Genomic DNA, 50,278 nt, shown 5'->3' on the forward strand with positions numbered 1-50,278 from the left:
CGGCGAGCACGCCGTTGGCCGCTTGGGCTGCGGTGCCGACGTCACCGATGGCGACCTTGTACTTGCCCTTCTCGAGGTCGTGCCAGGTTTTCGGCCGCTCGCCTTCCTTGACCAGGTGCTTGTTGATGATGAAAGCAATGGTGCCGGTGTAGGCCAGCGCCCAGTGGCCGTCCTGGTCCTTGGCCCAGGTCGGTACCTGATCCCAGGTGCTTGGCTTGTACGGCTGGCTCACGCCCTTGGCCACGGCGATCGGGCCAAAGGCGGCACCGACGTCACCGATGTCGGCGCTGGCGTTGTCCTTTTCCGACTCGAACTTGGCGATTTCCTGCGCCGAGCTCATGTCGGTGTCCATGTGCTTGAGGCCGTACTTGCTGGCCAGGTCATCCCAGGTAGCTTTCCAGTTGGCCCACGCATCGGGCATGCCCACGCTATTCACCGCGCCTTCCTTGCGGGCTGCATCTTCCAGTGTCTTGAGGTCGTCGGCGGCCATTGCCGAGGTGCACAGGGCGATGGCCGAACCGAGCAATGACGCCATGAAAAACTGTTTCATCCGAAGCTCCTTGGGTGGGAATGCCTTGCAGGCGATATGAGGATGCAAACCGTGCGCGTGACGTAAGTGGTCTAGGTCAGCAAACCTTGCGCCAAGGTAGGCCGCCAGCGTGACAGTTTGATGTAGGTCAGCGCCTTGGCCGGCCTACCGGGATGCCTGAAAATACAGCGTAGACCAGATCCCATGCCTTGATTCGCCTGGCCTGATGCATTTTCAATGTCACCCTTGAGGGGCTTCTGTAACCGGATGTTCATGGCCTGTGCCTAGGCTTGCACTATTCTCCAGTTGCCCTGTTGTGGGGCTGGACTAGTCCAGATAGGTAACCTTTGATGCAAGCGACGCCAGCGCGCGCGGTAACAGTCATCTGTCATGCCCTGCAGGAGCAGATCGAACACGGCCTGCTGGCGCCGGGCGGCAAACTGCCGGCCGAGCGCAAGCTCAGTGAAGTCTTCGCCACCACGCGCATCACCCTGCGCGAGGCACTGCTGCAGCTGGAGGCACAGGGCTTGATCTATCGCGAAGAGCGCCGTGGCTGGTTCGTTGCGCCGCAGCGGTTAAGCTATGACCTGATTGCCCGTAGCCACTTCCACGCGATGGTCCGCGAGCAGGGGCGGGTGCCGGCCACCGAGCTGTTGTCGGCGCGCCTGCAGCCGGCCTCGGCGGCCATCTGCGCGCGCTTGCGCCTGCCGGGGTTGTCCAGCGTGGTGCAGATCTGCCGGGTCCGGCGGATTGACGGGCGCGCGGTGCTGTATACCGAGCACTACCTGGCGCCAGCGTACTTCCCGCAGATTCTCGAGCAGGACCTCAGTCAGTCGCTGACCGAGATCTACGCTCGCGAGTATCAGATTGAATATGGCCGGGTCTGCTTCGAGATCCTGCCCACCGCGTTGCCTCTGCCCGCCGCCAGCGCGCTGAAAATTTCGGCGGGCAGCCCGGGCTTGCAGGTGACCCGGGTCAACTGCGATCAGCAGGGTCATCTGATCGACTGTGACCTGGAGTACTGGCGCCATGATGCAGTGCGGATCAGGGCCGAGGCGGGCTAGCCTGAACAGTCAACGGGTCGGCGGCGCTGTTGGTGCATCCTTGGCAACCGCTTCGCTCAGCCCGCCGCCACCGGCGGTGACCACCTGCACCGACAGCCGTGGCATCGCCAGGTCCAGGCCGGCTGCGTCAAGTTGGCGTTTGAGCGCCAGGTTGAACGCCCGCGACACTTCCCACTGCTTGATCGGCGCAGTCTTGAAGCGCGCCCGCAGGATCGCCTGGCCGGCCTCGAAGCTTTCCACCCCTTGCAACTCCAGTGGCGACCAGATGTTGCGGCGCATCAGCGGGTCGCTGCGCAGGGTCTGGCCGACCTCACGGATCAGGGTGATGGCCTTGTCGATGCTCATGCCGTGAGGCACGGCCACGCGGAAGATGGCGTAGCCGAACTCACGCGAGTAGTTCTTGATGCTCTTGATTTCGCTGAACGGGATGGTATGCACGATGCCATCGATATCGCGCAGGCGCACGGTACGGATGGTCAGGCCCTCGACGGTGCCCAGGTGGCCGCCGACTTCGACATAATCGTCGATGGCCAGTGAGTCTTCGATGATGATGAACAGCCCGGTGATCAGGTCGGCGACCAGCGACTGCGCACCAAAGCCGATGGCCAGGCCGATGACACCGGCACCGGCCAGCAGCGGCGTGACGTTCATGCCCATGTTGGCCAGGGCGACAATCACCGCAATGATGAAGATAGCCACGAACATGACGTTGCGGATCAGCGGCATCATGGTCTGCGCGCGGGCGTTGGCCAGGCCACGGCGCGAGCGCACCAGCGCATGATGCACCGCCGTGTCGGCGAGGATCCACACCAGCCAGGCGGCGATCAGGGTACCGGCCAGGCCGAGCAGACGCAGGCTGACGTCATGCCCTTCGCCCTCGGCAAAGCCGATCATCGACAGGCCCCAGACGCGCAGGCCAAGCTCGATGAACACCAGCCAGATCAGCACATGCAGCAGGGCGTAGCCAAAGTTGCGCAAGCGCTCGGCATACACCGCCTGACGGCGATTGATCCGCTTCGGGTTGGCCGCGTGGCGGCGCACCAGGCCATTGACCACCATGCACACCACCACCAGCACGGTACACATCAGCGACTGGCGCAGGGCTGTGCTGGTATCGCCAGCGGAAACGAAGGTGGCCACCAGCGAGATCGCCACCAGAATCATCGCTGGAATGAACCAGAAGCTGCCGAGAATCTCGATGGTGTCACTCAGGGTGCGCCGGTTCAGCCGACGCGACAGTGGCTGGTTGCGAATCAGGTGGGCAATCGGGCGGCGGAAGCGCAGCACGAACAATCCGGTGCACAGCGCCGCCAGCACGTTGGCCAGGGTCGCCAGAGCGTGGGCCAGATGGGTGCCCAGCGCTGCGGTCAGGCGCGGGTCGTTCATCGCTTCGCCAAACGCGGCGAAACTGCCGATCAGCCACAGCGGGCGAAACGCCTGATGCCGCAGAATATGCAGGGCGCGGTGGCGGTGCGGGCCATCGAGCAGGGAGAAGGCAATCACGCAGATCGCCGAGAAGCAGGTGCCCACTACCAACGCGTAAGCCAGCACCATCGCCATCGATTTGCCCAGCGAGGGGGGCAGGGCGAAGCTCAGGTAGACGGTGATGATCAGTGCCACCAGCCACGGCCCCAGTTTGCGCAAGGCAAACAACACCAGGTCACCGGTGCGCGGGTGTTGCGGCAGCTCAGCCTTGAGACCGAAGCGCAGGCGCACGCGCTGGCCGATCCAGTTGAACAGCATGGCCAGCAAGCTCCACACCGCAATCACAGCCGCGAAGCCGAACAGAATCGCCGGCCACTGCTGCACCGGCACGATCAGCGCGCTGAGCTCATCCTGGGCCTGATTGATTTCCAGCGACCAGCGCCGAAACGGGCTTTCATCGCCGCTGAACTGCTTTTCAATGTCATGCAGGGCGCCGCTGATGAGCCCGAGCACGCCTTGTTCCGGGTTGGCCTGGGTCTGTTTGCTGGCATCACGGAGTTTTTTCAGGTCGGCCAGCAGCTTGCTGCGTTGCTGGTCGTTTTCGAGGTTCTTGATCACCTCGTCCAGCGACTTGGCCAGCGGCTCGCTGGCTTGCGGTTGTGCCGGCGCGCTCGAGCCGAGCAGGCCGGGAATGCCGGCGGCATAGCTCGGCGTGATGAACAGCAACAGCAGCAGGGTCAGGCAACGCAGGAAGACAGGCACCGGAAAAACTACCTCAGGACAATCGATCGACCGAGTGTAGAGGTTTATGTGGGCAGTTTCTCGAGGATCTTCCAGCACATGATGCCGAAAATGCCCAAGGTGCCGATCCACATCATCAGCACCCCGGCGTTGCGCTCGCGCAGGCTGAAGCCGATGGTCAGCAGCATCAGGAACAGAAATACCGGAACGAACAACGAGAGAAAGGGCGACATGCGACAGAATCCTTCTGCGGGGTAACTGGATAGCCACTATGCATCCAGCATAGCGGCTGCGCCGAGGGTGGCCATTGACCCTCAGCAGGTTGCCTTCAAGGCAGTTCGCGGGTGCGGTAGAACGCGCTCAGAACCTTGACCAGGTGAGCCAGGTCATGGCTGCCGCACAGCTCGCGGATCGAGTGCATGGCAAAGGTCGGCAAGCCGATGTCGACCGTGCGCACACCCAGGTGGCTGGCGGTGATCGGGCCAATGGTCGAACCACAACCCATGTCGCTGCGCACCACAAAGCTCTGCACTGGTACTTCTTCAGCCATGCACAGGTGGCGGAAGAACCCGGCGGTTTCGCTGTTGGTGGCGTAGCGCTGATTGTTGTTGACCTTGATCACCGGCCCGGCATTGAGCTTGGGCCCATGATTACCGTCGTGCTTGTCGGCGTAGTTGGGGTGCACGCCGTGGGCGTTGTCGGCCGAGATCATCAGCGAACGCTGGATCACGCGAACGTACTCGTCGCCATCCGGCAGCAGGCGCTGCAGGGTTTGTTCGAGCATTGGGCCGTCGGCGCCGCAGGCCGAGCTGGACCCGACTTCTTCATGGTCGGTGCAGACCAGCACGCAGGTCTCGTCGCTGTCGGTTGCCAGCATCGCCTGCAGGCCGGCATAGCACGACAGCAGGTTGTCGAGGCGGGCGCCGGCGATGAAGTCACCATTGAGGCCGATCAGGGCCGCGTCCTGGGTGTCGTAGAAGCTCAGCTCGTAGTCGAGCACCACGTCGGCATTCAGTTCGTGTTCGCGGGCCAACTGCTCGGTGAGCACAGCGCGGAAATCGACCCGCTCGTCACCGGCCACCTGGGCGATGATTGGCGGCAGTTCGAGCTGGGCATTGATCGGCCAGCCTTCGTTGGCGGTGCGATTGAGATGGATCGCCAGGTTGGGGATCACCGCGATCGGCAGCTTGAAGTCGACCAACTGGCTTTCGACCTTGCCATCACGGCGGAAGGTCACCCGCCCGGCCAGCGACAGGTCGCGGTCGAACCACGGCGCCAGCAGCGCGCCGCCGTAGACTTCGACGCCCAGCTGCAAAAAGCCGTGGCGCTGCAGTTCAGGCTGCGGCTTGACTCGCAGGCACGGGCTGTCGGTGTGCGCGCCAACCATGCGGATACCGCTCAGCAGCGGTGATAGCGAACCGAGCTTGATCGCGATCAGCGACGAGTCGTTGCGGGTCAGGTAGTAACGCCCGCCAGGCACGGTGGCCCAGCTGTCACGCTCGTCGAGGCGCTGAAATCCAGCGGCTTCGAGGCGCTGGACCAGGCTTGCCGTGGCGTGGAAGGGCGTCGGGGAGGCCTTGAGGAATTCGATCAGGCCCTGGTTCAAAACATCGCGCATAGTTCACTCCAGACAGCAATGGCGCGAGTTTAACGCAGTTCTGCGACGTTTTGTGTCGGCGCACAGCGACTTCAGAACGGAGCCGGGCACTCGAACTTCAAGCGCTCACCGCTGACCGGATGGGTAAAGCTGAGCATGCTCGCGTGCAGGCATAGCCGCTCATGGGCGGCCAGCGCCTCCGGGTTGGCGTACAGCCGGTCGCCGAGCAGCGGATGGCCGATCGACAGCATGTGCACGCGCAGTTGATGCGAGCGGCCGGTGATCGGCGTCAGCTCGACCCGGCAATAGTCGCCACAGCGCTCGACGATGCGCCAGAAGGTCAGTGCATGCTTGCCTTGCTCGTGGTCGACCACATGCCGCGGTTTGGTCGGCGGGTCATAGCGCAGTGGCAGGTCGATGCTGCCGCTGTCCAACGCCGGCTGGCCCCAGCACAGTGCGGTGTAGGCCTTTTCGGTTTCGCGATCATGAAACTGGCGCGACAGTTCTCGATGACTGTCGGCATCCCGAGCGAGCAGGATGATCCCCGAGGTTTCCCAATCGAGGCGATGCACGATCAGCGCTTCCGGGTAGCCGTTTTCCTGCAGGCGGGTGATCAGGCAGTCCTTGTTGTCGTCGGCGCGGCCCGGCACCGAAAGCAGCAGGGTCGGCTTGTTGATGACCAGGACAGCGTCGTCCTGATGAAGGATGTGCACGTTCGACAGGGGCATTGTTGCGTCTTCTCTGGAAAAACTGACAAAAGCGGCCCTGAACCGCAAAACAGCCACGGGCGGCACCAGATGTTCTGGTTGCGTCAGTGGCTGCTTCGCGGTTCAGGGCCGCTCCTGCAGGTGTGCCTGCAGCGTTGATTAACGCTCGGGCAGGGTGATGTTCAGCTCGAGGATCGAGCAGCTGCCTTGGTTCTCCAGGGCAACCACCACGTCATCGTTGCCGATATTGACGTACTTGCGGATCACCTCGACCAGCTCTTTCTGCAGCGCCGGCAGGTAGTCCGGCGTGGTGCGCTGACCGCGCTCGTGCGCCACGATGATCTGTAGACGCTCTTTCGCTACCGACGCACTGCTCTGTTTCTGTCTGCCACGAAAGAAGTCAAAAAGGTTCATGGTTTACTTGCCTCCAAACAGGCGCGCGAAGAATCCTTGCTTCGGCATTTCGATGAACCGCAACGGAAGGTTTTTCCCGAGCAGGCGGTCGATGGTGTCGCTGTAGGCCTGGCCTGCATCGCTCTGATCGTCGAGGATGACCGGCACGCCTTGGTTCGAGGCTTTGAGTACGGCTTCGGACTCCGGAATCACGCCGATCAGATCTACCGAAAGGATGTCCTTGACGTCGTCGACCCCGAGCATCTCGCCTTTGCTTACGCGCTCTGGGTGGTAGCGGGTGATCAGCAGGTGTTCCTTGATCGGGTCTTCATTACGCTCGGCGCGGCGCGACTTGCTCGCCAGCAGACCGAGCATACGATCCGAGTCACGTACCGAAGACACTTCCGGGTTGGTCACAATGATCGCTTCGTCAGCGAAGTACATGGCCAGGTGGGCGCCCTTTTCAATACCGGCAGGGGAGTCGCAGACCACATATTCGAAGTCTTTCTTCAAGTCCATCAGGACCTTCTCGACGCCTTCCTGAGTCAGCGCGTCCTTGTCGCGGGTCTGGCTGGCAGCCAGCACGAACAGGTTCTCAAGGCGCTTGTCCTTGATCAGTGCTTGCTGCAGGTTGGCTTCGCCATTGACCACGTTGACGAAGTCATACACCACGCGACGCTCGCAGCCCATGATCAGGTCGAGGTTACGCAGGCCGACGTCGAAGTCGACGATGACAGTCTTGTGCCCGCGCAGGGCCAGGCCGGTACCGATGGCGGCGCTGGTGGTGGTCTTGCCCACACCCCCTTTGCCGGAAGTAACCACGAGAATCTTGGCCAAGGTGTTTCACCCCTAAATAAAATAGTCGGGACAGCAGTCCCTGAAAAAGCACAAAACGGCAACGATGAAAAAGTTGCTCTAAAAATGCCGCAAGTATCCGTTAAAGCCGGGTGATGTTCAACACATCGCCAGACAGGCTGACCTGTACCCCCGAACCCCACAGTGGGTCGCGGCGCAGGTCTTCGCAGACCCGGTACTGACCGGCAATCGAGACCAGCTCTGCGGTCATCTGCTGGCAGAAGATGCGCGCCTTGGTGTTGCCCTTGATCCCCGCCAGGGCCCGACCACGCATTGCGCCGTAGACATGGATGTTGCCATCGGCAAGAAGTTCCGCACCCGGGCTGACCGATGTGGTCACCACCAGGTCACCGCCCTGGGCGTAAATCTGCTGGCCACCGCGCACCGGCGTGGTGATGATCCGGGTCGGCCGCACTTCCGGCTCGGCGGGTACCACGGGCGCCGGTTCTGGCTCGGGCTTCTTGACTTCCGGCTCAGGCTCCATTGGCCGCTCGCGGGCACCGGACGGCGGCAGCACGGGCAGGTCGATGGCAATCGCCGCAGCAATGTCTTCGATACGGTTGGCGCGGATCGCCAGAGTGCGCAGGCCATGGTGGCGGCAGATGCGCATCAGCCCGGGCAAATCGATGGCGCCTTCGCCGGCCGGCAGTTTGTCCAGCGCCAGCACCAGTGGGGTATTGCTGAAGAAATTCGGTGCCAGGGCGACTTTTGCCGCCAGCTGGCGGTCCAGCGATTCAAGGTCGTTGCGCGCCAGTTCCAGAACGGTAATGGCAAGCATGCTGCCCTTGAGCTGGAACGCGGGGGCGTGTTCGGGGGTGTGGTTTGGGCTCATGGTCTGCATAGACGGCTTGTAACGGAAAAAGTGCCCTGACTTATAACGAGAACGCGGGTTGCCCGCAACCGGCGGCGATCCGTTGTAGAATGCGCGGCCTTTGTCTTTCCGGAAGCTTGAATGGAACGCCCGCGTTTTCGTCGTTATTTTCTCCACCCGCGATTCTGGGGCCTGTGGTTGGGCCTGGGGCTGCTGTGGCTGACTGTGCAACTACCGTATCGGGCACTGCTGGCGCTCGGCCGTGCGCTGGGCGCGGTGATGTATCGCTTTGCCGGCGAGCGTCGGCGCATCGCTGCGCGCAACCTCGAGCTGTGCTTCCCTGAGCTTTCCGCCGACCAACGGCTGCGGTTGCTCAAAGAAAACTTCGCCTCCACCGGCATCGCCTTCTTCGAAATGGCTATGAGCTGGTGGTGGCCAAAGGCCCGGCTGGCGCAGCTTGCGCATATCGAAGGCATCGAGCACCTGCAGGCCGCCCAGCGCGATGGCCAGGGCGCGATTCTGATGGCGGTGCACTTCACCACTCTGGAAATCGGCGCCGCACTGCTCGGCCAGGTGCACACCATCGACGGCATGTACCGCGAGCATGGCAATCCGCTGTTCGACTTCATCCAGCGCAGTGGCCGTGAGCGGCATAACCTCGATTCGCTGGCGATCGAGCGCGAGGACGTGCGCGGCATGCTCAAGCTGCTGCGCAGCGGCCGCGCGATCTGGTACGCACCGGATCAGGACTACGGCGCCAAGCAGAGTGTGTTCGTGCCGCTGTTCGGTATCCCGGCGGCAACGGTTACCGCCACCACCAAGTTTGCCCGTCTGGGCAAGGCGCGGGTGATTCCGTTCACTCAGCGCCGGCTTGAGGATGGCAGCGGTTACCGTTTGGTTGTGCATCCACCGCTGCAGGACTTCCCGGGCGAGACCGAGGAGGCCGACTGCCTGCGCATCAACCAGTGGGTCGAGAGCGTGCTGCGTGAATGCCCGGAGCAGTACCTGTGGGCGCATCGCCGCTTCAAGTCCCGCCCTGAAGGCGCGCCACGGCTGTACGACAAGAAGCAGCGCTGACGCCAGCACATCCAGGGAGGATCACATGACTGCAACCACGGGCCTGATTCTCTCTGGCGGCGGTGCCCGCGCGGCTTATCAGGTGGGGGTGCTGGCAGGTATTGCCGAGTTGCTGCCGCCTGGCGCGGCCAACCCGTTCCCGGTGATCGTCGGCACCTCGGCCGGGGCCATCAATGCGGTGACGCTGGCCAGCGGTGCAACTCGTTTTGCCGAATCGGTGCAGCGCCTGACCGCCTTCTGGCAGAACTTCAGCAGCCACTTGGTGCTGCGCAGCGACTGGCCCGGGGTGATTCGCCAGGCCAGTCGCTTCGTCAGCCACAGCTTGCTGGGTGTTGGCGGCGACGTGCCGGTGGCGTTGCTCGATAGCAGCCCGCTGCGTGGCCTGTTGCAAGCGCACCTGCATCTTGACGGCATTGGCGAGGCGCTGGCCAGCGAGCAATTGCGGGCCGTGGCCGTCACCGCCTTTGGCTACGACTCGGGCCAGGCAGTGACCTTCTATCAAGGCGGCGAGACCATTCAGCCATGGCTGCGCCATCGGCGTATTGGTGTGCCAACTGCGCTCAGCATCGAGCACTTGCTGGCCAGCTCGGCGATCCCCTTGCTGTTTGCCCCGGTCAAGCTTGGCGACGAATACTTTGGCGATGGTGCGGTGCGCCAGTCGGCGCCGATCAGCCCAGCGTTGCACCTGGGCGCAAGCCGGGTGCTGGTGGTCGGCGTCAGCGGCAACCCGCAACGACCGGCGTCGCCGTTGCCCAGCCAGCGTCTGTTCAGCGGTCGCCAGCCGAGCCTGGCGCAGATCGGCGGGCACATGCTCAACAGCACCTTCATCGACAGCCTGGAAGACGACATCGAGCTACTGCAACGGCTCAATCACCTCAGCCACCTGCTGCCGGCGCATTTGAATGCGCGGGCGCTGGGCCTGGCACCGATCGAGGTACTGGTGGTTGCGCCGAGCCAGCCGCTGGACGAAATCGCCGCTCGCCATCGACGCCAGCTGCCGGCGGCCTTGCGCATGTTCCTGCGTGGGCCGGGGGCGACTCGTACCAGTGGGGCAGGGGTGTTGAGCTATTTGCTGTTCGAGGCGAGTTATTGCAGCGAGCTGATCGAGCTTGGCCGGCGCGATGCCCTGGCCAAGCGTGGGGCGCTGAGTCGTTTTCTCGGCTTGTGAGTTTTGGGGCCGCAAAGCGGCCCCAAATATGCTGATTACTCGGCGATCTGCAGTTTGCGCGCCTGGGTGTAGACGTAGCGCACCTTCTCGTATTCGAACGGCGAATTCAGCTGGCCATAACGGAAGGCAGTGGTGTAGCGCTTGTCCACAGCCCGTAGGAACAGAATCTCCGGGTGATCGCTGGTGAAATTGGCCATGTCCAGGTAGTTGATCGACTGTTCGCCGGCGTAGTCCACCACCACCCCGGTGGTGTCGCGCAGGTTCGATGGGCCGAGGATCGGCAGCATGATGTACGGCCCGTCGGGTACACCATAGAAGCCCAGGGTCTGGCCGAAGTCTTCACTCTGGCGCGGCAGGCCCATCTTGGTCGCCGGGTCCCACAGGCCGCCGACACCGATGATGGTGTTGAACATCAGCCTTGCAGTGATCTTCGCCGACCGCTCGGCCTTGAGCTGCAACACGCTGTTGAACAGGTTGGGCACATCGCCAAGGTTGCTGAAGAAGTTGCTCACCCCGGTACGCACGAAGCGTGGCGTGATCGCGGTATAACCGTCGACGGCAGGCAGCAGCACCCACTGATCGAAGCGATAGTTGAAGTGGTAGATGCGCCGGTTCACCGACTCCAGCGGATCGTAGATATTCAGCGCGGTCAGGGTCGAGCGTTCGAACTCACGCTGGTCCAGCCCAGGGTTGAATTTGAGCGAGCGCAACGGGTCGAGAAAGCCATCGCTTTGCTCGACCGGCGCATCGGCCACGTTGGCATCGATCACGCTGGTACGCGGCGCGATCTCCTCGGCCTGGGCATACCCGGCGGCGAGCAAAGCGGTGACGAGCAGCAGTCGTTTAACCACGGAAGAACTCCAGCATGGCGTCGCTGTTGACGCGGTAATTAAGGTTGCCGCAATGGCCGCCGTGCGGGTACAAGGTCAGCCGATCGCCAAATACTTTACGCAGAAAACCGATATCGCCAGGGCCGAGGATCAGGTCGTCGGCATTGTGCATGACGGCAATCTTCGGGCTTTTGCTCAGGTAGTCTTCAAGGGCGTACAGGCTGGCTTGATCGACCAGCTGCAGCACGCTGCCACCGTCGGTCCGCACGCGCCACATCGGGATCACCTGCTCGGTCAGGTAGCACTCGAAGTCGCACTGCAGGGCGCGCTTGAACGCCGGGGTCAAGCTGGTGCCTTCGGTGATCGGCTGCTTTGGCGGGGTAATCAGGCCGCGGCGGTTGATCAGGTCGGAGGTAAAGGCAATGTCGGCCGCCGAGAAGCGGAACGAAGTGCCGATCAGCATCGCCATCTGCTCGTTGGACAGGTGCTCGCGCGAGCGCTGGAAGTCATACAGCAGCGCGTCGTTGAGGTCGATGTAGCCCTTGTCCTGGAAGTAACGGGTGAGCTTTTCCAGCATCAGTTCGTAGAACGTGGTGCTGCGGTCGATGCCCTTGACCTGGGTCTGCACCAGCTTGTCGAGGTTGCTCACCGAGGTGTAGAGGTTGACCGGCGGGTTGAGCAGCAGCACGCGCTTGAAGTTGAAGCTGCGCCGGGTTTCGTCCAGATGGCTGACAAACGCCGCATCGAGGGCGCCGAGGCTGTAGCCGGTGAGGTAAAAGTCCTTGATCGGCAGGCGCGGGTGCTGCGCGCGCACCGCCTGCATGACCCGGTACAGGTCCTCGGCATCTTCTTTGGTCACGCCTGGGGTGGCAAAGCGCGAGGCGGCGCTCATGAAGTCCCAGCTGGTCGGCGACGACAGCTGCACGACATGGAAGCCAGCCTGGTAGTAGAGCTTTTTCAGGTATTCGTTGGTCGAGCTGCTGTAGGGCGCGCCGGTGCCGGCAATGATGAAGATCAGCGGCGCTTCGTGGTCCTGGCGGGCCATGCGGTACTTGAGCTTTTTTACCGGCCAGAAGTTGTCCGGCAGGGTGAACTCACGCTCAGGACGCAGGGTGAGGCTGTAGTCGGCCTGGGTGATGTCATCATCACTGGGCAGCGTCGGCCGTAGTTCAGGCGGGGTGGTGGCAATCGTCGCCTCGAACGGGTTGGTCAAGGGAAAGCCATAGCTGGCGGCGTCGATATCCCGCGCCGAGGCGGCCGCAGCCATAAGCAAGCCACCCAGAAGGGCAGCGAGGCGCAGTGATCGAAGCATTGAATCCCCCAGAATATTCGGCAAGGCATGACGGTACGCAGGCTCTGACCACGGCCCAGCAGGCAAAGTTGCCGGGTGTATGGCCATTTGTTATGCCAGTTTTTACCGCGCCAGTGAATAGTGCGGTAACAATCGCTCTGTGCAACATAGCGGCTGCCGGGAAATCTTGCCTTGCACAGATGTCGCCAGTGATTATGCTGGCGTTTGTTTACATTTGCCCGGAGATCTTCATGCCTCGTTCATTGCCCGTCATTGTCCTGCTGCTGTGCCTGCCGTTGTGGCTGGCGGCCAGCTATGGCGTGCGCTACGGGCTGATGGAGGACGGCCAGTGGGTTGGCCTGTGCGGCGTACCTGCGCAGTATTGGCAATGCCAGGTGCGCTCGCTGCTGGGCCTGGCGATTCATTTTCAGCTGATTGCCTGGCTGGCTGTGGCCCTGAGCGTGCTCGCGCAACTGCTCAAAGGCCGCGCCGGCTGGTATCTGGCCGCAGTCGGCTTGCTGTTCGGGCTCAGCGCGCTGGTGCTGTATACCGCCAGTATCGCCGTGTTCGCGGTGGTCCTGGCCGGCTTGCGCCTGGTGCGTCAGGCACAAGGCGCCAGGCTGGCATGAAGGTCAGCGCTTACGCAAACTGCGCCACAACGCGCCGACCATCAGTACGCTGACTACTGCCCAGGCCCAGGCTTGCTGGTTGGCCAGCCCTTCACGGTACAGCTGTGGCAGCACCCCGGCGCCGATGATGAATGCCAGCAAGGCCACCTCGGCCCGACGCGCCACGACTGGTCGCAGCAAGTACACCAGCGCCGGCAACAACAACGAGGCAGTCGGGAAGCTGCGATAGCGCGGCTCGAAGACCATCGCCAGCATGCTCACTGCAGCGGCGAAACCCGCCGCCAGCAGCAGCCAGCCGGCGCGCGCTTCAAACCAGGCAAACAGCCGCTCACGCCAACCCTGGCGCTGCGCGAAGGCCAGCAGGGCGTGGGCCAGCACCAGCAGGTTCAGGCCTGCCAGCAACACTGCCCACAGCCATTCGCCGGCAAAGCGTGCGTTGGTCCGCATCAATTCGCCCCATAGGCCAAGGCTGGCAGCACCAATCGCTGCAAGCAACGGCAGCAGCAGTGCGGCCCGGGCATTGACCGGGCGCCCGGCAAACAGCAGTGCCGCCAGCAGCAACAGCGCACTCGCCGCCAACCACTGTGGCCACAGAGCCAGGTTGCTGACCGGCCCTTCGAGAATGCCTTTATCCTGCCGGTCGGCGTCGTACAACCCCCAGTAACCGCCCACCGCACCTTCGCTGGCACGCTTCCAGGGCTGGTCGAAGGCTTCGATCAGGTTATAGCTCCAGTCGTTCTGCTCTGCCATCGCTACAAAACCGCGAATGAAGCGTGCCTCGTTGACCCGGCTGGGCAGCGCGGTTTCACGCTGGCGGCCTTCGCTGGGCCAGCCGGTCTCGCCGATCATGATCTGCTTGGGCGCAAAACGGGCGCCGAATACCTGGCGCACCTCGGCGACATGGGCCAATGCCTGGTCGATGCTACGTGGGTCATCTTCCCAGTACGGCAGCAGGTGAATGGTCAGGAAGTCTACTGCCGGCGCGATCTGTGGATGCTGCAGCCAGAATTCCCAGACATCGGCGTAGGTCACTGGCACCGTGACCTGGGCCTTGACCCGCTTGATCAGCTCGGCCAGGCGCTCGCCGGTGACTTCCTTGCGCAGCAGGGTCTCGTTGCCGACGATAACCGCACTGACCACATCGGGGTTGGCATTGGCGGCGGCAATAAGCAATGCGACTTCCTTGTCACTGTCGACCGGATTGGCATTCACCCACGCGCCGAGCATGACTTTCAGGCCATGCTTGCGCGCCAGCGCCGGGATCGCCTCAAGACCGGTCATCGAATAGGTGCGGATGCACTGAAAACGTTCGGCCAGCAGGGCCAGATCGGCGTCCATCCGCGCCGGGCGCAGGCGAAACGGCTGGTCGAACGGCGATTGGTCCTTGTCGAACGGGGTGTACGAGGCGCACTGCAGTTTATGCGTCGGGCTGGCGGCGTCGGGCAGCAGCACCGGCTTGCCCAGCCCGTACCAGAGCGCGCCCAGCCCGGCGAGGGCGAGCAGGCAGGCGAATACAAAGAGTGGCAGCAGATTGCGGGCGGAGCGGGGCATCGGGCGGTCCATCGTCAGGCGCAAAGGGCTAGATGATAGCCGCAAATCGCCGGCGCCAACGCATTGGCATGCAAGGATCGCGCAGGCCAATGTCGGCCGATGGCGCTAATGGCCAAGTGCTGTCGCATCTGGTTAAGGTAGAGGTCGCGGCTGGAGCAGGTCGCGCTTTGTTGCAGGTTGATGATGCTATCTCCGAGACCTGACGAGGGGATGCATTGATGAACATGCGACGTATGCTGGGGGTGGGGTCCGCCCTGTTGTTGGCCATGAGCGCTGGGCAGGCCATGGCTAAAGAAGTAAGCATCGGTTATGTCGATGGCTGGGCCGACAGTGTTGCGACCACCAACGTCGCCGCCGAGGTTATCAAGGAAAAGCTCGGCTATGACGTCAAGCTGCAGGCGGTAGCAGCCGGGATCATGTGGCAAGGGGTTGCCACCGGCAAACTCGATGCGATCCTCTCGGCCTGGCTGCCGGTGACCCATGGTGAATACTGGGCCAAGAACAAGGACAAGGTGGTCGACTTCGGGCCTAACTTCAAAGACGCCAAGATTGGCTTGATCGTGCCTGAGTACGTCAAGGCCAACAGCATCGCAGACCTCAAGACCGACACCAGCTTCAAACAGAAGATCGTCGGCATCGACGCAGGCTCGGGCGTGATGATCAAGACCGAGCAGGCGATCAAGGATTACGACCTGACCGGTTACAAGCTGCAGGCCAGTTCCGGCGCCGGCATGACCGCCGAACTGGGCCGCGCCGAGAAAAAGCAGGAGTCGATTGCTGTTACTGGTTGGGTGCCGCACTGGATGTTCGCCAAGTGGAAACTGAAGTTCCTCGAAGACCCGAAAGGCGTGTTTGGCGCGGCTGAAACCGTCAACAGCATCGGCAGCAAGGACCTGGAGAAAAAGGCCCCGGAAGTTGCAGCTTTCCTGAAGAAGTTCCAGTGGCAGTCCAAGGATGAGATCGGCGAAGTCATGCTGGCCATTCAGGATGGCGCCAAGCCAGAACAAGCGGCCAAGGATTGGGTCGCCAAACACCCTGAGCGCGTGGCGGAGTGGACTGCCAAGTAACGCGTTGAACGAGCCATAGCAGCATCGCCGCCCAAGGTTGAGTCGTCACCTTGGGCGCGCTGTTTTCAGCTGAAAAAGCGCTGCGCTGCCTGAGGTTTGTTACCAAAACCGCAAAACACTCTTGCATCTAAGACTAAGGTCGTCTGGTTGGCGTCCAACAGCAGCATAAAGTTACAGGTGGGTTATCCATAATCTGTGCTGCTAGGACAAAAACAATGAACGACAGCATTTACCTCTCGATACAGAACAGTCCGCGCTTCAAGGAACTGGTCAGCAAACGCGAGCGATTCGCCTGGATTCTTTCGGCAATCATGCTCGGCCTCTATTGCGGATTCATCTTGCTCATCGCCTATGGCCCGCACCTGCTCGGCGCCAAGATCAGCCCAGACTCGTCCATCACCTGGGGCATCCCCCTGGGCGTCGGCCTGATCCTTTCAGCCTTTGTGCTGACCGCCATCTATGTGCGTCGCGCCAACGGCGAGTTCGACGAACTGAACAAGGCAATTCTGGCGGAGGCCAAGCAATGATGCGACCTACCAAAACTTTGGCCGTATTGGCCTGCGGTGTCTTCGCACCCGCTGTGTGGGCGGCTGACGCGCTCACTGGCGAGGTGCAGAAACAGCCCCTGAACATGGCTGCCATTCTGATGTTCCTGGCCTTTGTGTTGTTCACCCTGGGGATTACCTACTGGGCTTCGAAGCGCAACAAGTCAGCCTCGGACTACTACGCAGCCGGCGGCAAGATCACCGGTTTCCAGAACGGCCTGGCGATTGCCGGTGACTACATGTCTGCGGCGTCCTTTCTGGGTATTTCCGCGCTGGTGTTCACCTCCGGTTACGACGGCCTGATCTACTCGATCGGCTTCCTGGTCGGCTGGCCGATCATTCTGTTCCTGATCGCCGAGCGCCTGCGTAACCTGGGCAAGTACACCTTTGCCGACGTGGCGTCCTATCGCCTCGGGCAAAAACAGATCCGCACCCTGTCGGCCTCCGGTTCGCTGGTGGTGGTAGCGTTCTACCTGATCGCGCAGATGGTCGGTGCCGGCAAGCTGATCGAGCTGCTGTTCGGCCTGGACTATCACGTTGCGGTGATTCTGGTCGGCATCCTGATGTGCATGTACGTGCTGTTCGGCGGCATGTTGGCGACCACCTGGGTGCAGATCATCAAGGCAGTGCTGCTGCTGTCCGGTGCCAGCTTCATGGCGCTGATGGTGATGAAACACGTCAACTTCGACTTCAACACGCTGTTCTCCGAAGCGATCAAGGTACACGCCAAGGGTGAAGCGATCATGAGCCCGGGTGGCCTGGTCAAAGACCCGATTTCGGCGTTCTCGCTGGGCCTGGCACTGATGTTCGGTACCGCCGGCCTGCCGCACATCCTGATGCGCTTCTTCACCGTCAGCGATGCCAAGGAAGCGCGCAAGAGCGTGCTGTACGCCACCGGCTTCATTGGATACTTCTACATCCTGACCTTCATCATCGGCTTCGGCGCGATCCTGTTGGTCAGCACCAACCCGGACTTCAAGGACGCCGCCGGCGCACTGCTGGGTGGCAACAACATGGCTGCGGTGCACCTGGCTGACGCTGTGGGTGGCAGTATCTTCCTCGGCTTCATCTCGGCAGTCGCTTTCGCCACCATCCTTGCAGTGGTTGCCGGCCTGACCCTGGCCGGTGCCTCGGCGGTGTCGCATGACCTGTATGCCAGCGTCTGGCGCAAAGGCAAGGCCAACGACAAGGATGAGATCCGGGTGTCGAAGATCACCACGATCTTCCTCGGCGTGCTGGCGATCGGGCTGGGCATTCTGTTCGAGAAGCAGAACATTGCCTTCATGGTTGGTCTGGCGTTCTCCATTGCCGCCAGCTGTAACTTCCCGGTACTGCTGCTCTCGATGTACTGGAAGAAGCTGACCACCCGCGGTGCAATGATTGGCGGCTGGCTGGGCCTGATCAGTGCCGTTGGCCTGATGATCCTTGGCCCGACCATCTGGGTGCAGATCCTCGGTCATGAAAAGGCCATCTACCCGTACGAATACCCAGCACTGTTCTCGATGCTGATTGCCTTCGTCGGTATCTGGTTCTTCTCGGTCACCGACAAGTCCAAGGAAGCGGTCAACGAGCGTGCGCTGTTCTTCCCACAGTTCGTCCGTTCGCAAACCGGCCTGGGCGCCAGTGGTGCGGTTTCTCACTAACCGCTTGACCCAATAAAAAACGCCCCGCATTGCGGGGCGTTTTTTTATTGTGCGGCTGGCAGGTCAAGCTGCCAGCGCCGGGTCATATCATGCCAAGCAGCAACAGCACCAACAGAACCACCAGGACCGCACCAATGATGCCGGACGGGCCATAGCCCCAGCTGCGCGAGTGAGGGAAGACTGGCAAGCCGCCAACCAGCAGCAGAATCAGGATGATGATGAGGATCGTGGTCATGGGCAGAATCCTTGCGTGTTTTCGTGGGGGAAGGGGCCGGGCAATCCTGGCCGCTTACATTTCCGACCTCGGCTGTTACAAGAAAATTCAATTGATTATCTGCCTTGGCGGCATGTTCGCTCATTCAGCATTTCGATAGCGCACCAGGCCCTGGCCGGCCTTGGCTAGACTCGCGCTATTGCCCACCAAACAAGGCCTGCAGCATGCACAAGCGAATGATGATTACCGGCGCCGGGTCTGGCCTCGGCCGTGAAATTGCCCTGCGTTGGGCGCGCGAGGATTGGCGCCTGGCGCTGGCCGATGTCAACGAGGCCGGTCTGCGCGAGACTCTTGAGCTGGTGCAGGCGGCTGGTGGCGAAGGTTTTGTGCAACGTTGTGACGTGCGCGACTACAGCCAGCTGACGGCGCTGGCCCAGGCCTGCGAGGAACGCTTTGCCGGCATCGACATGATCGTCAACAATGCCGGGGTTGCTTCGGGCGGGTTTTTTGCCGAGTTGTCGCTGGAGGACTGGGACTGGCAACTGGCGGTCAACCTGATGGGCGTGGTCAAAGGCTGCAAGGCGTTTTTGCCATTGCTCGAGCGCAGCCAGGGACGAATCGTCAACATCGCCTCGATGGCAGCATTGATGCAGGGGCCGGGCATGAGCAACTACAACGTGGCCAAGGCTGGGGTGTTGGCGTTGTCGGAGAGCCTGCTGGTCGAGCTGCGTCAGGTGCAGGTAGCGGTGCATGTGGTGTGCCCGTCGTTCTTCCAGACCAACCTGCTGGATTCTTTCCGCGGGCCGGACCCGGCAATGAAAGCCCAAGTGGGCAAGTTGCTCGAAGGTTCGCCGATCAGCGCTGCCGAAATTGCCGATTACATGCATGAGCGGATTGCTGCGGATGAGTTTTTGATCTTGCCGCATGAGGCGGGGCGTGCTGCCTGGAAGCTTAAGTGCCAGACGCCGGAATTGTTGTATGCGGAGATGGCGGGGATGGCGGTGAAGATGCGCGCCAAGGCACGGCAGTAGTCGGCGAGTGAGGTATGCTCGGCAGCTTTGAATCTGCACGGGCGTGGGCTGTGGTCAATTACTTCTGGTTCTTTCTTGCGGCGTTGTTCGAGATTGGCGGGTGCTATGCGTTTTATCTGTGGCTGCGGTTGGGCAAGAGTGCCTGGTGGGTGGTGCCGGCGCTGGTCAGCCTGAGTGTTTTTGGGTTGATATTGACGCGGGTCGAGGCCGCCTATGCGGGACGGGCTTATGCGGCTTATGGCGGGATCTATATTGTTTCTTCGCTGCTTTGGCTGGCATTGGTTGAGCGGGTTCGGCCCTTGGGCAGCGATTGGCTTGGGGCGCTGTTGTGTGTGGTTGGGGCCACGATTATTGTGTTTGGGCCGCGGTTGCAGCAGGGGTGAATGGGGCTTATCCGGTTGTGGGCTTATCCATTTGATTTGTATGCAGTTCTGGCCCCTTTCGCCCTTACGGCGAGTCACTTTTTTGGCAGACGCCCCAAAAAAGTAACCAAAAAAGGGCTTGGCTCCACATCCGGCCCCTGCGCTGCGCTGCGGGGTTCCCTCGCTTCGGTCTTGCTCCCGGGAGGACCGCGCTGTACGGCCCCTCCTGGGCCGCAGCGCTTGCCGGCCATCCATGGCCGTCACCTCCCTCCGCAAGACCTGCGCTCGGCCTCCTGAGTCGCCGGTAGATCAAGAGCAAGATCAAGAGCACGCCTCGCTGCGCTGGCGCAGATCAAGAGCGGGGGCCGCTTTGCGGCCCTTCGCGGGTGAACCCGCTCCCACAGGGTTCGCGTTGGCCGGGGGTGTGTGGTCATTGTGGAGACGAGGCTGCTGCAGCGCTGGACCAAAGGGATCAATGCTGACCTGAGACCCCTCAGATCCCTGTGGGAGCGGGTTCACCCGCGAAGGGCCGCAAAGCGGCCCCGGTTTTTGACTGTCGCTTTTGATCTGCCCCAGCGCAGCGCAGGGGGCATATGTGGGAGCCAGGCCTTTTTGGTTACTTTTTGGGGCGTTTGCCAAAAAGTAACTCGCCGTAAGGGCGAAAGGGGCCAGTCCCACCCATCGATAAACCGGATAAGCCCACAATAACCCTGAAACACCCACCCCAAACTTGTAGGGATTTTTACCCTCAAGCGTAGGACCGATCTATTTAGCAGGAGCAACGTTGTGTAGGCGAATGTACCCGGTGCAGTCTCCAATCTTCCCTGGAACGAGGAGGATCAAAGCATGCTGGTACTGACTCGCGAAGTTGGCCAGGTCATCGCCATCAACGATGACATCCAGATCGTGGTAGTAGCGATCGACCACGGCATCGTCCGCCTGGGCATCGACGCCCCACGCGACCTACCCGTACACCGCTGTGAAATCTACAAGCGAATCAAAGCCCGCGAAGTGCGGGAGCAGTAAAAAGGGGGACCGGCTCGCAGCCCCCACAGCATTACTCGAACAGCTCCTTGGGCACATCATGCTTGGCCAGCAGCTGGCACTGCTGGCTTTCCAGATCAAACAGGATAAACGCCTGACCCTTGGCCAACGCCTGGCGCACCCGCAGCACACGGGTTTCCAGCGGCGTGTCATCGCCGTTATCGGTGCCTTCGCGAGTCACGAAGTCCTCGATCAGGCGGGTCAGGGTTTCAGCTTCGAGTTGGTCGTAAGGGATCAGCATGGGCAACTTCGTAGATTGATCGACAATCCCGCCATGCTACGCGATTCGCGCACCACAGGCGTCACAGCTTGTTACCCAAAAGGCTGTCGACCGGCGGCACACGGGTATCGCTCTCCATCTGCGCGTCATGCTCTATCTGGTGACTGAAGCGCTCCAGCGAAGCATTGGTCGGGTTCGAATCGCTGGCAAACACCGGTGGGCTGAGCAGGTAACCCGAGAGCAGCCGGCTGAGGGTTGCCAGGCTGTCGATATGGGTCCGCTCATACCCGTGGGTGGCATCGCAACCAAACGCCACCAGCGCCGTGCGGATGTCATGGCCCGCCGTAACCGCCGAGTGCGCATCGCTGAAGTAGTAGCGGAACAGATCGCGGCGTACCGGCAGTTGCTGGTCGTTGGCAAGCTTGAGCAGGTGCCTCGACAGGTGGTAATCGTACGGCCCCGACGAATCCTGCATCGCCACGCTCACCGCATGCTCGCTGGAGGCCTGCCCAGGTGCCACCGGCGCAATGTCGATGCCGACAAATTCACTGACGTCCCACGGCAATGCACCTGCAGCACCAGAGCCAGTCTCTTCGGTGATGGTGAACAGCGGGTGGCAGTCGATCAGCGGCTGCTGGCCGCTTTCCACCACCGCCTTGAGCGCAGCCAGCAGCGCTGCCACACCGGCCTTGTCGTCCAGATGGCGGGCGCTGATATGGCCGCTTTCGGTGAACTCGGGCAGGGGATCGAAGGCGACGAAGTCACCAATCGAGATCCCCAACGCCTCGCAGTCGGCGCGGGTCGCGCAGTAGGCGTCCAGGCGCACTTCAACGTGGTCCCAGCTGATCGGCATCTGGTCGATGGCGGTGTTGAATGCATGCCCGCTGGCCATCAGCGGCAACACGCTGCCGCGGAACACACCGGTGTCGGTAAAGACGCTGACCCGGCTGCCCTCGGCAAACCGGCTCGACCAGCAGCCGACCGGCGCCAGGGCCAGGCGGCCGTTGTCCTGCAACTGGCGCACGCTGGCGCCGATGGTGTCGAGGTGGGCTGATACAGCGCGGTCAGGCGAACTTTGCCGACCTTTGAGGGTGGCGCGGATAGTCCCGCGGCGGGTCAGCTCGAAAGGAATGCCCAGTTCATCCAGGCGTTCGGCGACATAGCGCACGATGGTATCGGTAAAGCCGGTCGGGCTGGGGATGGCGAGCATTTCCAGCAGGACACGTTTCAGGTAGTCCAGATCCGGTTCGGGGTGGGTTACAGACATAGTCACTCCTCGGCGGTGGGGCAGGGTGGCCTGACGCGGTTACCGCGCAGGCCCCCTGGGTGATTCAGGCTGGCGCCCGGCTGTGCGGAAACAGCAGATCGACAAAGCGCTCGGCCGTGGGTTGCGGTTCATGGTTGGCCAGGCCAACGCGCTCGTTGGCTTCGATGATCACGTAGTCGGGCTGGCTGGCATCGCCCACCATGAAGTCCAGGCCGACCACTGGAATATCCAGCGCCCGCGCCGCGCGCACGGCGGCATCGGCCAGGGCCGGATGCAAACGTTCGGTGACATCTTCGAGAATGCCGCCGGTGTGCAGATTAGCCGCACGGCGTACCGCCAGGCGCTCGCCTGCCGGCAGAATATCGCCGTACTCATGACCTGCCGCACGCACGGTGCGCTCGGTTTCTTCGTCCATCGGGATGCGGCTTTCGCCGGCCGTGGCAGCCTCGCGGCGGCGGCTCTGGGCTTCGATCAGCGCCTTGACGCTGTGCGTGCCGTCACCGATAACCTGTGCCGGGTGGCGAATGGCTGCGGCCACCACTTCGTGGCCGATGACCACGATGCGCAGGTCATACCCCGGATGGAAGCTCTCGAGCAGTACCCGGCTATCAAAACGCTGGGCGTGTGCGACGGCCTGGGAAACCTCCTCAAGCGTGGTCAGATTGACCGCTACCCCCTGGCCTTGCTCGCCATCGACCGGCTTGACCACTACCGCGCCGTGCTCTTCCAGAAACGCCAGGTTGTCGTCGGCATTGCCCGCCAGCTGTTGCACCGGCACCTTCAGCCCGGCCTTTTCCAGCGCGTGCTGGGTCAGGCGCTTGTCTTGGCAGAGGGTCATGCTGACGGCGCTGGTGAGGTCGCTGAGCGACTCGCGGCAGCGTACCCGGCGCCCGCCCAGGCTGAGGGTGAACAAGCCGGCCTTGGCGTCGTCGACCTGCACTTCGATGCCGCGGCGGTGGGCTTCGTCAACAATGATGCGCGCGTACGGGTTGAGCTCGGCCTCAGGCCCAGGCCCGAGGAACAAGGTCTGGTTGATGCCGTTCTTGCGCTTGACGGCAAAGGTCGGCAAGTTGCGAAAGCCGAGCTTTTCATAAAGGCGCTTGGCCTGGCGGTTGTCATGCATCACCGACAAATCCAGATAGGCCAGCTCGCGGCTCATGAAGTGCTCGATCAAATGCCGTACCAGCACCTCGCCAACTCCAGGCCGGCTGCAGCGCGGGTCGACGGCCAGGCACCAGAGGCTGCTGCCATGCTCGGGGTCATCGAACGACTTGCTGTGATTGAGGCCCATCACGCTGCCGATCACAGCATGGGTGTCTTCATCCTCGGCCAGCCAGTACACCGGCCCGCCTTGATGGCGCGGGGTGAGCAGCTCGGCGTTGACCGGGAGCATGCCGCGCGCCTGGTACAGTGCATTGATCGCCTGCCAGTCGCTTTCGCTCTGTGCCCGGCGAATACGAAAACCGCGGAACACCCGCTGCGCCGGGCGGTAGTCGCTGAACCACAGGCGCAGGGTGTCCGAGGGGTCGAGAAACAGCTGTTGCGGAGCGTGCGCCAGTACCTGATGCGGCGCCGCCACGTAGAGGGCAATGTCGCGTTCACCGGCGGCTTCTTCCAGCAGCGCCTGTGCCAGGCAGCTGGGGTCCGGGTAGGTATGGCCGATCAGCAGCCGGCCCCAGCCGCAGTGGACTGCTCGCGGCTGGTCGTGCGGCTCGCTGCCGTCTTCGGCCAGGCGCGCCTGCAGCCGCGCGTAGGAGGGGGCCTGGCCGCGCAGCAAGCGCTGGCCGTAGGCTGTTTCGTGGGCTTTCATCGATCAGATTCCTTGTTCACTGAGCCACAGGTTCAGTGCCGCCAACTGCCACAGCTTGGAGCCGCGCAGTGGGGTCAACTGGCCATGCGGATTGCTCAGCAGCTTGTCGATCATGGCCGGGTTGAACAGGCCACGGTCCTGGCTTGGGTCGGTCAGCAGGTCGCGCACCCAACCCAGGGTGGCGCCTTCCAGATGCTTGAGGCCAGGGACCGGGAAGTAACCCTTCTTGCGGTCGATCACCTCGTGCGGGATGACCCGACGTGCGGCCGATTTGAGCACCTGCTTGCCGCCATCGGGCAGCTTGAAGCGTGCCGGGATCCGCGCCGAGAGTTCCGCCAGGCGATAATCGAGGAACGGCGTGCGCGCCTCCAGGCCCCAGGCCATGGTCATGTTGTCGACGCGTTTGACCGGGTCATCGACCAGCATCACCGTGCTGTCCAGACGCAACGCTTTGTCTACCGCATCGGCCGCGCCAGGGCGGGCGAAATGCTCGCGAACAAAATCACCGGCTGCGTCGTTGTCCAGCAGCCACGGTGCCTGCACCGTCTCGCGGTATTCGGCATGGCTGCGGTCAAAGAACGCATCGCGGTAGGCCGAGTACGGGTCCGCTGCGCCATCGACCTGCGGGTACCAGTGGTAACCGGCAAACAGCTCATCCGCACCCTGGCCGCTCTGTACGCCCTTGCAGTGCTTGGCGACTTCACGCGATAGCAGATAGAAAGCGATGCAGTCGTGGCTGACCATCGGCTCGCTCATGGCGCGGAACGCCGCCGGCAACTGGTCGATGATTTCGTGTTCATCGATGCGCAGCTGGTGGTGACGAGTGCCGTAGTGACGGGCGATCAGGTCGGAAAATTCGAACTCGTCGCCGCGCTCACCGCCAGCATCCTGGAAGCCGATCGAGAAGGTCGACAGGTCGTCCACGCCAACGTCGCGCAGCAGACCGACCAACAGGCTCGAATCGACACCACCTGACAGCAGTACACCGACATCCACCGCAGCGCGTTGGCGAATCGCCACAGCATCGCGGGTGGCATCGAGGACGCGGGTGGTCCAATCCTCCAGGTCGAGCTTCTGCTCGTCGGCATTCGGCCCGTACTTGAGCTGCCACCAGGTCTGACGTTCGACTTCGCCGTGGCGGTCGACACGCATCCAGGTGCCAGGTTCGAGCTTTTGCACATTGGCCAGCAAGGTGCGCGGCGCCGGCACCACAGCGTGGAAGTTGAGGTAGTGATTGAGTGCGACCGGGTCGATCACCGGGTCGATATCGCCGCCTTTGAGTAGTGCCGGCAGGGTCGAGGCAAAGCGCAGGCGCTCACCGTTGCGCGACAGGTACAGCGGCTTCACGCCAAGGCGGTCGCGGGCCAGGAACAGGCGCTGGGTGTCGCGCTCCCAAATGGCCAGCGCGAACATGCCGTTGAGCTTGGGCAGCAGCGCGGCGCCCCAGGCGTGATAGCCCTTGAGCAGCACTTCGGTGTCGCCGTCGGACCAGAACGTATAACCCAGGTCGAGCAGCTCCTGGCGCAGTTCCGGGAAGTTGTAGATGGCGCCGTTGAACGCCAGCGACAGGCCGAGGTTGTTGTCGACCATCGGCTGCGCCGAGCCGTCGGACAAGTCCATGATCTTCAAGCGCCGATGGCCGAGGGCAATCGGCCCTTGGCTATGGAAGCCCCAGGCATCCGGGCCGCGTGGGGCCAGATGGTGGGTGATGCGCTCAACCGCAGCCAGATCCGCGGGGCGCGGGGCCTGATTGATCGGGGTAAAACGTAACTCTCCAGCTAATCCGCACATAAGTCCTTACCGGTTTTGCCGTTGGGGAAGGTGCCTCGCCGGATGACGGGCACTTAGGTAGTGACCGGAGCGGTTTCTGAGAGTTTTATATCAATCGGTTATAAGGGATGAATGGTCGGTGGGCTGCAAGCAGCCCGTTGCTCAGGCCTTGCCGCGAATCAGGGCGCGTAATGCAAAGCGGTTCGGGTGGCACGCTTCAGCTACCGACCGCGGCACCGGCAGGGGTTCGCCACAGATCCAGGCCGCCAGCAACTCACCGCTGAGCGGGGCGGTGATCAGGCCTCGCGAGCCATGCCCGGTGTTTACATACAGGCCATCCAGCCACGGGCAATCGGCTGCAGGCAATTGCCGAGCATCCTTGCGCAACATGGCATAGGCCTCGTTGAAGCCTTGAGCGTCAGCAATCGGCCCGACGATCGGCAGATAGTCCGGGCTGGTGCAGCGAAACGCCGCGCGCCCTTGCAGCAGTGCCGGGTCCAGTGAGGCCAGCTGCAGACGTTGACCGAGGTCGGTAGAGATTTCTTCAAGCAGCTCGAGGTTGCCTTGGTGCTCGGCCACGGTCGGGGTCAGGTCGTCGCTGTGGAAGTCAAAGCTGGCGCCAAGCGTGTGTTCGTCGTCACGCACCGGCGCCACATAGCCTTCAGCACAGACCACCGTGCTCAATGCACGGCTCTCGGCAGTGGCCGGCAAGCGGGTGATCTGCCCACGGATGCGTTTGAGCGGCAGCTCGGCACACGGCGCAAAAGCGCGCACGTCGGCCGCGCCGGCCAGCACCACCACCGGCGCAGTGGCCAGCAGACGCGCGCCGGCCCAGGCTTGCCAGAGGCCATCGACCTGGCGCAGCTCGAGCACTTCCTGATGCACCTTTACTTCAATGCGCGGGTGCTGCAATTGCGCAGCGCACAGCGCCGGCGGGTGCACCCAGCCACCCTGTGGATAAAACAGGCCGCCACTGGCCAGGCTGACCCCTGCCACCTGCTCGGCCTCGAGCTGGCTCAGCGGGCGCAGCAGGCTGCTGTCGAAGGCGCCAGCGAGCTTGGCCTGACGCGCGGCTTCCTTGTCATCGAAGGCCAGTTGCAGCACGCCGCAAGCATCCCAGTCGCGTCCGCGCTGCATGTGCTCCAGATAACGGCGGGTGTAGCCGAAGCCGGCGACGATCATCTGCGACAGCGCTGTGCCATGGGCAGACAACTTCAAATACAGCACGCCTTGCGGGTTGCCCGAGGCTTCCTGTGCAGGTGCAGCATGGCGCTCCAGCACCGTGACCTGCCAACCCCGCGCGGCAAGGCTGGCGGCGCTGGCGCTGCCAGCCAGCCCGGCGCCGATCACCAGCGCCTGGCGCGGGCCGCTGGTGGCTGTTGGGCGGGCGTACCACGGTGCCGTGGCGGTCACCGCCGGCTGGCCGCTGTAGTGGCCGTGCATCACCTCCCACTTGGTGCCCAGCCCAGGCACCTTCTTCATGCTGAAGCCGGCCTCGATCAGGCTCCGGCGGACCCAGCCGGTGGTGGTGAAGGTGCCGATGCTGGTGCCTGCATGCGACAGCCGCGCCAGTTGCGCGAACAGCTCGGGGGTCCACATATCAGGGTTTTTCGCGGGCGCGAAACCGTCGAGGAACCATGCGTCGATGCGCGCATCGAGCAGCGGCAGTTGCTCGAGTACATCACCGATCAGCAAGGTCAGGGTCACCCGGCCGCCGTCGAAACTGAACTGCTGAAAGCCCGGATGCACGGCCACGTACTGGTCCAGCAGCGGCTGCCAGTAAGCCGCCAGCTCCGGCCACAGCTTAACGGCGCGGCTCAGGTCGGCAAGGCTCAACGGGTACTTTTCGACGCTGACGAAATGCAGGCGGGCGCCGCCCGTGGCCTGCTCGGCAAACAGCTGCCAGGCGCAGTAGAAGTTCATCCCGGTGCCAAACCCGGTCTCGCCGATCACCAGGTAGCCATCGGCTGGCAGCTCGGCAAAGCGCTGGCGCAGGCGGTTGCCTTCGATGAACACGTATTGGGTTTCGAGGCTGCCTTCAGTAGTGGAGAAGTACACGTCGTCGTATTGCCGCGAGTGCGGGCGGCCCTGATCGTCCCAGTCAATCTGGGCGTGCTGGGGGAGGGTAGGGTCTGGCATGGTCGGCTCGGCGGCAGCGGAAGCGGGATTTTAAGCCATTGCGCAGGTCTTAGGCTGCACGCAAGCGCATAAATCGCTGCCGATCCGCTAGTCTTGTCATTCCAATGAAGGAGCCACGCCAGCATGTTTGAATCTGCGGAAATCGGTCACCACATCGACGAGGACACCTTTGATGCTGCAGTGCCGGCGCTGCGCGAGGCGCTGCTCGACGCTCAGTACGAGCTCAAGCAGCAGTCTCGCCTACCGGTGATCATCCTCATCAATGGCATCGAAGGCGCCGGCAAGGGTGAGACGGTCAAGTTGCTCAACGAATGGATGGACCCGCGCCTGATCGACGTGCTGACCTTCGACCAGCAGACCGACGAAGAACTGGCCCGGCCGCCCGCCTGGCGCTATTGGCGGGCGCTGCCACCGAAGGGCCGGATGGGCGTATTTTTCGGCAACTGGTACAGCCAGATGCTGCAAGGCCGGGTGCATGGTCAATTCAAGGACGCCGTGCTCGATCAAGCGATTGCCGGCGCCGAGCGGCTGGAACAGATGCTCTGCGATGAAGGCGCGTTGATCATCAAGTTCTGGTTTCACTTGTCCAAGAAGCAGATGAAGGCGCGCCTCAAGACCCTGCGCGACGACCCGCTGCACAGCTGGCGGATCAGCCCGTTGGACTGGCAACAGTCGCAGACCTACGACCGCTTCGTGCGCTTCGGCGAGCGCGTGCTGCGCCGCACCAGCCGCGACTATGCGCCCTGGCACGTGATCGAAGGCGCCGACCCGCATTACCGCAGCCTGGCCGTCGGCCAGATCCTGCTGGAGAGCATGCAGGCCGCGCTGGCCGTGGACCCCAAGGCCAAGCACAAGGGCAACGTCGCCCCGCTGGGCCGCAGCATCGACGACCTCAACCTGATCAACGCGCTGGATTTGAGCCAGCGCCTGGACAAGAAGGATTACGAGCAGCAGCTGGTCAGCGAACAAGCGCGCCTGGCCGGTTTGCTGCGTCACAAACACATGCGCAAGCATGCTCTGGTCGCGGTGTTCGAAGGCAACGATGCGGCCGGCAAGGGCGGCGCGATCCGCCGTGTGGCCGCTGCGCTCGACCCACGCCAGTACCGCATCGTGCCGATTGCCGCACCTACTGAAGATGAGCGCGCCCAGCCTTATCTGTGGCGGTTCTGGCGGCATGTGCCGGCGCGCGGCAAGTTCACCATCTTCGACCGTTCGTGGTATGGGCGGGTGCTGGTGGAGCGGGTGGAGGGTTTTTGCACGCCTGCCGACTGGATGCGCGCCTACGGTGAAATCAATGACTTCGAAGAGCAACTGAGCAACGCCGGCGTGGTAGTGGTCAAGTTCTGGTTGGCGATCGATCAGCAGACCCAATTGGAGCGCTTTGAAGAGCGCGAGCAAATACCCTTCAAACGCTACAAGATCACCGAAGATGACTGGCGCAACCGCGAAAAATGGGACGTCTATACCGAAGCTGTCGGCGATATGGTCGACCGCACCAGCACCGAGATTGCACCCTGGACGCTGGTCGAGGCCAATGACAAGCGCTGGGCGCGGGTCAAGGTCCTGCGCACCATCAACGAGGCGTTGGAAGCAGCGTTCGCCAAGCACAAGAAGTAACCGCAAACGGCCTGCCTGCGGCGTCGCGCCCAGCGCGCAGCAGGTAGGCATGCCGCCAGGGAATGACCTGATGCATTTTTTTCCAGTCATTTTGGCCCTGTCACACCCGCCAAGCCCTTAGACTGCAATCACCCCCACCACGGGCTTTGATCGAGGACGTTATGCATACCACTTCCGGACGCTGGGTCCATGGCCTGCTATTGGCACTGTTGACCGCGCTGCTCTGGGGCATCCTGCCGATCAAGTTGAAGCAGGTCCTGCAGGTGATGGATCCGGTCACGGTGACCTGGTATCGCCTGCTGGTATCCGGTGGCCTGTTGTTCATCTGGCTGTCGGCCAAGCGCCGCCTGCCGCCATTTGCCGGCCTGGGCCGCAAGCGTACCGGCCTGGTGGCGCTGGCCATCTTCGGCCTGCTCGGCAACTACGTGCTGTACCTGGTCGGGCTCAAGCTGCTCAGCCCCGGCACTGCCCAGCTGGTGGTGCAGATCGGCCCGGTGCTGTTGTTGGTGGCCAGCGTATTCGTATTCAGGGAGCGCTTCAGTTGGGGCCAGGGCATGGGTCTGGTCGTGCTGCTAATGGGCTTTGGGCTGTTTTTCAATCAGCGCCTGGCCGAGCTGCTGGGGTCGTTGGGCACCTACACCACGGGTGTCTTGACCATTTTGCTGGCGACCAGCATCTGGGTGTTTTATGCGCTTAGCCAAAAACAGCTGCTGACCGTATGGAATTCGCAGCAGGTGATGATGGTGATCTACCTGGGGTGCGCGGCGCTGCTGACGCCCTGGGTGCATCCGCTCGAGGCGCTGCAGTTGAGCCCCTTGCAAGGCTGGCTGCTGTTGGCCTGCTGTTTGAATACCTTGGTGGCTTACGGCGCGTTCGCCGAGGCGCTGGCGCACTGGGAGGCGTCGCGGGTCAGTGCGACATTGGCGTTGACGCCCTTGGTGACGTTTGTCGCTGTAGCGCTGGCTGCGTGGCTTTGGCCGGAGTATGTGCATGCCGAACAGATCAATGCGCTGGGTTATGTCGGCGCGGTGACGGTAGTGCTGGGTTCGGCGCTGGTGGCGTTGGGGCCGTCGCTGCTGGCCAGTTGGCGAGCGCGGCGTGCGCGGTTGCAGGTTGGTTGAGGATTGTTGGCCGCTAATAATGATGCGGGCGCTGCGCCCCCCTTCGCGGGTAAACCCGCTCCCACAGAGGACTGAGCTTGACCTTCTGGCCAGTGTCCTGTGGGAGCGGGTTTACCCGCGAAGGGCTGCTTTGCAGCCCCCGACTCACTCAGCCCTTGGCGCCAGGCGCCAACATGTTCTCCGGGCGCACCCACTGATCGAATTGCTCATTGGTCAAGTACTGCAACGCCAGGGCAGCTTCGCGCAAGGTCGTTCCTTCGCTGTAAGCCTTCTTGGCAATCTCTGCCGCCTTGTCATAACCAATATGCGGGTTCAGCGCAGTCACCAGCATCAAACCACGCTCAAGGTGCTCGGCCATCTGCTCGGCATCCGGCTCGATGCCGGCCACGCAGTGCTGCTGGAAGTTGCTGCAGCCGTCGGCGAGCAGGTTGATCGACTGCAGCAGGTTGTGAATGATCACCGGCTTGTACACGTTTAGCTGCAGATGCCCCTGGCTGGCGGCAAAGCCGATGGTGACGTCGTTGCCCAGCACCTGGCAGGCGAGCATCGACAACGCCTCGCACTGAGTTGGGTTGACCTTGCCGGGCATGATTGAGCTGCCCGGTTCGTTGGCCGGCAGGCGCACCTCGGCCAGCCCTGCACGTGGGCCGGAGCCTAACAGGCGCAAGTCGTTGGCGATTTTCATCAGGGCTACGGCGAGTGATTTCAGCGCGCCGGCCAGGTTGACCAGCGGCTCATGCCCGGCCAGGGCGGCAAACTTGTTCGGCGCAGTGACGAAGGGCAGCCCGGACAATGCCGCCAGCTCGGCGGCGACGGCTTCGGCAAAGCCATGCGGTGCGTTCAGGCCGGTGCCTACAGCCGTGCCGCCCTGGGCCAGTTCATACACTGCCGGCAGCGCTGCGCGAATCGCTCGCTGGGCGTAGTCGAGCTGGGCGACGAACGCCGAGATCTCCTGGCCGAAAGTGATCGGCGTGGCGTCCATCATGTGCGTGCGGCCAGTCTTGACCAGTTTGTGATGGCGCGCAGACAGCTCGGCCAGCCCCGACGACAGCTCGGCAATCGCTGGCAGCAGCTTGTCGTGCACTGCCTGCGCCGCGGCAATGTTCATCGCGGTGGGGAAGCAATCGTTCGAGCTCTGCGAGCGGTTGACGTGATCATTCGGGTGTACCGGCGACTTGCCGCCGCGGCCCTGGCCGGCCAGCTCGTTGGCGCGCCCGGCGATCACTTCATTGACGTTCATGTTGCTTTGGGTGCCGCTGCCGGTCTGCCACACGACCAACGGGAACTGCTCGTCCAACTGGCCATCGAGCACTTCGTCGGCGGCCTGTTCGATCAGCCGGGCGATATCCGCCGGCAGGTCACCGTTGCGGTCGTTGACCCGTGCGGCGGCCTTCTTGATCAGCGCCAAGGCGTGCGAAACGGCCAGCGGCATGCGCTCCTTGCCGATGGCGAAGTTGATCAGCGAGCGCTGGGTTTGCGCGCCCCAGTAGGCGTCCTGAGGAACTTCGACCGGGCCCAGGCTGTCTGTTTCGATACGGCTCATGCGGCGTTCACTCCATAATCGTCTGAATCCGCAGTTTAGGCCCTGATTCGACCGAGCGGTTCAATCGCTCATCGTGCTACTTGAGTAGAGCGCCCGGCGCGGCGCAGAATGCTCGTCTCTGAGGTACTCGCCTCCCTTTCCTGAAGGATTTGCAATGACCCGTCTCCGTGTCCTTTGTGCCGCCGTTGCCCTGGCCTGCGCCAGCGGTTCGGTTCTTGCCGCAACCCCTGCGCACAACCAAGCCGCCGAGAAGTTCCTGACCCTGGCCAATGCCGACAAGCTGGGCACTCCGGTGTACATGCAGGTGCAGCAGATGTTTGCCCAGCGCTTCGAGCAGACCAAGGCGCCAGCCTCCAAGAAAGCCGTGCTCGACAGCTACCAGGCCAAGGCCAACGCTGCTCTGGACAACGCCATTGGCTGGAAAAAGCTCAAGCCGCAGATGGTCAACCTGTACACCGCGACCTTCACCGAAGGCGAACTGCAGGACCTGGTCAAGTTCTACGAGTCGCCATTGGGCAAGAAAGTCCTGCGCGAAATGCCCAAGGTCACTCAGCAGTCGGCCCAGCTGACCCAGCAGAGCCTGGAGCCAGCGGTACCGGTGGTCAACAAGCTGCTTGAAGACATGACCAAAGAGCTCGACCCGAACGCTGGCAAAGCCGCTCCTGCGAAGAAGTGAGCCAACGCTGATGAACATGCAGCAACGCATCGAACAGCAACTGGCGGCATTGGCCAACGTGCACCTTGAGGTGCTCGACGAAAGCCACATGCACAGCCGTGGGCTGGAGACGCACTACAAGGCGGTGCTGGTCAGCGAGCAGTTCGCTGGCCTCAACAGCGTCAAGCGCCACCAGCGGGTGTACGCGACCATGGCCGATCTGATGGGGCAGATTCATGCTCTGGCCATTCACACCTACACCCCTGAGGAGTGGGCCAAGGTTGGCGCAGCACCGGCATCGCCGGTGTGTGCTGGCGGCGGTCACTGAAACCTCCCAGGCATTCTGGTAAACTGCGCAACATCCCCGTGGGAGCGGTGGTGCGTTGACCCGAGCTGTTTTCAGCCTGGGTCAGCGCATCGCCGCTCCCATGTGTGTTTCAAGGCCACCCGCTCAAACTGTCATTCCGGTCCGCCCCTTACGAGGGTGACCACCTGGAGAACTCGTTACATGTCACAAGCTATCGTCGTCGCGGCGCTGTACAAATTCGTCACCCTGGAAGACTACCTCGAACTGCGCGAGCCGCTGCTCAAGGCCATGCTCGACAACGGCGTCAAAGGCACTCTGCTGCTGGCGCTGGAAGGCATCAACGGTACCGTCTCTGGCACCCGCGAGGGGATCGACGGCCTGCTCCAGTGGTTGCGCAGCGACCCGCGCATGGTCGACATCGATCATAAAGAGTCGTACTGCGACGAGCAGCCGTTCTACCGCACCAAGGTCAAGCTGAAAAAAGAGATCGTGACCCTTGGCGTGCCTGGCGTGGACCCAAACCACAAGGTGGGCACCTACGTTGAGCCCAAGGACTGGAACGCCCTGATCAGCGACCCTGAAGTGCTGTTGATCGACACCCGCAACGACTACGAAGTGGCGATCGGCACCTTCAAGGGCGCGGTCGACCCCAAGACCGAGACCTTCCGCGAGTTTCCCGAGTACATCAAGGCCAACTTCGACCCGAGCAAGCACAAGAAGGTGGCAATGTTCTGCACCGGCGGCATCCGCTGTGAAAAAGCCTCCAGCTATATGCTCGGTGAAGGCTTCGAGGAGGTCTATCATCTCAAGGGAGGCGTGCTGAAGTACTTCGAAGAGGTGCCTCAGGAAGAGAGCCTGTGGGATGGTGACTGCTTCGTCTTCGACAACCGCGTCACGGTGCGTCACGACTTGACCGAGGGCGAGTACGACCAGTGCCATGCCTGCCGCCACCCGATCAACGCCGAAGAGCGTGCGTCCGAGCATTATTCGCCAGGCGTCAGTTGCCCGCATTGCTGGGACAGCCTGAGCGAGAAGACTCGCCGCAGCGCCATCGACCGGCAGAAACAGATCGAACTGGCCAAGGCGCGCAACCAGCCACACCCGATTGGTTTCAACTACAAAGCCGAGGCCTGAGGCATGTCTGCACGCCTGCTGTATGTGATGGACCCGATGTGCTCCTGGTGCTGGGGGTTCGCCCCGGTGGCCGCGGCGCTCATCGCCCAGGCAGCCGATGCCGGCGTGCCGACGCGGCTGGTGGTGGGCGGCCTACGTTCGGCCAGCAGCGCCCTGGATGTCTCTACTCGGCGCTACATCCTAGAGCATTGGCAGGCGGTCGCCGAAGCCACCGGTCAGCCGTTTCGATTCGACGACGCGCTGCCCGATGGTTTTGTCTATGACACCGAGCCGGCCTGCCGTGCGCTGGTTGCCGCGCGCGAACTCGACGCCGCACGCGCCTGGTCGTTGCTGGCGCTGATTCAGGCGGGTTTCTACGAGCAAGGCCTGGACGTAACCCGCCCGCCGCAACTGGTCGACTTGGCCGAGCAGGCCGGCTTTGACCGCGCGCAATTCGCTGAAGCGCTGATTCGCAGCGAAACCCGCAGTGCTACCGCCGCTGATTTCAGCTGGGTGCAAGACCTGGGTATCGCCGGTTTCCCGACCCTGCTGGCCGAACGTAACGGTCAACTGGCCTTGCTGACCAACGGCTACCAGCCGCTGACCAGCTTGCAGCCCTTGCTCGGCCGCTGGCTGCAGCAGGCCGCGTGTGCTTGACCTGCCGGGGTCGCCCGACCCTGTACCGGGGAAGCCTCATGGCGCCCCTGATCGGCTGAGTTGGGCGGAAATCCGCCGGCTGGCACTGCATCACCGCAAGGCCTTGTGGGGCGCCAACCTGGTGGCGATGCTGGCGGTGCTGTGCAGCGTGCCGATCCCGTTGCTGCTGCCACTGCTGGTCGATGAGGTGCTGCTGGGCCACGGCGATGCTGCACTCAAGTGGATGAATCATCTGCTGCCTAGCCACTGGCAGCAGGCAACCGGCTATATCGGCTTGATGCTCGCGGTGACCTTCTGCCTGCGGGTTTGCGCGCTGGCCTTCAACGTGGTTCAGGCCAAGCTGTTTGCCGGCCTGGCCAAAGACATCGTCTACCGCCTGAGGATTCGCCTGATCGAGCGCCTCAAGCGTATCTCGCTCAAGGAATACGAAAGCCTGGGCAGCGGCACCGTGGCCACTCACTTGGTCACTGACCTCGACACCCTGGACAAGTTTGTCGGCGAAACCCTCAGTCGCTTCCTGGTGGCGATGCTGACCCTGACCGGCACTGCGGCAATCCTGCTGTGGATGCACTGGCAGTTGGCGTTGTTGATTTTGCTGTTCAACCCGCTGGTGATCTACTTCACCGTGCAGCTGGGCAAGCGCGTCAAACACCTGAAGAAACTCGAGAACGACAGCACTGGCCGCTTTACCCAGGCGCTGACCGAGACGCTGGATGCCATTCAGGAAATCCGCGCCGGCAACCGTCAGGGTTATTTCCTCGGTCGGCTTGGCCTGCGCGCCCGTGAAGTGCGTGACTACGCCGTGGCCTCGCAGTGGAAAAGCGATGCCAGCGGGCGCGCCAGCGGCTTGTTGTTCCAGTTCGGCATCGACATCTTCCGCGCTGCGGCGATGCTCACCGTGTTGTTCTCCGACCTGTCGATCGGGCAGATGCTCGCTGTGTTCAGCTACCTGTGGTTCATGATCGGCCCGGTCGAGCAGCTGCTCAACCTGCAATACGCCTACTACGCCGCCGGTGGCGCGCTGAGCCGCCTCAACGAGCTGCTGGCGCGCGAGGACGAGCCGCAGTACGCCGCTGCCAGCGATCCGTTTGCCGGGCGCGACACGGTTGGCATCGAGGTGCGCGACTTGCGTTTCTCCTACGCTGACGAGCCGGTGCTGGAGCACCTCGATCTGTCGATTGCGCCAGGCGAAAAGGTAGCGATTGTCGGCGCCAGCGGCGGCGGCAAGAGCACCCTCGTTCAGTTGCTGCTGGGTCTTTACACCGCTCAGGCCGGGACCATTCGTTTCGGCGGCGCCAGCCTGCAGGAGATTGGCCTGGAGACCCTGCGCGAAAACGTTGCGGTGGTGCTGCAGCATCCGGCCTTGTTCAACGACAGCGTGCGCGCCAACCTGACCATGGGCCGCGAATGCAGTGACGAAGCCTGTTGGCAGGCGCTGCGCATCGCCCAGCTCGATAGCACCATCAGTGCCTTGCCGCAGGGCCTTGATAGCGTCGTTGGCCGCTCTGGTGTGCGCCTGTCCGGCGGCCAGCGTCAGCGCCTGGCGATTGCCCGGATGGTCCTCGCCGAGCCTAAGGTGGTGATCCTCGACGAAGCCACCTCGGCCCTCGATGCCGCCACTGAATACAACCTGCATCAGGCCCTGGCGCGGTTTCTCAGTGGCCGTACCACGCTGATCATCGCCCACCGGCTTTCGGCGGTGAAGCAGGCCGACCGGGTCCTGGTATTTGACGGCGGGCATGTCGCCGAAGACGGTGATCATCAGCAATTGATTGCTGACGGTGGGCTTTACGCCAAGTTGTACGGCCATCTGCAGCAAAGCTGAGCAGTGGCCGGCGCCGGCGGCGGTGCATGAGCAGGAAAATCCTGCACTTTTTTGCAATGCGAACGTGTAGCTAGTAGCGGTTTCTCGCCTACGCTGTGCTTGTCTGGTTTGATTAGTGCTTTATCTGCCGCCGTGACAGGGACTCCATGAAGGGAACTCATATTCATCAAGCGCCTAGGCTGTTGGGTATCATCTGGCCGTTTGTCGCCGTGGTGATCCTGCAGGTCTTGCTGGCCGGCCTGAGCCTGTACACGCTTTCGGCCGTGCGCGCTTATGTCGCCGGCGAGAGCCTCTGGTCGAAGGCGCAGAAAGACGCCATCTATTACCTCAATTTGTACGCCGAGCGGCCTGAGCCGCGCTTTCTGCAGCGTTTTCACCAAGCCATCGCCGTGCCCCAGGGCGATCACGAACTGCGCATCGCGCTGGACCAGCCCACACCCGACTACGCTGCAGCTCGCACCGGCATCCTGCAGGGCGGCAACCACCCTGAAGACGTCAGTCGGATCATCTGGTTCTACAGCTACTTTCGTAACATCAGCTTCATGCAGAAGGCCATCGCCTATTGGGATATCGGCGACGACTACCTGCGCCAGCTCGATCTGCTCGCGACTGAAATCCACAGCAGCTTCAGCAGCGGCCAGCCGACCCCGGAGCAGGTCAATGATTGGAAGGCGCGCATCGCCACCATCAACGAAGGTGTGACGCCGGCCGCCAAGGCCTTCAGCGACGCCCTGGGCGAAGGCTCGCGGGTGCTGCTCAAGGTGTTGCTGATCAGCAACCTGCTGACGGCGATCTTCCTCATTACCATGGCCTGGCGCCGTTCAAGCAAGTTGCTGTCCCAACGCCAGGCGTTTGCCAGTGCACTGCAGGCCGAAAAGGACCGTGCGCAGATCACCCTCGCCTCGATTGGCGATGCGGTGATCACCACCGACGTCGACGGCAATATCCTCTACATGAACGCCGCCGCCGAGCAGCTGACCCACTGGCAAGCTGCATCAGCTCAGGGGCTGCCGTTGTCGGCGCTGTTCAGCCTGCTCGACGAGCACAGCGACGAAGATGCGCGCACCTTGATCGAGCAGGTGCTGGCCGGCAGCCTGCGCGGCGGCGCCGAGCATGCACGGTTGATCCAGCGCCTGGATGGCAGCACGGTCTCGGTCAACCTGGTGGGCTCACCGATCCTCAGCGATGGCCAGGCCACTGGCATCGTCCTGGTGCTGCATGACATGACCCAGGAGCGGCAGTACATCGCCAACCTGTCGTGGCAGGCCACCCATGACGCCCTGACCGGGCTGGCCAACCGCCGCGAGTTTGAGTACCGCCTTGAACAGGCGCTCAACGGCCTGGCGCGTCAGCCTGGCCGGCATGCGTTGATGTTTCTCGATCTGGACCAGTTCAAGCTGGTCAACGACACCTGCGGCCACGCCGCGGGTGACGAGCTGCTGCGCCATATCTGTGCGGTGCTGCAGTCCGGCCTGCGCGAGGGCGATACCCTGGCGCGGCTGGGGGGAGACGAATTTGGGGTACTGCTCGAGAACTGTCCGCAGGAGCAGGCCGAGCGCATCGCCGAGCAACTGCGCCAGGCGGTGCAGAGCCTGCATTTTGTCTGGAAGGGGCGGCCGTTCATAACCACTGTGAGCATTGGCCTGGTGAGCATGGCGCAAGCGCCCGGCACCCTTGAGGCCTCCTTGCGCGCTGCCGACATGGCCTGCTACATGGCCAAGGAGAAGGGCCGCAATCGGGTCCAGGTGTACCACGCTGACGACAGCGAGCTGTCCATGCGCTTCGGCGAAATGGCCTGGATTCAGCGTCTGCATGTGGCGCTCGAGGAAAACCGCTTCTGCTTGTACGCCCAGGAGATTGCCGCCCTCAGTGATCAGGGAGGGCCGGGGCATATCGAGATCCTGCTGCGCCTGCACGATGAAAGCGGGCGGACCATTCTGCCCGACAGCTTCATCCCCGCGGCCGAGCGCTACGGCTTGATGACCGCGCTGGATCGCTGGGTAGTGCGCAACGTATTCCAGGTTATCCGCCAGTGCCTGAACGAGGGGCGCCCGGGGCCGTTGGCACTGGTTGCGATCAACCTGTCCGGTTCGAGCATCGGCGACGATAAATTTCTCGATTATTTGCAACGTCTGTTCAGCGAGTTTGAAATCCCGCCACGGATGATTTGCTTCGAAATTACCGAAACCAGCGCCATTGCCAACCTGGGCAGTGCCATTCGCTTCATCAATGAATTGAAAGGGCTGGGCTGCAAATTCTCGCTGGATGACTTCTGCGCCGGAATGTCGTCATTCGCTTATTTGAAGCATTTGCCGGTGGACTACCTGAAGATCGACGGAAGTTTTGTAAAAGACATGCTGGATGATCCGATTAATCGCGCTATGGTTGAGGTGATCAACCACATCGGCCACGTCATGGGCAAACGCACCATTGCCGAATTTGTTGAAACGCCGTTGATCGAGCAGGCCCTGCAGGAAATCGGCGTGGACTACGCCCAGGGCTACCTGATCGAGCGGCCGCAGGTGTTTACCTGCGATAGCCTGCAACGCCAACGAATTGCAGCACGGCCTTTGCTGCAGCGCGCGCCAGGGACGTTTCGCTGAGAGTGGACGGCTAAATCACAGGGAATCAAGGAGCTGACAGTGAGTGACGCATTCGTTCGGATTGGGCCGCTGATGGATCCCGCCAGCTACCCGCAGTGGGCGCAACATATGATCGAAGACTGCCGCGAGAGCAAGCGCCGGGTAGTCGAACACGAGTTCTACCAGCGCCTGCGCGATGGTCAACTGCGTCAAGCGACCATTCGCCAGTACCTGATTGGTGGCTGGCCAGTGGTTGAGCAGTTTTCCCTGTACATGGCGCACAATCTGACCAAGACCCGCTTTGCCCGCCACCCTGGTGAGGACATGGCCCGGCGCTGGCTGATGCGCAATATCCGCGTCGAACTCAACCATGCTGATTACTGGGTGCACTGGTGCCATGCCCACGGTGTGACCTTGGGTGATCTGCAGGCGCAGGACGTGCCAGCCGAACTTAATGGCTTGAATGACTGGTGCTGGCGGGTGTGCTCGACCGAGTCGCTGGCGATTGCCATGGCGGCCACCAACTATGCGATTGAAGGCGCTACCGGCGAATGGTCGGCGGTGGTCTGTGCGGATGGCGCGTATGCCGAGGGCTTCCCGGAAGAGACCCGCAAGCGCGCCATGAAGTGGCTGAAGATGCATGCCCAGTATGACGATGCGCACCCTTGGGAGGCGCTGGAGATCATCTGCACACTGGTGGGGGAGAGCCCGACGCCGTTGCTGCGCGCCGAGTTGCGCAAGGCGGTATGCAAGAGCTACGACTGCATGTACCTGTTCCTCGAGCGCTGCATGCAGCTGGAGCAGCGTCAGGCTGGGCGTACGCGGCTGGGCTTGGCAGCCGGTTGATCACGGTATCTGGGGCTGCAAAGCAGCCCCAATCCAGCCGCCGCAATGTTACTGGGCGTTGAACGCTTGCCCATTCACCGCCTTGCTGTCCGGCCCCATCAAATACACGTAAACCGGCATGATTTCTTCAGGCAACGGATTGTCCTGCGGATTCTCGCTCGGATACGCCGCCGCACGCATGGCAGTGCGGGTCGCGCCCGGGTTGATGCTGTTGGAGCGCACCGGTGCTACGCCTTCCAGCTCGTCGGCCAGGGTCTGCATCAAGCCCTCGGTGGCAAACTTCGACACCCCATAGGCACCCCAGTAAGCCCGGCCCTTGCGCCCGACACTACTGGAGGTGAACACCACCGACGCATCCTCGGACAACTTCAGCAGCGGCAACAGGGTGCTGGTAAGCATGAACGTGGCATTCACGTTGATGTGCATCACGCGCATGAAATTGTCGCCCGAGAGTTGCTCCACCGGCGTGCGCGGGCCAATGATCGAAGCGTTGTTGAGCAGCCCGTCAAGCCGACCGAAGTCGTTCTCGATCATTACTGCCAGCTCGTCATACTGGTGCGCCAAGGCAGTTTCCAGGTTGAACGGGATCACCACCGGTCGCGGGTGGCCAGCGGCTTCGATCTCGTCATAGACCTCATTGAGGTTGGCTTCGGTCTTGCCCAGCAGCAATACGGTCGCGCCCAGCGCGGCGTAGGCCTTGGCCGCCGCAGCGCCAATGCCGCGGCCGGCGCCAGTCACCATGATCACTCGGCCAGCGAGCAGGCCGGGGCGGGCGGTGTAATCGAACATAGGTCTATCCTTTGCAAGCCAGGGCGCGGCGGGCGCGCCCTCAGCGATTGATCAGCAGCCGCACAGCGCGCTGTCGAGCACCTTGCGCAGCTCCAACGGGTGGTCCACCACCACGTCTGCACCCCAGTTGTTGGGGTTGTCCTGCGGATGAATATAGCCATAGCGCACCGCTGCGGTACGGGTCCCGGCGTCGCGCCCAGACTCGATATCACGCAGGTCGTCACCGACGAACAGCACGCTGGCCGGGTCCAGATCCAGGGTCTTGCAGGCCAGAATCAGTGGCTCGGGGTCAGGCTTGCTGTTCTTGACATGATCCGGGCAGATCAACAGCGCAGAGCGCTCGGCCAGGCCCAGGCGCTGCATGATCGGCTCGGCGAAGCGCACTGGCTTGTTGGTCACCACGCCCCAGATCAGGCCGCCTTTTTCGATATCGTCGAGCAGCTCGGGCATACCCTCGAACAGCTTGCTGTGCACTGCACAGTCACGCTGGTAGCGCTCGAGAAACTCCAGGCGCAATGCCTCGAAGCCTTCGTCTTCCGGGTTCATGGCAAAGGTCGCGGCAACCATCGCCCGCGCGCCGCCGGAGATCTCGTCGCGGATCAGCTTGTCGGCGATCGGCGCCATGCCGCGCTCGGCGAGCATCGCCTGGCAGATGGCGATGAAGTCAGGCGCGGTGTCCAGCAGCGTGCCGTCCATGTCGAAAAGTACTGCTCGCAAACGCATGCTCACACCTCGCGCAGGGTCTGGATCATGTAGTTGACGTCGACGTCGCTGCTCAGCTTGTAGTGCTTGGTCAGCGGGTTGTAGGTCAGGCCGATGATGTCTTTGACTTCAAGACCGGCAACCCGGCTCCAGGCGCCCAGCTCGGACGGGCGGATGAATTTCTTGAAGTCATGAGTGCCGCGCGGCAGCATCTTGAGGATGTACTCGGCGCCGATGATCGCCAGCAGGTAGGCCTTGGGGTTGCGGTTGATGGTCGAGAAGAACACCTGGCCACCCGGCTTGACCATGCGGTAGCAGGCGCGGATCACCGACGATGGGTCAGGCACGTGCTCGAGCATCTCAAGGCAGGTGACCACGTCGAACTGCTCGGGCATTTCTTCGGCCAGGGCCTCAGCGGTGATCTGCCGGTACTCGACCTCGACGCCCGACTCGAGCTGGTGCAAGCGGGCTACCGCCAGCGGCGCTTCGCCCATGTCGATGCCGGTCACGGTGGCACCGCGTTGCGCCATCGCTTCGCTGAGGATGCCACCGCCGCAGCCGACATCGAGGACTTTCTTGCCGGCCAGACTGACGCGCTCGTCAATCCAGTTGACCCGCAGCGGGTTGATGTCATGCAGGGGCTTGAACTCGCTTTCGCGGTCCCACCAACGGTGGGCGAGGGCCTCGAACTTGGCGATTTCGGCGTGGTCGACGTTGCTCATTGAACAGATCCTCTGAAACTTGAATAAAAGGTGTCACTAAGCGCCAGCCGCAGCTGGCGCGTGGTCATTCCTTGCCTGCGATGCGCGCGCCCCAGGCGCGGGCCATGGCGGTCAGCGCCGCCTCGTCCATACGGGTCAGGCGGCGCTCTTCGAGCAGCTGCTCGCCGACAACCCAGACATGCAGCGCGCAGTCGCGGCTGGTGGCATAGATCAATTGTGACACAGGGTCGTGCACCGGCTGCTGGGCCAGGCCAGACAAGTCGAACGCCACCAGGTCGGCGGCCTTGCCCAGTTCCAGCGAGCCGATCTGTGTGTCCAGACCCAGGGCGCGGGCGCCATTAAGGGTCGCCATGCGCAAGGCCCGATGGGCGTCCAGTGCCGACGCCGAGCCGGCCACCGCTTTCGCCAGCAGGGCGGCGGTGCGGGTTTCGCCGAGCAAGTCGAGGTCGTTGTTGCTGGCCGCGCCATCGGTGCCTATAGCGACATTGACCCCGGCCTGCCACAAACGCTCAACCGGGCAGAAGCCGCTGGCCAGTTTCAGGTTGGATTCCGGGCAGTGGATCACGCTGGTGTTGCTTTCTACCAGCAGGGCCAGGTCGTCGTCGCTGATCTGGGTCATGTGCACCGCCTGCAGGCTCGGCCCCAGCAGACCAAGCCGCGCCAGCCGAGCCAACGGCCGTTCGCCGTGCTCGGCAACGGCCTGCTCGACTTCGCTGGCGGTCTCGTGGATGTGCATGTGCAGCGGCGCATCGAGCTGATCGGCAATCACGCGGATCTTCTCCAGCGTCTCGTCACCGACCGTATACGGCGCGTGGGGGCCGAGGGCTATGGTGATGCGCGGGTGGTGGCGCAACTCGCCGAACAGCTCGATGGCCTGATGCAGGGCGTCGTCCGCAGTCGCTGCACCGGGTATCGGGAAGTCCAGCAGCGGCACCGCCACCTGGGCGCGAATGCCGCTCTGCTCGACTTGCTCGCAGGCTTCGCGCGGATAGAAGTACATGTCGGCAAAGCAGGTTATGCCGCCCTTGAGCTGTTCGGCGATGGCCAGGTCGGTACCGTCGCGGACAAAGCCCGGATCGACCCAGCGGCCCTCGGCCGGCCAGATGTGCTCACGCAGCCAGGTCATTAGCGGCAAGTCGTCGGCCAGGCCGCGGAACAGGCTCATGGCGGCGTGGCCGTGGGCGTTGATCAGGCCTGGGCACAGCAGGCAGTCGGGCAACTCGCGCACCTGCAGCGCCGCCGGCGCGCGCTCGCGCGGGCCGAGCCAGGCGATCAAACCGTCGCGCAGGCCCAGCGCGTGCCCTTCGAGTACCACTCCGGCTGGCTCCACAGGCACCAGCCAGGTCGGCACCAGGAGCAGGTCGAGGGGGGCTACGGAGGTCGGCATGCGGCAGCTACCTGAAGGGTTTGGGCGGATCGCGCAGTATACCCGAGCGCCCGCGGCTGAGGCTCGCTATAATCGCCGGCTTTTGATCAGCAAAGCACGGGGAGAGGCGATGCGCGAGCGACTTTTGGCGGCAGAGAAGGTGACCGGCATTCAGTGGCGTGACGGCACCCTGCATCTGCTCGACCAGCGCCTGCTGCCGGCGCAAGAGCGCTGGCTGGCCTGTACCGACGTGTCTCAGGTAGTGAGCGCGATCCGCTCGATGGCGGTGCGCGGTGCGCCGGCCATCGGCATCAGCGCCGCTTATGGGTTGGTCCTGGCGCTGCGTGCCCGGCTTGCCGAGAAGGGCGACTGGGAAGAGTCGATCGAAGAAGACTTTCTGGATCTGGCCGAAGCGCGGCCCACCGCGGCCAACCTGTTCTCGGCGCTCAACCGCATGCGTGATCGCTTGCAGCGCCTGCGCCCCAATGAAAACCTGCTGGCGGCCATGGAGGCCGAGGCCATCGCCATCCACGACAGCGACCGCGAAGCCAACCTGACCATGGCCCAGTACGGCATCGAGTTGATCCGCCGCCAGCAAGGCAACGAGCAGACCATGCTGACCCACGGCAATGCCGGTGCGCTGGGCAGCGGGGGCTTCGGTACCGCGCTGGGCGTGCTGCGTGCAGCTTACCTTGAGGGCATGGTCGAGCGGATTTACGTCGGCGAGACCCGGCCCTGGCTGCAAGGCTCGCGCCTGACCGCCTGGGAGCTGGCGCAGGAAGGCGTGCCGGTCACCCTCTGCGCTGACTCGGCGATGGCGCATCTGATGAAGGTCAAGGGCATCACCTGGGTCGTGGTGGGTGCTGACTGCATCGCGGCCAACGGCGATGTCGCGGCCAAGATCGGCACTTACCAACTGGCGGTAGCGGCCATGCACCATGGCGTGCGCTTCATGGTGGTGGCGCCAAGCACCAGCATCGACCTGAACCTGGCAACCGGTGACGATATCCCGCTGGAAGAGCGCGAAGCAGACGAGCTGCTGGATGTTGCCGGCAATCGGGTTGCCGCACAGGTCGAGGTGTTCAATTCAGTGTTCGACGTGACTCCGGCTGACCTGGTTGACGTGATCGTGACCGAAAAAGGCGTGGTAGAGCGCCCAGACACCGCCAAGATCGCCCAGCTAATGTGCCGCAAGCGCCTGCATTGAGCGCCACCGCGCCGCGCAGGGCGCAGCTGTCGGGGCAAAGCGGCCATTGCTTGGCAGCGCCGCTTCTTGTTGCAGCTTGAGGCTTAAGCCTGATGCATTTTTGTGGTACCATCCGGCAGTTTCCAAGGCCGCCCGTTTATGCGGTCTTCATTGCGCAGATCCAAGGCACAACCTATTGATTTGTCGTAAGTCGTCGCACCACTGTGCGCTGCGGCGACGAGCTTCGTTCGTCCTCTGGGGACTTGGACGAGGTTTCACCAGAAAAAGGAATCAGGCTTCTCATGGGCGAACTGGCCAAAGAAATCCTCCCGGTCAATATCGAAGACGAACTGAGACAGTCTTACCTCGACTACGCGATGAGCGTGATTGTCGGGCGTGCACTGCCCGATGCGCGTGACGGCTTGAAGCCCGTGCATCGCCGCGTTCTGTTTGCGATGAGCGAGTTGGGCAACGACTGGAACAAACCGTACAAGAAGTCCGCCCGTGTGGTCGGTGACGTTATCGGTAAGTACCACCCGCACGGCGACACTGCGGTCTACGACACCATCGTGCGTATGGCCCAGCCATTCTCGCTGCGCTACCTGCTGGTCGACGGCCAGGGCAACTTCGGTTCGGTCGACGGCGACAACGCTGCGGCAATGCGATACACCGAAGTGCGCATGTCCAAGCTGGCACACGAGCTGCTGGCTGACCTGCACAAAGAAACCGTCGACTGGGTACCCAACTACGACGGCACCGAGCTGATCCCGGCGGTAATGCCAACGCGCATCCCCAACCTGCTGGTCAACGGCTCCAGCGGTATCGCCGTGGGCATGGCGACCAACATCCCGCCGCACAACCTCGGCGAAGTGATCGACGGCTGCCTGGCGCTGATCGACAATCCTGAAGTCACCATCGATGAGCTGATGCAGTTCATCCCTGGTCCGGACTTCCCGACTGCCGGCCTGATCAACGGCCGCTCCGGCATCATCGAGGCCTATCGCACCGGTCGTGGCCGCATCTATATGCGCGCCCGCTCCGAGATCGAAGACATCGACAAGGTCGGTGGCCGTCAGCAGATCGTCATCACCGAGCTGCCGTACCAGCTGAACAAGGCTCGCCTGATCGAGAAGATCGCCGAGCTGGTCAAAGAGAAGAAGCTCGAAGGCATCACCGAGCTGCGCGACGAGTCCGACAAGGACGGTATGCGCGTGGTCATCGAGCTGCGTCGCGGCGAGGTACCTGAGGTCGTGCTCAACAACCTCTACCAGCAGACTCAGCTGCAGAGCGTGTTCGGCATCAACATCGTCGCCTTGATCGACGGTCGTCCGCGCCTGCTCAACCTCAAGGACCTGCTCGAAGCGTTCGTCCGTCACCGCCGTGAAGTGGTGACCCGTCGTACCGTATTCGAGCTGCGCAAGGCCCGTGAACGTGGCCACATCCTTGAAGGCCAGGCTGTCGCACTGTCCAACATCGACCCGGTCATCGCCCTGATCAAGGCTTCGCCGACCCCGTCCGAAGCCAAGGAAGCCCTGGTTGCGATGCCGTGGGAATCGAGCGCGGTGCAGGTCATGGTCGAGCGCGCCGGCGCCGACTCGTGCCGCCCGGAAAACCTCGATGCCCAGTACGGCATGCGCGATGGCAAGTACTTCCTGTCGCCAGAGCAGGCCCAGGCCATTCTTGACCTGCGTCTGCACCGCCTGACCGGCCTCGAGCACGAAAAGCTGCTGGCCGAGTACCAGGAGATTCTCGAGCAGATCGGCGAGCTGATCCGCATCCTCAGCAGCGCCGAGCGGCTGATGGAAGTGATCCGCGAAGAACTCGAAGCGATCCGTGCCGAATACGGCGACGTGCGCCGCACCGAGATCCTTGATGCCCGTCACGACCTCAGCTACGGCGACATGATCCCGGAAGAAGAGCGTGTGGTGACCATCTCCCACGGCGGCTACGCCAAGACCCAGCCGTTGACCGCGTACCAGGCCCAGCGCCGTGGCGGCAAAGGCAAGTCGGCGTCCGGCGTCAAGGACGAGGACTACATCGAACACCTGCTGGTTGCCAACAGCCACGCCACGCTGTTGCTGTTCTCCAGCAAGGGCAAGGTCTACTGGCTGAAAACCTACGACATCCCGGAAGCCTCGCGCGCTGCCCGTGGCCGTCCGCTGGTCAACCTGCTGCCGCTGGAAGACGGCGAACGCATTACCGCCATGCTGCAGATCGACCTCGAAGCCCTGCAGCAGAGCGCCGATGTCGATGAAGAGCTGGAGGACGGCGACGACACCGTGCTCGAGGGTGAGCTGGTCGAAGCCGAAGAAGTCGACGAAGAAGACGGCGATACTGCCGAGTGGGCTGCAGAGCCTACCGGTGCCTACATCTTCATGGCGACGGCGTCCGGTACCGTCAAGAAGACCCCGTTGGCGCAGTTTGCGCGTCCACGTACCAGCGGCCTGATTGCGCTGAAGCTGAAAGAAGGCGACACCCTGATTGCCGCCGCCATCACCGATGGCGCCAAGGAAGTCATGATGTTCTCCGACGCCGGCAAGGTCATCCGCTTCGCTGAAAGCGTCGTGCGTGAAATGGGCCGTACCGCTCGCGGTGTGCGCGGCATGAAGCTGGGTAAAGGCCAGCGCATCATCTCGATGCTGATCCCCGAGTCCGGTGCGCAGATCCTCACCGCCTCCGAGCGTGGCTTCGGCAAGCGTACCCCGCTGTCCAAGTTCCCACGGCGCGGTCGTGGTGGTCAGGGCGTGATCGCCATGGGCACCAAGGGCCGTAACGGCCTGCTGATCGGCGCGATCCAGGTGCAGGAAGGTGAAGAGATCATGCTCATCTCCGACCAGGGCACGCTGGTGCGCACCCGCGTTGGCGAAGTCTCCAGCCTGGGTCGTAACACCCAGGGCGTGACCCTGATCAAACTGGCCAGCGACGAGACCCTGGTGGGCCTTGAGCGGATCCAGGAGCCATCCGAAGACCTCGAGGAGTTGCTCGAAGGCGAGGAGGGCGCAGAGGGCGTCGAACTCGATGCGGTAGAGGCGGCAGATGATGACGCCGGCGCCGCCGAAGAGGCGCCGCAGGAATAAACAGCGCAACAACCCGAGCGGGGCGGCCATGGTCGCCCCGCTTACTGACCAGAGCAGAGCGAGAGTGGATGTGAGCAAACGAGCCTTTAACTTCTGCGCAGGCCCTGCTGCGCTTCCTGAAGCAGTCCTGCAGCGCGCCCAGGCGGAAATGCTGGACTGGAATGGCAAAGGTCTGTCGGTGATGGAAATGAGCCATCGCAGCGATGACTACGTGGCCATTGCCGAAAAGGCCGAGCAGGACCTGCGTGACCTGCTGTCCGTCCCCTCCAATTACAAAGTGTTGTTTCTGCAAGGTGGCGCCAGCCAGCAATTTGCCGAGATCCCGCTGAACCTGCTGCCGGAAAACGGCACCGCGGACTACATCGAGACCGGCATCTGGTCGAAAAAGGCCATCGAAGAAGCGCGTCGCTTTGGCAACGTCAACATTGCTGCCAGCGCCAAGCCCTACGATTACCTCGCTATCCCCGGCCAGAACGACTGGACCCTGAGCAAGGACGCCGCTTACGTCCACTACGCGTCCAACGAAACCATCGGCGGCCTGCAGTTCGACTGGGTGCCGCAGACCGGTGACGTACCGTTGGTGGTCGACATGTCTTCGGACATCCTCTCGCGCCCGACCGACGTGTCCCAGTTCGGCTTGATTTACGCCGGCGCGCAGAAGAACATCGGCCCAAGCGGCCTGGTTGTGGTGATCGTGCGTGAAGACCTGCTCGGTCGCGCCCGCAGCAGCTGCCCGACCATGCTCGACTACAAGGTTTCGGCCGATAACGGCTCGATGTACAACACGCCGGCAACCTATTCCTGGTACCTCTCGGGGCTGGTCTTCGAGTGGCTCAAGGAGCAGGGCGGTGTCGAAGCCATGGAAGCGCGCAACCGGGCGAAAAAAGATCGCCTGTACGGCTTCATCGACTCCAGCGATTTCTACAGCAACCCGATCAGCGTCAACGCCCGTTCGTGGATGAACGTGCCGTTCCGCCTGGCCGACGAGCGCCTGGACAAAGCCTTCCTCGCCGGTGCTGACGCCCGCGGCCTGCTCAACCTCAAGGGCCATCGCTCGGTGGGCGGCATGCGCGCATCGATCTACAACGCCCTGGGTCAGGACGCCGTTGAAGCTCTGGTCAGCTACATGGCTGAATTCGAGAAGGAGCACGCCTGATGGTCGAGCACGAACTCAAAGCCCTGCGTGTACGCATCGACAGCCTCGACGAGAAGATCCTCGAGCTGATCAGCGAGCGCGCCCGCTGCGCCCAGGAAGTGGCTCGGGTCAAGATGGCCAACCTGGCCGAAGGCGAGACGCCGGTGTTCTACCGTCCCGAGCGGGAAGCTGCCGTGCTCAAGCGCGTCATGGAGCGCAACGGCGGCCCACTGGGCAACGAAGAGATGGCGCGTTTGTTCCGCGAAATCATGTCTTCGTGCCTGGCCCTGGAGCAGCCGCTGAAGGTCGCCTACCTCGGCCCTGAAGGTACCTTCACCCAGGCTGCGGCGATGAAGCACTTCGGCCACGCGGTGATCAGCCGGCCAATGGCGGCGATCGACGAAGTGTTCCGTGAAGTGGCCGCCGGTGCGGTCAACTTTGGTGTGGTGCCGGTGGAAAACTCCACCGAAGGTGCGGTCAGCCACACCCTCGACAGTTTCCTTGAGCACGACATGGTTATCTGCGGCGAAGTCGAGCTGCGCATTCACCATCACCTGCTGGTGGGCGAGAGCACCAAAACCGACAGTATCACCCGCATCTGTTCCCACGCCCAGTCGTTGGCCCAGTGCCGCAAGTGGCTCGATGCGCATTACCCGAATGTTGAGCGGGTGGCGGTGTCGAGCAACGCCGAAGCGGCCAAGCGGGTCAAGGGTGAATGGAACTCGGCGGCGATTGCCGGCGATATGGCAGCCAACCTGTATAGCCTGACGCGTATTGCCGAGAAAATCGAAGACCGCCCGGACAACTCCACGCGCTTCCTCATGATCGGCAGCCAGGAAGTGCCGCCGACCGGCGACGACAAGACTTCGATCATTGTGTCGATGAGCAACAAGCCGGGCGCGCTGCACGAGCTGCTGGTGCCGTTCCACGACAATGGCATCGACCTGACCCGGATCGAAACCCGGCCGTCGCGCAGTGGCAAGTGGACCTATGTGTTCTTTATTGATTTTGTCGGGCACCACCGTGATCCGTTGATCAAGGCTGTGCTGGAGCAGATCAGCCAGGAAGCCGTTGCGCTGAAAGTGCTGGGCTCGTATCCGAAGGCGGTACTCTGAGGTTGAGGCTGGTCTCTGCGCTACTGGGGCCGCGGGGCCGCCCCACGGCGGGCAACCCCCCCAAAGGGGCGCCACCCGGCCCCCGGGGGCAAAAAAAAAACCGGTGTTTATAGGGGCACAAAGCCGCTGTGGACAAAGGT

General features: G+C 62.7%; 45 protein-coding genes (1 of these 45 cut by a window edge). 23 read left to right on the forward strand and 22 right to left on the reverse strand.

What is annotated here, in order from left to right; all coding sequences use genetic code 11:
- A protein-coding gene (locus tag M2396_RS23505; RefSeq protein WP_259078933.1) for an ABC transporter substrate-binding protein crosses the window boundary here: on the reverse strand, positions 1-550 show its 5' portion. The gene continues 512 nt to the left of window position 1, outside the view; 550 of the gene's 1,062 nt are visible here — the first part of the coding sequence; it begins with the start codon at positions 548-550; its stop codon lies beyond the left edge, outside the window.
- 329 nt (positions 551-879) lie between these two features.
- Here M2396_RS23505 and M2396_RS23510 point away from each other — a divergent pair, with 329 nt between their 5' ends.
- The gene (locus M2396_RS23510) at positions 880-1,593 is read left to right on the forward strand and encodes a UTRA domain-containing protein (protein WP_259078935.1); all 714 of its coding nucleotides are present in this window, start codon (positions 880-882) and stop codon (positions 1,591-1,593) included.
- Positions 1,594-1,602: 9 nt separating this feature from the next.
- On the opposite strand, the gene M2396_RS23515 is transcribed toward M2396_RS23510, so the two are convergent.
- The 7 genes from M2396_RS23515 to minC form a co-directional block, all read right to left on the reverse strand.
- Positions 1,603-3,780 (reverse strand): mechanosensitive ion channel family protein, encoded by a 2,178-nt coding sequence (locus M2396_RS23515; protein ID WP_150570916.1) that lies wholly within the window; start codon positions 3,778-3,780, stop codon positions 1,603-1,605.
- 44 nt (positions 3,781-3,824) lie between these two features.
- Positions 3,825-3,992 (reverse strand): hypothetical protein, encoded by a 168-nt coding sequence (locus M2396_RS23520; protein ID WP_178080787.1) that lies wholly within the window; start codon positions 3,990-3,992, stop codon positions 3,825-3,827.
- Between the two features lie 95 nt (positions 3,993-4,087).
- Positions 4,088-5,377 (reverse strand): M18 family aminopeptidase, encoded by a 1,290-nt coding sequence (locus M2396_RS23525; RefSeq protein WP_101321690.1) that lies wholly within the window; start codon positions 5,375-5,377, stop codon positions 4,088-4,090.
- 71 nt (positions 5,378-5,448) lie between these two features.
- Positions 5,449-6,084 (reverse strand): RluA family pseudouridine synthase, encoded by a 636-nt coding sequence (locus M2396_RS23530; RefSeq protein ID WP_101321689.1) that lies wholly within the window; start codon positions 6,082-6,084, stop codon positions 5,449-5,451.
- Positions 6,085-6,222: 138 nt separating this feature from the next.
- On the reverse strand, positions 6,223-6,477 hold the full coding sequence (gene minE / locus M2396_RS23535) for a cell division topological specificity factor MinE (RefSeq protein ID WP_101321688.1): 255 nt from the start codon (positions 6,475-6,477) through the stop codon (positions 6,223-6,225).
- Positions 6,478-6,480: 3 nt separating this feature from the next.
- A complete protein-coding gene (gene minD, locus M2396_RS23540) occupies positions 6,481-7,293 on the reverse strand; it encodes a septum site-determining protein MinD (protein WP_101321687.1) in 813 nt (270 codons plus the stop codon).
- A gap of 100 nt (positions 7,294-7,393) precedes the next feature.
- Complete coding sequence (minC, locus tag M2396_RS23545) at positions 7,394-8,152, reverse strand: septum site-determining protein MinC (RefSeq protein WP_259078936.1); 759 nt, start codon at positions 8,150-8,152, stop codon at positions 7,394-7,396.
- Positions 8,153-8,263: 111 nt separating this feature from the next.
- On the opposite strand from minC, the gene M2396_RS23550 reads away from it, so the two are divergent.
- On the forward strand, positions 8,264-9,199 hold the full coding sequence (locus M2396_RS23550; protein WP_101321685.1) for a lipid A biosynthesis lauroyl acyltransferase: 936 nt from the start codon (positions 8,264-8,266) through the stop codon (positions 9,197-9,199).
- A gap of 25 nt (positions 9,200-9,224) precedes the next feature.
- Positions 9,225-10,367 (forward strand): patatin-like phospholipase family protein, encoded by a 1,143-nt coding sequence (locus M2396_RS23555; RefSeq protein ID WP_220632407.1) that lies wholly within the window; start codon positions 9,225-9,227, stop codon positions 10,365-10,367.
- Positions 10,368-10,402: 35 nt separating this feature from the next.
- Here the strand turns inward: M2396_RS23555 and M2396_RS23560 are convergent, their stop codons facing one another.
- The gene (locus M2396_RS23560; protein WP_259078937.1) at positions 10,403-11,218 is read right to left on the reverse strand and encodes a VacJ family lipoprotein; all 816 of its coding nucleotides are present in this window, start codon (positions 11,216-11,218) and stop codon (positions 10,403-10,405) included.
- A complete protein-coding gene (locus M2396_RS23565) occupies positions 11,211-12,509 on the reverse strand; it encodes a serine/threonine protein kinase (protein ID WP_259078938.1) in 1,299 nt (432 codons plus the stop codon). The genes M2396_RS23560 and M2396_RS23565 overlap by 8 nt, the downstream gene beginning before the upstream one ends.
- A gap of 230 nt (positions 12,510-12,739) precedes the next feature.
- Here M2396_RS23565 and M2396_RS23570 point away from each other — a divergent pair, with 230 nt between their 5' ends.
- Positions 12,740-13,117: a hypothetical protein gene (locus M2396_RS23570; RefSeq protein WP_259078940.1), complete on the forward strand. Its 378-nt coding sequence runs from the start codon at positions 12,740-12,742 to the stop codon at positions 13,115-13,117.
- A gap of 3 nt (positions 13,118-13,120) precedes the next feature.
- Here M2396_RS23570 and M2396_RS23575 read toward each other — a convergent pair whose 3' ends face one another.
- Positions 13,121-14,680 carry a beta (1-6) glucans synthase gene (locus tag M2396_RS23575; RefSeq protein WP_259078941.1) on the reverse strand — a complete coding sequence of 520 codons (1,560 nt, stop codon included), beginning with the start codon at positions 14,678-14,680 and terminating at the stop codon, positions 13,121-13,123.
- Between the two features lie 206 nt (positions 14,681-14,886).
- On the opposite strand from M2396_RS23575, the gene M2396_RS23580 reads away from it, so the two are divergent.
- From M2396_RS23580 to M2396_RS23590, 3 genes are all read left to right on the forward strand, one after another.
- On the forward strand, positions 14,887-15,735 hold the full coding sequence (locus tag M2396_RS23580) for a glycine betaine ABC transporter substrate-binding protein (protein ID WP_150572549.1): 849 nt from the start codon (positions 14,887-14,889) through the stop codon (positions 15,733-15,735).
- Positions 15,736-15,950: 215 nt separating this feature from the next.
- Entirely contained in the window at positions 15,951-16,262 is a 312-nt protein-coding gene (locus tag M2396_RS23585) for a DUF485 domain-containing protein (RefSeq protein WP_259078942.1), read from the forward strand.
- Entirely contained in the window at positions 16,259-17,923 is a 1,665-nt protein-coding gene (locus M2396_RS23590; RefSeq protein WP_259078944.1) for a cation acetate symporter, read from the forward strand. The genes M2396_RS23585 and M2396_RS23590 overlap by 4 nt, the downstream gene beginning before the upstream one ends.
- An 82-nt stretch (positions 17,924-18,005) precedes the next feature.
- Here M2396_RS23590 and M2396_RS23595 read toward each other — a convergent pair whose 3' ends face one another.
- A complete protein-coding gene (locus M2396_RS23595; RefSeq protein ID WP_178080836.1) occupies positions 18,006-18,164 on the reverse strand; it encodes a DUF3309 family protein in 159 nt (52 codons plus the stop codon).
- A gap of 197 nt (positions 18,165-18,361) precedes the next feature.
- On the opposite strand from M2396_RS23595, the gene M2396_RS23600 reads away from it, so the two are divergent.
- The 3 genes from M2396_RS23600 to csrA all read left to right on the forward strand — a co-directional run bounded on the left by M2396_RS23600 (position 18,362) and on the right by csrA (position 20,556).
- Positions 18,362-19,168 carry an SDR family oxidoreductase gene (locus M2396_RS23600; RefSeq protein ID WP_259078945.1) on the forward strand — a complete coding sequence of 269 codons (807 nt, stop codon included), beginning with the start codon at positions 18,362-18,364 and terminating at the stop codon, positions 19,166-19,168.
- Positions 19,169-19,218: 50 nt separating this feature from the next.
- Complete coding sequence (locus M2396_RS23605; protein WP_101323088.1) at positions 19,219-19,551, forward strand: YnfA family protein; 333 nt, start codon at positions 19,219-19,221, stop codon at positions 19,549-19,551.
- Positions 19,552-20,376: 825 nt separating this feature from the next.
- Complete coding sequence (gene csrA / locus M2396_RS23610; RefSeq protein WP_101321675.1) at positions 20,377-20,556, forward strand: carbon storage regulator CsrA; 180 nt, start codon at positions 20,377-20,379, stop codon at positions 20,554-20,556.
- A gap of 31 nt (positions 20,557-20,587) precedes the next feature.
- On the opposite strand, the gene M2396_RS23615 is transcribed toward csrA, so the two are convergent.
- From M2396_RS23615 to mnmC, 5 genes are all read right to left on the reverse strand, one after another.
- Positions 20,588-20,815 (reverse strand): YheU family protein, encoded by a 228-nt coding sequence (locus tag M2396_RS23615; protein ID WP_101321674.1) that lies wholly within the window; start codon positions 20,813-20,815, stop codon positions 20,588-20,590.
- A 61-nt stretch (positions 20,816-20,876) separates the two neighbouring features.
- On the reverse strand, positions 20,877-22,061 hold the full coding sequence (locus tag M2396_RS23620) for an osmoprotectant NAGGN system M42 family peptidase (protein WP_101321673.1): 1,185 nt from the start codon (positions 22,059-22,061) through the stop codon (positions 20,877-20,879).
- 64 nt (positions 22,062-22,125) lie between these two features.
- Positions 22,126-23,871, reverse strand: a complete 1,746-nt coding sequence (gene ngg / locus M2396_RS23625; protein ID WP_101321672.1) for an N-acetylglutaminylglutamine synthetase — start codon at positions 23,869-23,871, stop codon at positions 22,126-22,128.
- Positions 23,872-23,874: 3 nt separating this feature from the next.
- Positions 23,875-25,662 (reverse strand): N-acetylglutaminylglutamine amidotransferase, encoded by a 1,788-nt coding sequence (locus tag M2396_RS23630; RefSeq protein ID WP_103438222.1) that lies wholly within the window; start codon positions 25,660-25,662, stop codon positions 23,875-23,877.
- Positions 25,663-25,803: 141 nt separating this feature from the next.
- Positions 25,804-27,780, reverse strand: a complete 1,977-nt coding sequence (gene mnmC / locus M2396_RS23635; RefSeq protein WP_259078947.1) for a bifunctional tRNA (5-methylaminomethyl-2-thiouridine)(34)-methyltransferase MnmD/FAD-dependent 5-carboxymethylaminomethyl-2-thiouridine(34) oxidoreductase MnmC — start codon at positions 27,778-27,780, stop codon at positions 25,804-25,806.
- A 123-nt stretch (positions 27,781-27,903) separates the two neighbouring features.
- Here mnmC and pap point away from each other — a divergent pair, with 123 nt between their 5' ends.
- Complete coding sequence (pap, locus tag M2396_RS23640; RefSeq protein ID WP_150570906.1) at positions 27,904-29,397, forward strand: polyphosphate:AMP phosphotransferase; 1,494 nt, start codon at positions 27,904-27,906, stop codon at positions 29,395-29,397.
- A gap of 161 nt (positions 29,398-29,558) precedes the next feature.
- Complete coding sequence (locus tag M2396_RS23645) at positions 29,559-30,518, forward strand: DMT family transporter (RefSeq protein ID WP_259078948.1); 960 nt, start codon at positions 29,559-29,561, stop codon at positions 30,516-30,518.
- A 148-nt stretch (positions 30,519-30,666) separates the two neighbouring features.
- Here M2396_RS23645 and M2396_RS23650 read toward each other — a convergent pair whose 3' ends face one another.
- Positions 30,667-32,061 carry a class II fumarate hydratase gene (locus tag M2396_RS23650; RefSeq protein ID WP_259078949.1) on the reverse strand — a complete coding sequence of 465 codons (1,395 nt, stop codon included), beginning with the start codon at positions 32,059-32,061 and terminating at the stop codon, positions 30,667-30,669.
- Between the two features lie 154 nt (positions 32,062-32,215).
- Between M2396_RS23650 and M2396_RS23655 the strand changes: the two genes are divergently transcribed.
- The 7 genes from M2396_RS23655 (at position 32,216) to M2396_RS23685 (ending at position 40,046) form a co-directional block, all read left to right on the forward strand.
- Positions 32,216-32,737 (forward strand): DUF2059 domain-containing protein, encoded by a 522-nt coding sequence (locus M2396_RS23655; protein WP_101321666.1) that lies wholly within the window; start codon positions 32,216-32,218, stop codon positions 32,735-32,737.
- Positions 32,738-32,747: 10 nt separating this feature from the next.
- Positions 32,748-33,044 (forward strand): BolA family transcriptional regulator, encoded by a 297-nt coding sequence (locus M2396_RS23660; RefSeq protein ID WP_101321665.1) that lies wholly within the window; start codon positions 32,748-32,750, stop codon positions 33,042-33,044.
- A 180-nt stretch (positions 33,045-33,224) separates the two neighbouring features.
- Positions 33,225-34,157: a rhodanese-related sulfurtransferase gene (locus M2396_RS23665; protein WP_101321664.1), complete on the forward strand. Its 933-nt coding sequence runs from the start codon at positions 33,225-33,227 to the stop codon at positions 34,155-34,157.
- A 3-nt stretch (positions 34,158-34,160) separates the two neighbouring features.
- On the forward strand, positions 34,161-34,793 hold the full coding sequence (locus M2396_RS23670; RefSeq protein WP_101321663.1) for a DsbA family protein: 633 nt from the start codon (positions 34,161-34,163) through the stop codon (positions 34,791-34,793).
- Entirely contained in the window at positions 34,786-36,618 is a 1,833-nt protein-coding gene (locus tag M2396_RS23675; RefSeq protein ID WP_101321662.1) for an ABC transporter ATP-binding protein, read from the forward strand. Before M2396_RS23670 ends, M2396_RS23675 begins: the two co-directional genes overlap by 8 nt.
- 146 nt (positions 36,619-36,764) lie before the next feature.
- Positions 36,765-39,221, forward strand: a complete 2,457-nt coding sequence (locus M2396_RS23680) for an EAL domain-containing protein (RefSeq protein WP_259078950.1) — start codon at positions 36,765-36,767, stop codon at positions 39,219-39,221.
- 39 nt (positions 39,222-39,260) lie between these two features.
- The gene (locus M2396_RS23685; protein WP_259078951.1) at positions 39,261-40,046 is read left to right on the forward strand and encodes a TenA family transcriptional regulator; all 786 of its coding nucleotides are present in this window, start codon (positions 39,261-39,263) and stop codon (positions 40,044-40,046) included.
- 48 nt (positions 40,047-40,094) lie between these two features.
- Here the strand turns inward: M2396_RS23685 and M2396_RS23690 are convergent, their stop codons facing one another.
- The 4 genes from M2396_RS23690 to M2396_RS23705 all read right to left on the reverse strand — a co-directional run bounded on the left by M2396_RS23690 (position 40,095) and on the right by M2396_RS23705 (position 43,646).
- A complete protein-coding gene (locus M2396_RS23690; RefSeq protein WP_259078953.1) occupies positions 40,095-40,835 on the reverse strand; it encodes a YciK family oxidoreductase in 741 nt (246 codons plus the stop codon).
- A gap of 51 nt (positions 40,836-40,886) precedes the next feature.
- Entirely contained in the window at positions 40,887-41,558 is a 672-nt protein-coding gene (gene mupP / locus M2396_RS23695; protein WP_101321658.1) for an N-acetylmuramic acid 6-phosphate phosphatase MupP, read from the reverse strand.
- 2 nt (positions 41,559-41,560) lie between these two features.
- The gene (ubiG, locus tag M2396_RS23700; protein WP_101321657.1) at positions 41,561-42,259 is read right to left on the reverse strand and encodes a bifunctional 2-polyprenyl-6-hydroxyphenol methylase/3-demethylubiquinol 3-O-methyltransferase UbiG; all 699 of its coding nucleotides are present in this window, start codon (positions 42,257-42,259) and stop codon (positions 41,561-41,563) included.
- Positions 42,260-42,323: 64 nt separating this feature from the next.
- Positions 42,324-43,646 (reverse strand): TRZ/ATZ family hydrolase, encoded by a 1,323-nt coding sequence (locus M2396_RS23705; protein ID WP_259078955.1) that lies wholly within the window; start codon positions 43,644-43,646, stop codon positions 42,324-42,326.
- 109 nt (positions 43,647-43,755) lie between these two features.
- Between M2396_RS23705 and mtnA the strand changes: the two genes are divergently transcribed.
- The 4 genes from mtnA (at position 43,756) to pheA (ending at position 50,138) form a co-directional block, all read left to right on the forward strand.
- Positions 43,756-44,832 (forward strand): S-methyl-5-thioribose-1-phosphate isomerase, encoded by a 1,077-nt coding sequence (mtnA, locus tag M2396_RS23710; RefSeq protein ID WP_101321655.1) that lies wholly within the window; start codon positions 43,756-43,758, stop codon positions 44,830-44,832.
- 281 nt (positions 44,833-45,113) lie between these two features.
- Positions 45,114-47,888, forward strand: coding sequence for a DNA gyrase subunit A (gene gyrA / locus M2396_RS23715; RefSeq protein WP_150571400.1), 2,775 nt, complete (start codon positions 45,114-45,116; stop codon positions 47,886-47,888).
- A 70-nt stretch (positions 47,889-47,958) separates the two neighbouring features.
- Entirely contained in the window at positions 47,959-49,044 is a 1,086-nt protein-coding gene (serC, locus tag M2396_RS23720) for a 3-phosphoserine/phosphohydroxythreonine transaminase (protein WP_101323087.1), read from the forward strand.
- Entirely contained in the window at positions 49,044-50,138 is a 1,095-nt protein-coding gene (gene pheA / locus M2396_RS23725; RefSeq protein ID WP_259078957.1) for a prephenate dehydratase, read from the forward strand. The genes serC and pheA overlap by 1 nt, the downstream gene beginning before the upstream one ends.
- Positions 50,139-50,278 lie beyond the last annotated feature (140 nt).

The organism is Pseudomonas sp. BIGb0278 (assembly GCF_024809895.1).
GTDB lineage: Bacteria > Pseudomonadota > Gammaproteobacteria > Pseudomonadales > Pseudomonadaceae > Aquipseudomonas > Aquipseudomonas shirazensis.

What these genes read in the sequence shown, in the direction of transcription:
- M2396_RS23510 (WP_259078935.1), top strand. Translation starts at nt 880, where the DNA reads ATGCAAGCGACGCCAGCGCGCGCGGTAACAGTCATCTGTCATGCCCTG.
- M2396_RS23520 (WP_178080787.1), bottom strand. Translation starts at nt 3,992, where the DNA reads ATGTCGCCCTTTCTCTCGTTGTTCGTTCCGGTATTTCTGTTCCTGATG.
- M2396_RS23525 (WP_101321690.1), bottom strand. Translation starts at nt 5,377, where the DNA reads ATGCGCGATGTTTTGAACCAGGGCCTGATCGAATTCCTCAAGGCCTCC.
- M2396_RS23530 (WP_101321689.1), bottom strand. Translation starts at nt 6,084, where the DNA reads ATGCCCCTGTCGAACGTGCACATCCTTCATCAGGACGACGCTGTCCTG.
- minE (WP_101321688.1), bottom strand. Translation starts at nt 6,477, where the DNA reads ATGAACCTTTTTGACTTCTTTCGTGGCAGACAGAAACAGAGCAGTGCG.
- minC (WP_259078936.1), bottom strand. Translation starts at nt 8,152, where the DNA reads ATGCAGACCATGAGCCCAAACCACACCCCCGAACACGCCCCCGCGTTC.
- M2396_RS23550 (WP_101321685.1), top strand. Translation starts at nt 8,264, where the DNA reads ATGGAACGCCCGCGTTTTCGTCGTTATTTTCTCCACCCGCGATTCTGG.
- M2396_RS23555 (WP_220632407.1), top strand. Translation starts at nt 9,225, where the DNA reads ATGACTGCAACCACGGGCCTGATTCTCTCTGGCGGCGGTGCCCGCGCG.
- M2396_RS23565 (WP_259078938.1), bottom strand. Translation starts at nt 12,509, where the DNA reads ATGCTTCGATCACTGCGCCTCGCTGCCCTTCTGGGTGGCTTGCTTATG.
- M2396_RS23570 (WP_259078940.1), top strand. Translation starts at nt 12,740, where the DNA reads ATGCCTCGTTCATTGCCCGTCATTGTCCTGCTGCTGTGCCTGCCGTTG.
- M2396_RS23575 (WP_259078941.1), bottom strand. Translation starts at nt 14,680, where the DNA reads ATGGACCGCCCGATGCCCCGCTCCGCCCGCAATCTGCTGCCACTCTTT.
- M2396_RS23580 (WP_150572549.1), top strand. Translation starts at nt 14,887, where the DNA reads ATGAACATGCGACGTATGCTGGGGGTGGGGTCCGCCCTGTTGTTGGCC.
- M2396_RS23585 (WP_259078942.1), top strand. Translation starts at nt 15,951, where the DNA reads ATGAACGACAGCATTTACCTCTCGATACAGAACAGTCCGCGCTTCAAG.
- M2396_RS23590 (WP_259078944.1), top strand. Translation starts at nt 16,259, where the DNA reads ATGATGCGACCTACCAAAACTTTGGCCGTATTGGCCTGCGGTGTCTTC.
- M2396_RS23600 (WP_259078945.1), top strand. Translation starts at nt 18,362, where the DNA reads ATGCACAAGCGAATGATGATTACCGGCGCCGGGTCTGGCCTCGGCCGT.
- csrA (WP_101321675.1), top strand. Translation starts at nt 20,377, where the DNA reads ATGCTGGTACTGACTCGCGAAGTTGGCCAGGTCATCGCCATCAACGAT.
- M2396_RS23615 (WP_101321674.1), bottom strand. Translation starts at nt 20,815, where the DNA reads ATGCTGATCCCTTACGACCAACTCGAAGCTGAAACCCTGACCCGCCTG.
- M2396_RS23620 (WP_101321673.1), bottom strand. Translation starts at nt 22,061, where the DNA reads ATGTCTGTAACCCACCCCGAACCGGATCTGGACTACCTGAAACGTGTC.
- ngg (WP_101321672.1), bottom strand. Translation starts at nt 23,871, where the DNA reads ATGAAAGCCCACGAAACAGCCTACGGCCAGCGCTTGCTGCGCGGCCAG.
- M2396_RS23630 (WP_103438222.1), bottom strand. Translation starts at nt 25,662, where the DNA reads ATGTGCGGATTAGCTGGAGAGTTACGTTTTACCCCGATCAATCAGGCC.
- mnmC (WP_259078947.1), bottom strand. Translation starts at nt 27,780, where the DNA reads ATGCCAGACCCTACCCTCCCCCAGCACGCCCAGATTGACTGGGACGAT.
- pap (WP_150570906.1), top strand. Translation starts at nt 27,904, where the DNA reads ATGTTTGAATCTGCGGAAATCGGTCACCACATCGACGAGGACACCTTT.
- M2396_RS23645 (WP_259078948.1), top strand. Translation starts at nt 29,559, where the DNA reads ATGCATACCACTTCCGGACGCTGGGTCCATGGCCTGCTATTGGCACTG.
- M2396_RS23650 (WP_259078949.1), bottom strand. Translation starts at nt 32,061, where the DNA reads ATGAGCCGTATCGAAACAGACAGCCTGGGCCCGGTCGAAGTTCCTCAG.
- M2396_RS23655 (WP_101321666.1), top strand. Translation starts at nt 32,216, where the DNA reads ATGACCCGTCTCCGTGTCCTTTGTGCCGCCGTTGCCCTGGCCTGCGCC.
- M2396_RS23660 (WP_101321665.1), top strand. Translation starts at nt 32,748, where the DNA reads ATGAACATGCAGCAACGCATCGAACAGCAACTGGCGGCATTGGCCAAC.
- M2396_RS23665 (WP_101321664.1), top strand. Translation starts at nt 33,225, where the DNA reads ATGTCACAAGCTATCGTCGTCGCGGCGCTGTACAAATTCGTCACCCTG.
- M2396_RS23670 (WP_101321663.1), top strand. Translation starts at nt 34,161, where the DNA reads ATGTCTGCACGCCTGCTGTATGTGATGGACCCGATGTGCTCCTGGTGC.
- M2396_RS23680 (WP_259078950.1), top strand. Translation starts at nt 36,765, where the DNA reads ATGAAGGGAACTCATATTCATCAAGCGCCTAGGCTGTTGGGTATCATC.
- M2396_RS23690 (WP_259078953.1), bottom strand. Translation starts at nt 40,835, where the DNA reads ATGTTCGATTACACCGCCCGCCCCGGCCTGCTCGCTGGCCGAGTGATC.
- mupP (WP_101321658.1), bottom strand. Translation starts at nt 41,558, where the DNA reads ATGCGTTTGCGAGCAGTACTTTTCGACATGGACGGCACGCTGCTGGAC.
- ubiG (WP_101321657.1), bottom strand. Translation starts at nt 42,259, where the DNA reads ATGAGCAACGTCGACCACGCCGAAATCGCCAAGTTCGAGGCCCTCGCC.
- M2396_RS23705 (WP_259078955.1), bottom strand. Translation starts at nt 43,646, where the DNA reads ATGCCGACCTCCGTAGCCCCCCTCGACCTGCTCCTGGTGCCGACCTGG.
- mtnA (WP_101321655.1), top strand. Translation starts at nt 43,756, where the DNA reads ATGCGCGAGCGACTTTTGGCGGCAGAGAAGGTGACCGGCATTCAGTGG.
- gyrA (WP_150571400.1), top strand. Translation starts at nt 45,114, where the DNA reads ATGGGCGAACTGGCCAAAGAAATCCTCCCGGTCAATATCGAAGACGAA.
- pheA (WP_259078957.1), top strand. Translation starts at nt 49,044, where the DNA reads ATGGTCGAGCACGAACTCAAAGCCCTGCGTGTACGCATCGACAGCCTC.